Consider the following 57,671-nt stretch of genomic DNA (forward strand, 5'->3'; position numbering starts at 1 on the left):
GAGAAGCAGCGCGTCACGGACGGAATCTGCCGCCCGGGCGAACTCAGCGACGAGATCGAACTGGTCGGTCACGCGAAGTGGCTGAACAACCGGTTCGACGAACTTGCCGCGCAGCGCCCGTCGACGAAAGAAATCGCCGCGGCTCGTGCCGAGGCTGCCGCACAGGCTCGCGAAGAGCGTCTGCGTCCACTCCTCGAGCTGGACTCGGACACGCACGACGAGGTCTGTGAGATGGCGAATCGGCTCCTGAGTGAGGACTTCGAGACAGTCCACGAGGTGCGCAAGCAACCGCTCACCCTCGCGATCGCGCTTGCAGAGCGTGTCTCCCGAGGTGTCAAGCCCGCGAGCGCCCTGCTCAGACAGGCCGAGGCCGAAGCGAACGATCCCCGGAACATCCAGACGATCGGCAACGTCCGATACATGTCGACCCGCCAGACGAAGGGCCGATTCTCGACGCAGGGTCGCGTGGCGATCCTCTTCGAGAACACGCATCCCGGAATCAAGCAGACCGGCGTGCTCCAGGACGACACCGGGTCGATCCGCTTTGCAATCTGGCGCAAGTCCGAATGGGACGAGACTCGCCCCACGCCCGACCCGACCGACGTTGGCGGCCGCACGCTCATCCGATCCCACCGGTTCCCCGAACTGGCGGTCGGAGATCTCGTGCGCGCTGAAAACGTCCTCAAGGGCAGGTATGGAGACGAGGCGACCTTCGAGACCCGTCGAGACAGCGAACTCACGATCCTGGAGCGAGCTGCCGACAACTCGGAGGACGATACGGCCACGTCCGAGACTGCGACGACCCACGAACGACGACCCAGACAACGTCGGCGGACTGGTCCGAAGACGATCGGTACACCCGTCCCGAAGAACCCGATCGCCTACTGGCGAGGGAGCGAACGATGGGTGTTCCCGATCACGGACTGGACCCCCGACTGGTGGCTGGCGCAGGAGAACGTCGAGACTGTCGAACAGGATCGGTCTGAAGTGTCATTGATGACTGGTAGGAAGGTAACCCCGAACAGTAGCGAATCGTAGCACAGCGAGTCTCCATCCGAGACTCAGACTCCTAGAACCCCTCTTTCCGACGCAACCCGACACATTGGGTCAACAGACCGTAAAGTTACCCCACGAAGTGTAATTCTAACGAGTTCGTGGGGTAACGATTCTGGTAACGAAGCCTTCGCGAGCAATAGAGACAGTTACTCGGAGGGTAAGTGAGGGAGGATTTCCTGAATGAAGACAAGTAGACCGTCTCGCTCGTCTGTTGGCGTAATCCGGACTACCTCGTAGACATCCTCGTCGTAGTTGAGCAGCCAGAGTAGATAATGAGTCCGAGAGTGCCGTGTCCATTCCTCACCTGCTTTGCGCCCAGCTCCACCGTCTTCATCGGCGGTTACGACGAGGTTGACTCGGAACGGTTTTCCTGTGCTATCAGGAACCGGGTCCTGATCATACTCGAACTCGACCGATTTGACCCGGTGACGTTCGACTGCGTCCGGAAAGAGCTCGCGGTTCTCCAAGTAGAACTCGTAGGTGTCGAGATTGTACGAGGGATCCGTTGCGGTGAGCCAGTTAACGGGAATACGGTGGATATAGCGTTGCGTGTTGAACGTAGTCGATTCAACATCGACAGGCTCTGTGAAGTGGTGTCCTCTTGTCTGGTTAGAAGCCAGGTCATCACAGTATCCCTCCACCATACGAGATGACAAAGGAAGTAACCAGATAGCGTTGACGGGCAGCTACCACTGTCCAGAGATATCGTTGAGGCTCAATCGACCACCGATTTCTAAGCCCTATATACGACCGAGCCAGACCGGCCCGATGAGGCGGACGACAACGCCGATCGACCGGCAGTCAGCAGCGCGGGGCAGACGATGAGCCGTTCCAAGCAGTACTGGGTGACGCTGTCGGTCCCGTGGCTCGTTCGAGGAGCCCACGCGGTACAGGACGCGATCAACATCGCCGTCAGTGAAGCTGGAAAGCGAGTGAGCGAGGCAGATCACCCACACGTCCATCGTTGCGACATCACTGTCCAGACGCTCTCCTGTACGACCTGTGGGACACCGATGGAGGCGGTGCTCGTCATCGCCGAGGCAGCACTCGTTGGCCTGACGCTCGAGTGTGCCGTCTCAGTGCGATCACCTGAGGACGCCGAGCAGAGGACCCGGCGTGAATTCGGGACAGAGTTCGACGGGACGCCACTCCTCCCGGTTGGGACTGTCAGGGCAGATCAGTCGCCTGACAAAGAGTGAACCCCATAGCGCTTCCCGAGAATTGTCGCTATGCTAGTACTGATCAGTTACGTGTTCAGCGCTTCGAGCAGGTTTTCCCGTGGCGATTCCACGACGTAACGGCTGCGTCTGGACTACTGATTCGCGGGGTCAACTCGAATGCGAATCTCGATCTCATCGGGGTCGTGGACGACGAGACTGTCATCCGTCTCGGTGAGTGGAACCTCGCGAGCCGCGAGCCGCTCTTGGACCGCATCGAGTGACTCCCGTTCCGGGACGAACACCTCGAACCACGACAGTCCCCGCCCGCTGACTGGGCTCGTCCGGTGGTGCCATGTATTCGCCCCGATGTGGTGGTGATATCCACCCGCGGACACGAATGACGCGGCAGACACTGTTGTTTGCACCTCGAACCCGAGGGCGTCCACGTAGAAGTCCCCGAACGCGTCCAGCGAGGAGACTTCGAGATGGACGTGGCCGATGTCCGTCCCGTGAGGGACCTGACTGTCACCTGTGGCCGCCGCTTCGATGCTGTCGAGGTCGAGCGGCTCTGTGCTGATCCGAACCGTCCCGTCATCGGCGATGGGCCACTCCTCGCGGGGGTAGTCGCGGTAGATTTCGATCCCGTTTCCTTCCGGATCCGTGAGGTACAGCGCCTCGCTGACCCAGTGGTCCGAGGCGCCACCGAGTTGCCACTGGTCCCGGATCCGAGCCAGCGCGTCACCGAGCGCCGCTCGCGAGGGAACTCGGAAGGCGATGTGGTAGAGCCCGGTGCCAGATCGGTGCCGGGTGGGTGCGTCTGCATCCTCCTCCAGGACGAGCAGGGGGGTGTCCGCAACACCGAGCACCGAACGGGTGTCGGACTCGTCTAGCACGTTGAGGCCAACGACGGTTCGGTAGAACCGGGTCAGCTCGTCGAGATCATTGACGCGGAGTGCCGTTCGACCGATTCGCGTTCCCCGTGAGAGTACATCTGAATTCGATGATGTGGTCATGGTGAACATTTTAGAGGCCGATATTGAACGCGTACGGCCAGGCGGTGCCACTGAGTGCGACGAGGACGAGGGCCGCGCCGAAGAGCGTGGCGTTCTTCAGGAAGTTCGTCATCTCGGCCTGGCGCTGTTCGGGGTCATCGACCGTCCAGAAGTCGTGCATGACCGGCGTCACCCCGAGGAAGAACAGGGCGATTACCGCCGCGCCGACCAGTGGGTAGACGCCGAGCGCGATGGCGAGCCCGCCCACGATGAGCATGAGGCCGGATAGGATGACGGCGAACCGGGGGGCTGGAACGCCCTTGGCCTTGGCGTAGCCACTCATTCCGTCGAGGCCCGTGAAGTGACCGATACCCATGAACCCGAGGAGGGCGCCGAAGACGAGCCGACCCATCAGGAAAGCGAGGCCACCGGCTGCGGTCTCCAGCGCCATCAGTTCTCCACCTCCGGCTGGCCGCCGGTCATCTGGACGATCTGGCCCCTCACGCCTTCGTTCCTCAGCAGATGGAGTATTTCGTCGACGACGGCATCCGGAGCCGTCCACGTCGAGAAGTCGGCGTCTGGCATCGCCTCACGGTTCCCCGGCACGTCGATGAGGAACGGGGCGACTGCATTGACGCGGGCATCGAGTTCGCTGTCCAACGACTCGGCCAGCGTGCGAACCGCACCCTTCCCAACGTTGTACGCGAGCGTTCCCGGGACCGGATCGATTGCACGGTCAGAGCTGAACAGGACAACGCCGCTCTGGTCATCCAGGTAGTCCACGAAGGCCCGGACGGTCAGGAACGCCGTCGTCGCGTGACGATCCAGTGCGGCCCTGAACGCAGCACCGTCGGTATCGCCGATGCCCCCCATCGAGAAGCCGCCAGCGAGGCCGACGATGTGATCGACCGACCCGTGTTCGTCGACGACCGTCTCGGCGAAGGATTCGACCGCCGCCTGGTCGGTCAGATCGACCTGGTAGTACGATACCTCGTCGGCGTGCTCGGCGCGGCTCTCGACGTCATCTCTCGCCGTGGCGGTGACGTAGGTACCGATGACGTTGGCCCCGTGGTCGACGAGCGAATCCGTCACGTACGGCCCCATGTTACCGGTCGCACCGGTCACGAGCACCGTCGAGTGTTGTAGTTCCATTACATTACCTAGTTTGCTTCCAAACCTATATATAGCTCAGGCAACAAGAGTGTGACCAGGTAATGGCCACCCAACCACCATCGTCTGAGACTGGCGAAGAGACCGAGGTCGAACGGCGGAATGCAGACGTCTGCAACGTCGTGGGCTCGATCGAGGAGATCGGGTCGAAGTGGAAACTCATCGTCCTCAACGACCTGCGTGACGGCGAAAAGCGGTTCAACGAACTCAAGCGCTCGACGGGCGCGAGCTCCTACACGCTCTCTCGTGTGCTTGATGACCTGGAGGAGGACGGGTTCATCAAGAACCGCAAGGAGTTCGAATCGCCGGTCGCGAGTTATTACACGCTGAGCGAGAAGGGGAATGCCCTCTGTCCCGTATTCGAGACGCTCGATGCCTGGGGCGAGGACTGGTTGTAGGACGTGTGTAACCGACGGTGACCAGTCGAGGACGAAAGAACGACTCCGGCGATGTGAACGACGAGCGACCCACGTTTCATCTGTCTCTCCCTCTCGGAGCCGTCGAGCCTCTTACTTCCGTGTGAGCCCCAGTATCTGTGCTGTCGGGAGTGACCACCCGAAAATGAGTGCCGCGATTCGTGTTCCAACGACCATCGCTGCACACACCACTGCAGCGATTCCGTTCGAGCCGCCGGCAGTGACGACGACCCAGTATGTGCTGCCACCCAGCACGGCACAGCTGGCGTAGAAATCGTCGAGCAGGATGAACGGCGAGCGATCCAGCAGAATATCCGCAACGGCACCACCCCCGACCGCGTTGATCGTCGCGATTGCGACGACACCGAAGGCGGGGATGCCGGCCTGCGTTGCAACGATGGCGCCGGTCGTGGTGAACGCTGCGAGCCCGATCGCGTCCGAGAGCTGTGTCAGTGGATGCGTGTCGGCTGATTCGAGTGCAGCACTCACTCCAAGAGCCAGTCCGACACCGAGCAATCCGAGGCCGATTTCGACGGGTGAGCTGAGTGCGAGCGGAACTCGATTGACGAGGATATCGCGGGTCATCCCGCCGGCGAACGCCGTGGCGAGGCCGACCACTGTGACGCCGAACATATCGAACTCTTCGCGTATTGCCTTGGTTGCGCCAACCAGCGCGAAGGCGACGAGCCCGATCGTGTTCATCACGGCGAATGGATCAACGAACAGTGCGTCGACGAACTCCTGCGTCACTGGTTCAAGACTGGATCACAGGTCTGATGAGCGCTTCGCCTCCATCGCTTCGACAGCCTCGACAAGTCCGCGGACGTCATCGCCGTACGCCACCGTCGCCTCCTCAACGAACGGGGCTGTCCCTTCTTCGAATACCTCGAGACGCTCGCGGGTCTGGCTGGCCGTCTCGGCGACCCACGCGTCTCGGGTCGCCTCATTGACCTCGGTGATCGACTCGGGTTCGATGGCCACGTTCGTCCGGTCGCCCCGCTCGTAGGTCCGCAGCTTCCCGACGACCGCGACGTACAATGGTGGCTCAGCTGCTCGCAATACTCCCATCGCTTCGGGCTGGTACTGGCCTGCATACACGTACACAGGCGAGTTGGCAGCGAACACCTTACCCTGCCAGTACTCGGCGTCAGAGCCGACGTCGGCGGTCTCTGCGAGCGTCCCCACGACGAACACGCGGTTGACGCCCACCCCGGTCGGGGTCAGACCGAAGACGGGGGCTCGCTCCTCATCGGATTCCTGGAACGTCTCCGTCGTCCCGTTGAGTTCCTCGGCGAACAGCCGCCGTGCCGGCTGGCGGGCCGTGAGCGCCGGCTCGACCGCGTCGGCGTCGAATCCGGGGACGTCAGTCGTCTCTTCGGAGTCGTTCACCAAGAAGTACGTGCCCACGACGCTCCCACTTAGCCGGTACCGCCGGCCGAGCAGCTGCGCGGTGATCTCCTCGGCGACCACGTCCGTCGAGAGCGCGTCCATGGCCATGTCGGTCGCGTCCTCCAGTGAGATGCCGGTCACCGCCTCGGTGGCAGCGGCGTCGAACAGCGCGCTCAGCGAGCGCTCACCGTCGTCGAGGATCGCCTTGATGCGGAGGTCGAACTCACCGTCACGCTGGCCGTGCTCCGCACACCGACCGTTGCGGAGGACGCGAGTGCAGTCATCGACCCCACAGCGCTTGACCAGCCCCGACCCCTCCAGGATGTCGACGATGCTTCCGACCACCGCAACGCTCCCGTCGCTTGCCACCACGACGTCGTCGGAGGGGCTTATCGCCGTCGCGGAGTTACAGCTCACCGAGAACCGGCCCTGGTACTCGTCGGTCACGACGCTCTCGAAGCGGTAGGCATCGCCCTCTTCCAGTTCGGGGAGATCGGCGCTCGTCCACTTGACGAATTTGAGGCGACCGGACTCGTCGCCGAGCAGCCCGACCTGAGCGATTTTCTCGCTCCGGGGCTCCCAGAGTTCGACGACCTCGGCGACGACGTCGATCCACTGATCGGCCTCGTCGACGTCGGCGAGCATCGTCCGGGAGAACCCACGAGAGCGCCCACCGTAGCCGGCCAACTGGGCGATGTCATCCGAGAGATCGGCTCGCTCGAGGTCGGCGTCAGCACACGCCTTGCGGACGAGGGTCCGGACGGCCTCGTCCGCCGGCACGCGGTAGGCACACAGGCGCTCCAACTGGGCGGCCACGTCCTCGGTGTCGAGGGCGAACGCGGGTTCGGTTCGGCTCTCGTCGAAAGCGACGAACGCGTCGGTGATAGTCTGGACACGGTCCTGCAGGTCGGGAGTGGTTGCACTGGACATTGCGGAACTCCGAGGATTCGCGAACGGGACTCGCTGCCGAAGCCGGTCGTCGTCAGCACGACCGACTCGTCGCCCGCTCTCGCGATCTCCTCACACCCTTTGGGAGGGTAAATACAGACGGAAGGGCTGGAATGACACATAGCGACGCGGATTATAACATCGTCGGCAATGCAATCCTCAAAAGCGTAACTGGATGACTGGCCTATCAGCTGATATAGAAACTGGGAGGTCAATAAGTGAATGAGTTAGTTAGGAGATAGGTTGTCTCAAATTAGGAAAGTGATTTATGAATCCCTTGCGTTGAATGAGACAACATGATTAGTAAGAGTCAATTTCGGCTCTTGTCATATCTAATAGATAAATCAGAACGAGAGGTACCAATCAGTACGCTCGCTGATCGACTTGGATGGAATGCTGGACACACATCTCGGGTCGTCTCCGAATTGGAAGCACGAGGGTGTGTGCGAACCACTAGTGTAGGGCGTCAAAAGCTGGTCACACTTAGTGAAATTGAGCCAGTCGAACAACTCGAAGCCCTGATAACCGAGTACGGCCACGTTGACTTCGCTGAACTCGTTGCTGGGTCTGGGCTTCAACTGCTCTATTACCTGGATCGCAGACGAACGGCAACTGAGCTTACTGAATTAAGCGATCTCAGCCGAGCCACTGTATATCGTCGATTAAACGACTTACAGGCAGTGGGAGTAATCGGGAAGTCTAAGTCACACTACCTGCTCAACGAGCCGTTTTCGAGCCTATCATCAATCGCGCGAGGACTGGCCCACCACGAGCATCGACGCGAAGCGGAACGCTACGCAGACGGAGTGAATATTCTCTGGGAAACTCACGAAGAATATCTTATTGCGTGCGATAGTGAGATCAGCGACGATGGATTCCATTTGACCGGCCCCTCACTCTTCGCTGAGTACGGTATTCCTCTCCTCACACGTAGTCGTCAGCACTACTTCCGTTCCGACCGAATCACAGCGGTCTCTCCGGCAGAGTTGGTGTGTCACACGTTATTGATCGATGACGGGTCACGTTATCGAACCTACAGTCTGCTCTTGATCCAGAAAGAGGCAATCGAACAAGCACCGCTAAAGGAGTGTGCAGAATACTACGATCCCGAAGCAGACATTGATTTGCTCGCAATCGTTGACAAACTCGTTGAGTACCTAGATAGCAAGGGAGCGGTGACTTCAGACCGACTTCCTGCTTGGGAAGAGTTCAAAAGTACAGCAACAGACTACGAGATTAACGTATGAGTTCTCGGGCTCGGTTCGGTCGTAACTATATTGAAACAGAATTGAATCGGATCGCTGAGCATCTTCAGACGGACGTTGATGCGTATCTCATCGGCGGAGGGGCGATGTCGCTTCGTAATCTCAAAGACACGACAAAAGACATTGACCTCGTTGTGTCAAATGAAGAGGCATTCGGTCGCCTCATGGGAACGCTTCAGGAACTAGGCTACGAGGAAGTCACCGACCTCGGAGACGAGTATGATAAGCTGGGGGCTCGCCACTGCGTACGGAACGAGGAGGGTTGTCAACTCGACCTGTTCCACCGCCAAATTGCGGACAAACTATTCTTCAGTGATGGAATGCAGGAACGGAGTGAGGGATTCTTGTCGACGCAGTACCTTTCTGTAGGGCTTGTTTCACTTGAGGATATATTCCTGTTCAAATCTGTCGCAGAGCGACCTGACGACATCGGTGACATGGCAACACTAATTCAAACTAGCTTAGATTTCGAGGCAATCAAACGAGAGATCGCAACACAAGTAGATCTTGTCGGCGGTGAACGTTTCGTCACAATAATCTCAGAGTCACTGGAGAGACTGGACGAGCAGGAAGGTATCCAGACACCACTCGATGACACAATTCACGAATACTACGAGCGATATATGAATGGATACGAGCTCCGAATGCATCTGCATGAAGAGAATCCAAAGACAATCACTGAGTTAGCTGCTGAGTTAGATATCTCTGAGTCAGAAGTAAAGCGTCGGTTCGAGTACTTAGAGCAATACGGCTTCGCTGAGCGAACGAGTGAAGGGATCCGTGATACAGGGGATCGAGATAGATTCAAGCGTTCGTAATGGATAGCGGAAGTAGTCACGAACGCAGCAACTGGCCAACTATGAGCGATTCAAGAGAACCATCGGCGAAGCCGACGAGACAACCCGAAAGATGATCCCGTGTCTGGTTCGGATGTCTCCATATCGGTATCTTGAGCGTCCTCGTTTTCATCGGTAGGAGTTGGCTCGTGTTCGTTGATTCCCCGACCGTTCGAGGACGTCCCGGAGAAACCATCGACAACAGCTTCAATAAGGGTATCATCCCAAAATTGGGAATCGCCCTGGACCGCGTTTCCCGCGCCAGCATCGGTGACACCCTCTTCCTTCGGGCGAGCGCTGTCGTCAGGCTCGTCGATTCCGAGAACGGCCCGATACTGTCGAAGCTGGGCTTCGAGTTCCGCGATGCGCTCGCGTTTGGCGTCAAGTTCACGCTGCTGGCGCTGTACCTGTGCGGCCAGCCGCCGGGCGTCCTCGACCGCCCCGGCGTCGATCGGTGGCGACTCGCTGGACTGATCCGCCCCAAAGGAAGGAGAGGTGCTGGACTCGCCCGGTGACCGATGCCTGTCGCCGGATCCGGACGAGGTGGACGGTGACGGGGGCGTGTAGTAGTCGTCGACGGTCAGGAGTGTCCGGGCGAGACAGACCGCGCCGTAGGTCGCCCCATTGGCGAAGTGAACCTTGTCCCACTTCCCCCGCATGAGCCCCGAGTCGCGGAACAGACGATCCATCCGGTCGGGGTCGCCGCCGGTCCAGAACGCCAGGTAGAAGCACAGGCCCATATCGGCCTCCGACTGCGAGGGATACCGGCTATCCCGGCCGCTCCAGAGCTCCGAGCGGCCGTCGTAGAGCGCCTCAATGACATCACCACTCTTCGAGTCCATCGCGCGCTCCAGGACCGTCTCGTCGTCTAGATCGACGCCAGGACCCGCGATGTCGTCCATCGAGGTCGGCAGCGGTGAGGGAAGTGCCGAGGGACTCAGTCCGTGTAGAGCGGCCTCGAGACCCGGTTCCTCGATAGTCGGGAAGTCCAGTCCGTAGCGGGCGTATAGCCCTGAATCCGATCCAAGTGCCGTAGCTGTCTCCGAGGCCTCAGTCTCGTCGGTTGCCTCCCCGGTTGCTGGCTTGCCGGCTTGGTCTCCATGCTCGTCCGCTGACGAGTCGGAACGACCACCACCCTCGGCAGCCGCCTCGAGATCGACCGGCGCTGTCTCCGTGTCGGGGGGTGACTGGACGTACTCGTAGTGGACTCCGAGCAGCGCATCCTGACGCCGTTGAACGGACGTGGGCGTCCCCTCGATGTGGTCGGTCGTGACGGTGAAAAAGCGAGCCTCGTCGTACATCTCGACGTCACCGCGCCGATTCCGACCTGGTGGGAGTTCGCCCTCGACGATGACATGAACGCCCCGCCCCGAGGGCGAGACTTCGCTGTAGGAATCCAGCCGGTCGACGATGTCTTGGGCCCACGATGTAAGCTCGCCCGTCGTGGAATCCCGACAGTCATCCAGATCCACACCACCGATGGGCGTCGCGGGCGCGAACACGAAGCCGAGCCCATCGGTCCGGACGCGGTCGCTCTCGTGAAACGCGAGTGCGCTCTCCAGATCCCGCCAGTGGCCGGCCTCTGTCGCGCTGGCGTTCGGCGTCCCGTTCGTGTGGTAGGGCTTGATCGGGACTTTAGTCGCCTTCCCGTCACGTTCTGTCTCTTGCCAGCAGATCCACTGCTCGAGGTCGGCTAACTTCTCGGGAATCAGACTGGCGTCGATATCGCTACTCATGATGCTCGTCTCTGGTGGGTGAACCTGTGCCGGTCACGCCCGATTCGAGGCGTCGATAAATCGCCGTGCATCGCTGTGCGCCGAGCCAGGCAGTTGGTGCGTGTCCGTGCGCTCGAAATCGCCAGCCAGTGCGTCCCCGGTACGGACGTGCGAGTTTTCCCCTCCCAAACTCTAGTATAGGTATCGAGCCGACTGGCCCAGCAGGGACAGAGCGGGCTTGATAGCAGCTATCGAGCGCACCGTGCGCCCAACAACTAACCCAGATTGTCACCGGTCGACCTCCCCATCAGTCCGGTCAACCATTCGGACGAGGTTCCGGCCCCCGACGAACCGCCACTCCCGGGGGTTCTCGAATGCCTGCTCGGAGAGACGTGCATAGTTCTCGACATCTCGATGTGGCACCGTCTGAAGTCGTCCAGCATCGGCCAAAACCCTGATAATTTCGTGTGCAACGTCGGTGTGAGGCACCACCCACATCTTCCGAACGCCGTCGAAGCTCGCGAGGTCGTCGTAGTGTTTGATCATCAGGTCGGGACGGATATTGGTCACTACCTCGGCGATAACCGCCAGCGTCCGTCCGTCACCGTCGCCAGGGAGGAACGCAGCGACGTCGAAAATCATCCCGCCGGCCATCGGCTCGTAGTACGTTTCGACCAGTAAGCCCTGATTCCGGAGATGGCGAGCGGTGTACTCGACGTACACCTTGTGAACAGTCTTCTCGAACGGGTCACCATTGTTGCGGCCCGAATAGATCGTCCGATCGACAGCGTCCTGCCCTGCCGGGGTGACGTAGTAGTACTTCCGCGTGTTGACCGACTGGAGTTCGAGGTAGCCCATCTCGACGAGCCGGTCCTCGTCGATCTCGCCGTCGACGCCGTTCCGGATCGTCGTCATCGACTGGGTGAGGTCGTACCCCTCCAGTTCTCCGTTGAGTCCTTTGATGACATCTCGGAGGAACTGTTGCTCCGCTAGAGTTAGCGAGTGAGACTCCTTCGCGGCTGGGGTTCCCTGTGCCGGTCCATCTGTAGTGGCACTCCCGTCGTCTGTCGACGGGTCCGCGGCGGAGTCTGTGGACGCATCAGGTGGAGGTGTCGACGGACTGGGGGTGGCTGTCCCCGTCCCGAGAACGGTTCCGTACTCGTTCGATGCGCCACCACTGTGATCGTCCGCTCTCTCGCCGTGAGACAGATCGTCCTCGCTGGCTGGAGAGCCAGCCAGAGACGCCGTCGGGTCAGTCGATGAATCCGCCTCGGTCGAGTGGGATGGTGTAGTATCGTTCGAGTGAGAGCTATCAGAGGTCGTCGAATCCGAAGCCGACTCCGATCGAATAGCGTCACTGTTCAACGAGCCGGTCCCATATCGGGCGGCACGTTGTGCGGCGTCGGGCGGGCTGTTCACGCCCGGTACGAGACAATAGCTGAACCGGGTTCGAGACCACTGGAGCGCGTCCGCTTCCCTGTAGGTCACATCTGCATCCGGGCTGTAGGTCCCGGCGTCGACAGGAGCATCACTGTCGCTGTGCCCTAATGGGATAGGAAGCGGCTTGAGCGTGACCAGTTCGGGCGTGTCGGTCATGAACCCTGTATCTGGAAGCTGTGCCAGCCATTCTCCTCGAGGAAGGGAAGCAACTCGGTTCGACAGTTCGATCGTGTCGAGTTCCTCGTGGAACAGGGTCGTCGCGAGCTCGTCGTCGACGGCGAGTTTCCCGATTAGCTTGGTATTGATATTGCGGAGAATTTCCTTGTATGCCCGCGTGTCCAGTGCGTCGCGTTTCACCTGCTCGGGGAAGTGGACGATCAGCTCGAACGCAAGTGCGAACTCGCGAGCGTCGGGGATCATCTCGTCACGAACGAGACTGGCCTGCATGATTGGCGCCGCCTCGTCGATGATCAGGTTCACACAGTAGCCTTCGGCAGAGTCAGTGACGTCACGGGTCATCCGTTTGCGGAGTCGGACCCACGACCAGAGGTAATCCAGCAGCAAAACCGTAAACAGATTGCTCGACGCAGGGCGGAGCTCCCCCGTGTCGATGAGCACTACCTTCTTCGAGTCGAGCAGTTCGTGCAGATCGAACAGCATCTGATTCTCAACATAGGCGTCGATATCGTCGTTCCACTCGGGGACGAAATTGAGCATCCGCCAGATAAAGTCCCGTTCCTTGAGCTTGGTGATCCGGTTCATCACCGCGTCGATCGAGGTGGCAAACCGGCGTTCTTCGGCGTGGAAGTGACGCGTGAGGGTCGCGTGGAGTTCAGGATCGCTCACCTCGGGGATCCGGTGGTCGGTCTGCATCCGGGTGGCCGCCGCGAGCAAATCGCTGATCGCGAAGGCGTCCTCCCCGTGAACCGGATCGAAGAGTGCGACGATGAGGTTCGAGAGGATCTCCTGAGCGACGAACGCCTGATTGTGCTGTTCTTCGCCCAAGACATACGTTAGTAACTCGTTGTACCGATCGACCTTCTCCTGAACCGCGGACTCTCTCGAGAGACCGGCAGCGAGTTGTGGCCGGATGTCGAAGAACGGGAACGCGGGGAGTTCACCGTTCGGACCCGGGACGGGCAGGTGAACGATATCGTCGAGATCGCCGAATCGGTGGAAGTGAGCGCGTTTGTATTCCGCGCACATGCTGCCACCCTTCTTGTCGAAGATGAAGATCGGTCCGTCAAGTTCGTCGTACGCGGTGAGTCCGTCGTTGATCATCGCTGTCGTCTTCCCGCTGCCCGTCGTCGCCGCTCGGATAATGTGATGGACGAGCTGACCCGCGGTGAGTCGAATGGGAATATTCGGGCGGGAGGGGGACGCCGTTTCAGCCTCTCCGATACACATTCCGGTATTGAACTGTCCGAGGAGTTCTTCGTCCGTAGCGGTGAGCGGCGAGCGAACGTCTGGCGCCCCGCCTGAGGCTCCCCGGCTCGGCTTCGGCAGGGCGCCCGTACTGGGGACCGTCACGAAGTTCGCGAGTTCGTCGGGACTCGCGACGATGATCGGCGTTGCGTCGGTAAATCGGTCCCTAAACCCGGCCCTTCCGAAGGTAGCCTCGGTGAGACACTGGTATTCGCGATCGCTCGGACCGAGTGCATCTCCCTCGATTCCGTAATACGGTCCACTCAGAGCCGTGAACGCGCCCGTAATCCCGTTGATGACTGCCGTGTCGCCAGCGGCTCGAAGTGAGACGTCGAAGGTCACGGCAGGTTGCTTGAGGTCGATCTGTCCCATCCGGCTGTGCTGCGTCGACTGGCCGCTCGCATCCGGCCCGCTAATCGTGCCACCGATCTGTTCAGGTGTATCGGGACGATGTCGCTGCCGACGTTCCTCTTCGGATGTCCCGAGGAGGGTCGCCGCGAACTCCTGCTTGAACGCACTCCACATCCCGGTCGTCCCCATCTTGAGGTTCCGCTTGTGGTGTTCGGCCTCCTTCGTCCAGTCGTGCTTCGGGGAGAAGATGACCTGATAGACGAACGGCTCGTCGGTCCCGAGCGCCTGTTCGAGGAGCACTGTCAGCGGCGATCGATATGCATCCTCGCTGTCGAGGGTCACCTCACTGAATCGCGAGAGAAGCGTCATCCAGTCGTTGTTCTTCGTCTCGACGCCGCTCCACCGTGCCATTGCAGGGGTCATCTGAGCCTGCTCAACCACTACTGAGTCGGTCGACGGGACTGCCTCGTCGAGTACCTCGAATCCGTCGAGTTGGCCGAGTTCGTCGATTCCCTCGAATGCCGCGAGCTGATTGGTTCCCGGCGGTGGTGCTCCAGGCGGGTCGAACACGTCGACAACTGAAAACGGGACAATCTCGAATCGGAACGCTTCGGGATACATCGCCCGGACGTTCGCCGCGAGATGTTCGAACGCTTCGGGCTCGTACGGCCGGACGCCGAGGTAGAAATCGAACCGCTGAGTCGACCGCGGTTTGTGAATCAGGAACTCGAAGGTGAGGTGTGTATTGATGAACGAGACGCGCCGTTCAAGTCCGAACGGGAGTCGACGTCCGCTCCCCGCCCGATACAGCCCGTAGAGCGCCTTGACGACGTGTCCGGGCGTGACCTGTGCACGTGCTGGCGTGATCTTGATGAACGGCCTCGTCGTTGATTCAGGAACGGACTCGATTTCTTCCTCCTGAAACGTATCGGACTCGTCGTGAGTCACACTCACGTCCGATTCTGACCGTAACTGTGCGTCGACAGCGTTGCCGTCGACGCTCGAATCAGATTCCTGTAACCGAGCAGCGAGTGCAGCTCTGATTTCGTCGTCCTCTACAGTTGGGAGGCGACCTTGACGACTCGTCGTCTCCCTTCGAGATCTTCGAGAAGGCGGTGCTTGAGGGTCAGCATCGCTCACAGTTCGCTACCTCTCGGCGCAACTGTCGGTTGCGGCTTCCTCGGTTCGGCTGGTGGTCTGTCCCTCGGCACTGACGGATCGTGGGCACAATCACAACTCATGGAATCGGTAGAGGGATGGTGTCTGTGAACGAGAATTCGACGCAAGGCGGCTGTCTGGCGTATTCACCCGGCGATGAATTCAAGGACAGAGATGAGCGCACCCAGTCCGAAGTACGCAACGACCATCGCCCCGCCACCGATGGTGAGCTTCATCCCAGTCTCTGAGCGCTGGGAATTGTTGCGAGCAGTCAGCCACACGATGAATCCCAGCACTAACACGGTGAGTCCCGCGTACTGAAGCGTGATGTAGAGGACGTTGTACAGGTTGCCGAGGATCGCCTCCCACCCGTCAGTCGAACCGCCGCCGCCCCCGGTCGGCTGCGCAGCTGCCACCCCGGTGAAGAGCGCCAGTCCGAGGAGAACGGCGATGGAGATGGTCTCGAAGCTCACGACTGCCTTTAGACGAGCGAGGGGAGCCTGATCATACTCGGTGACGTGTTTTGCTGTCATCACGAGTCAGCCGTTGGCGAGAGGAGGTATTTGTTGTTTCAATTATACGTATAGCGCACCTGTACGCACTGCGTACCTGTACGCGAAACGCAACATCCGTGAGCTTATCATGGAGGTGCGGTCGTTGTGGGTCGTAATTGGGTCATACTTAAGACAGTCTACAACTCTGATGCAATCGACTGGTAGCCGCGGTCCCCCGACTGGTAGCCCAAACATAGGTAGACCGCAATATGGAATCCAAGAATCCATCTGACGACCTCACGTTCTCGCGGAGGCTGTCGAACCGATGAGCAGGAAGTCGATCCCCGTCAGCGAAAAGACGCGTGATCGCCTGCTCGCGTACAGCAATCGAAAGCTCCTCGAAGACCAGTCCTACGACGACGCCGTGAACGAACTGCTGGACTGGCTCGAATTCCCCACGGCGGATGAGATCTACGAGAACTACGACGTCATCTGGGATGTCGTTCCTCGATTAAGAGAAAGTGAGACAGAACAGAATGGATTCGTCCCGTCCGTACGGGCCGAACCGGCCGTCGTTCGCGACGATTGACTCGGTGAGCGTGGGGACTCGGGCAGATGAGTGAGAACTGCGTTAATGACGTCAAAGTTCAGTGGATCATCGTGTACGGACCGGGCGAAACGACCTCTTTGTCCGGTTGAGGTGACGCTGACGTTCGTCAGTTATCCGCACCGTGGTTCGCTTCGTCGAGGCCAATATTACAGGATGTATGCACCAGGGGTCTGGATCGTTTCTCTGCGGTAATTGGTCGGAAGATTGGATATATCTCGATGAATCGGTCACCTCAGTCGGGACGTCTCACCCGACTAAGCATGTCCCAATCTATGCACATTGCGGCTCGTGACGACCTGACGATGTGCATACGTCTCCATTGGTGAATACATGGACGCCGGACCCCTGGAGGTTAGGTTCAAACGCGATATTGGATGGCCATCGATTATTCTAAAAATCTCTCCAAGAGCAAACAACCGGCATCGATGGGGATTGAGCCAGTCGGAGTGGTGACCGCCGTTGCTGGGGAACGCAGTCCGTGAAATAGAAGACCTGTGCGTAGAGTGACGTGCCTTAGCGGTCGTCGTAGTCGCGGTACGGGCAGTCCCAGCGGAAGTCGCACTCGGCGCACGTCGCCTCGTCGGGGAGGTCCTCGTCCTCCATCTCCGACCAGGAGTTCGTCCGCCGGGCGTGTTCGAGGTCGTGGATGGTCGCCTCGAAGTGGTCGATCGCGTCCTCGACCTCGGCGCTGGTGAAGTCCAGTTCGAGGCACGTGTCCTCGGGGTCGTCCTCACCGAGGAAGTACAGCAGCGCGCTGTCGGGGAGTTCGCCCTCTTTCTCAGCGTACAGGCCCGCGTACACGAGGAGCTGTTCGCGGTAGTCGGCGAGGTACCCGTCGCCGGGTTCGGGTCGCTGGCTCGCCTTGTAGTCGCAGAGCTTCGTCCGACCGTCGTCGTCGGTGATCACGTCGGCGACCCCCGTCAGGAGGAACGCACCGGCGTTCCGGCGAAGCTTACACTCGGTGTCGACCACCTTCGGGTAGAGGTCGGGCCCGATGGTCCGGTTGAACCGAGCCACGTGCTCGAACACCGCGTCGACCGCCCGACTCCCCATCGGCATGATCCGCTGGTCGCGGAGCGCCTCGACGACACTGTCGAACTCCTCTCGAAGGGCCTTCGTGCTCGGTGGTGACCCGCCCGCGACGCCGTCGACGTCGCCGTTGTAGTAGCGGTGCGCCCAGTCGAGGGTCTGGTGGACCGCCATCCCGGCGAACAGTTGGGTGCCGCTCCCGGCCGCGAAGCCGTGTTCCTGCAGCATCCCGTACTGCCGTTTGCACCGGTTGAACGACAGTCCGTCACCGACGATGCTGTACGTCCGCCGCACGTCGTCGTCCGTCACGGGCCCGACGGTCGCGCCTGCAGGCGCCAATGAGGTGCCCCGGTCCAGTCGTTGGTCGTCGGAGAACCACGACTCCTCGAGTGGGATGCCAGCGTCCGCTCCGAGCGACGGCACCACGGTGCGGCCGTCGGCGGGCCGGAGGTAGTAGTTGGCTCCCAGGAGGACGAGGTTGTCCTTCGCCCGCGAGTGAGCGACGTAGAACTGGCGAATCAGGTCTCGTTCGGCACGGGTTGGGACGTCGACTGGCGGCGTTCGCTCGGTGAACGGACTGAACACGTCCGCGATTTTCGGCAGCGGGTCGCCGTCGTCGTCGCGATCGAACGTGTCGTCGGGCAACCGTCCGAGTGAGGCAACGAAGACCACAGGGAACTCCAGCCCTTTCGCCTGGTGTACCGTCATCACCTGGACGTGCCCGTCGGGGAGCGCGTCGTGTGGGTCCTCGGGGTCGTCGAGGGCGACCGTGTCGAGGTACCGACAGAAGGTCCAGTAGAAATCACTCAGGAACCCAACGGAGACGGTGTCGTAGTCGTCGTGGGGAGTCCGAGTGAGCTGGCGGTTCTGCGTGAGGCCGCGCGCGATGCCCTCGAACGACTCGGTGAGCTGGCTCAGCTTTCCGAGGCGTTTCGTTCGGTCGACGTCCGGGTCGGTTTCCGTCCACGTCGAGAACGGTTTGTGCGACCGCAGCCGGTTGTAGAGGTCGACCAACGAGAGGTTCACGACCTCGCCGTCCGGTGTGTCGGCCACGCGGCGAGCGACCTCCTCGATGTACGCCTCGAGTTCGGTCGCGTCGTGGCGGTCGATCACGCGGTCGAGCGTGTCGCACCACTCCGGGAGCTTGTTCCCGACGCCGTCGTAGGGGAACACGGAGTCGTCGGCCCACTGGAGTTCGGGGTCGAGACACCGAGCCAGCGCCGCGAGCATCGCCTGGATCTCCTCCTGCTGGAGGAACCCCTTGTTGCGCGGGTTGTGCACGGGGATGCCACGCGCCTCGAGGGCACGGACACACTCACCGACGAATGTTCGACTCTCGTAGTACGGCCAGTACTCGCGCGTACTGTGTGCCAGCAGTGCGACCTGGCTGAAGTCCTGAATGTACCCCGACGTGTACGCGTCTTCGACTTGGGCCGCGAACGCCGTTGCGGCCTCTGCCTTCGTGTCCTCCTTGAGGAGGTGCACACTTGAGTGGTCGACAGGGCTTCGGAACGCCTCCATTGGCCGCTTTCCGGGAGCTCGGGCTCCCGGCGCCGTCATCACCGGGTGCTCCCCGATGTGACGGTTCGCCCACGCGACGATTTCTGGTCGCGAGCGGTAGTTCCAGTGGAGCTGTGCCGTCTCCACCCGCTCGACGTCGATGCCGAGGTAGTCCGCGATCCGCTCGGGGAACTCGATCAGACAGTCGACGGTCCCGCCGCGGAACCGGTAGAGCGCTTGGTCGTCGTCGCCGACCACCATCAGCGTCGGCTCCTCGTCGGCCATCAGCTCCGCCAAGCGGAAGTAGATGGCCTCTTGGAGCGGGTTCGCGTCCTGATACTCGTCGACAGCGATACACTGCAGTGGGGGATGGTCGCGGTCGGGGTCGCCCCCCACGAAGCGCCGTCCGGCTTCAGTCTCGAGGAACTCGAGGAACCGCTCCTGCAGTCGCGCGAAGTCACAGCGCGACTCGTCGCGGAGCGTCTCGAGGTAGGCTCGGTACCCCTCCGCGAGCCGTTGAAACTCGGGGCGGTCCGAGGCGGCCAGCGCATCGACGTCAACCCGCAACTGCGAGATGCGGTTGAACAGTTTCTTCGCGAGTGTGGCAGCTGTTCCCTTCGAACAGGTGCCGTCGTCGTTGAGGCCTCGGATGGTTCCTGCGAAGGTACCAGCGTCACCGTCGGCGAGCACGTCGACGTACTCGCTGTGGCGCGCGATGAACATCGCCTGGGCGTCCGCGTCGAGGAGCTCGACGTTCTGGTAGTCCTCGTAGCGGAACTCCCGCATGATATCGCCCCACAGTCGGTGGCCCGTGCCGACGTACATCTCGTCGACCGAGAGGACGTCGGCGTAGCCGAGGGCGGTCAGCAGGGCTTCCAGACGCTGTTCGAGCGCCTTCGCGGCCTTCTTGGTGTACGTCGTGACGATGATGGCGCCCGGTGGGATGCCGTCCACGAGCAGTCCCTTCGCCGCGGTCGTCACGGTCACGGTACTTTTGCCGGACCCGGGGCCGGCGGTGAGATGGTACGGCCCTCCGGCGTTGAGGATGGCCGCCCGTTGGTCGTCGTCGAACGACCAGTCCGGGTTTCCAGTCTGGGCCCTTCGGACCGCTTCGACGATCTCGAGGAACTCCTCCGCGTCGAGATCGCCTGGCGGTGTTTCAGGCCCAGGTCGTGGGTGTGGTTCTGTCACGGTCGAACTGCCCCCATGTCGGGGGCGAGGCCCGCCGTCCGAGTCGAACGGACGTACTCCAAGCGGGTGGAAGGGTGACGGCACCACTGCTGGATGCTCTCGCCGTCTACTCGACCACCCGCCAGTCATTCGTATCGCAGCAGGCACACGGCCTCGTGTCCGGCGCGTCTCGTCGGACTACGCCGCATCGTCGGCACTCCAGATTAGGACGCTTCGAGCGGAACGTGATTTCCTCGCCACGCGCGTACACGACAGTGGCGAGATGTGTGTCGCAGCGGAGGAGAACGAGCGTCGTCCCCGCTACCTGTATGAGACGGGCCTCGGAGTACCGCTTGCCTTTGATGTCAACTCGGATTCCTTGGTGGAACCGGAACGCGAGTTCCGTGGCAAAGAAGTCCCCACGGCCGGTACGCTGAATAAACCGCTGGAGGGCGTGGTCCGAGACCTGGACTGTCGATCGACTGGTGTTGACGCTCATTGGGTCCCTCCCGCCTCGTCGGCGATGAGGTTCCCAGCGAACGCGAGCGATACCTCTATGTGGGTGTGGACGGTAGTCCTCATTGCTAGCTTCCGATTGCGGGCCGCGCCAACGGCCCGCGATTTTTGCGTGGGCACGCCAATGCCCACATGCCGACTCACTTCATCAGTCCACTCGGCGCGCCTCGATCCGGTCCGAGGGTACCCCGAATAGCCAACTGCTCCTCACACATGCCTATTGGCCCATTAGACATATAAACCTCTCGGTCGTTTCGACCTTGATGTGGGTCTCGAACCACTCTAGGAATCTTCGAACTGAGCATGAGGACTAGTCCTGTGATGACTGCTACGATGGACGGCTAGCTAGAGATTGATTCTGTGCTTGTGATGAGCAACTAGAGGAACATGGATCTAGAGACTAACTCTGTGTGCTGTGGTGACTGCTTGTGATGAGCAATTAGCTAGAGGAACTAGTTCTCTAAGAGGACAGATGCTAACAGAAGTACGCCTAATGGAGTTTTGTACAATACATTTATTAGCCCTGAGAGACGCTTCTCAACTAACGACTGCATATAGAACGAATGTATTGTCTCTAATAGACCATCACAAGAAGCCACAACAGGTAAATGAGTCAGAAAAACGATCCAGCTGGCCTTCCGGAAACGGTCGAGTACCCACCCCTCCCAAACATTTACCGAGCGTTTGCTGCTGGGGCCTCCCCTTATGCTATTCTGACCGAAACGATCGATAACTCGATTGACTTTGTGAGACGTCAGGCATTAGATGGTGCAAAATATCCAGATTCACTCGAGGTTTCTATTGAATATGTCGTTGAGGCGGATGAGAATGCAGCAGAAAAACAAGATATTGGTGACTATTCAGCTACTAATCACCAGACACATGGCAAAATCGTTATTACGGACAACGCGGGGGGTGTCCCGCCGAATCAGCTAGCGAAATTTTTCCAACTAGGTCATACTGACGCCCCACCGGAAGGAATCGGCCGCTTCGGGGTCGGTGCGAAGCGGTTGATCGGTATCGGAGACCGGATTAAATACGAATCCCATGCGAATGGGTACCAGATTGCTGCTGGATTCGAGGTTGATGCTCGAGATCTCGAATCGCCCGACAACACAGTGTCCGATAATGAGGTATACAGCTCTGAAGTCTACGAGGTTGAGGATCTTGACGAGGGCCATACGCGGATTATTGTCGAAGACTTAAATAAAAACGCGTGGGCGAATTTACTGGGTCGGAATGAAGAAGGGGAGATCGATCGTTCGGCCTCCGATTCACTGTGGCGGCTCGGTGAAACGTACGAACATTTCTTGGCTGATGGTATTTCAGTGAGTGCCCCGACGAGTTCGGATGACCGGCAGATCGATTTCGATCTTGAATGGAGCGATCCAGAGCACGATGTCCCCGTTGAGGCACCCGAAGCGATCGAACTCAGCCGGTTGCCCTTCGATGGTCTCCACCCACGACGGTATGCACACATGCCGTTTGCGAACAGTGATGAGGTCTCTATCGAGGAGGCCCTTCGAGTGGATATCACGGTCGGGCTGATGCCCGCGTCCGATCCCGAGAACGCAGGCCTGACAGTCACGATGAACAATCGGAACGTCTTGTTCCGTGATACCGATAACGACCTCTTTTCATCTCGTTTCCTGGGTAAATTCCGCGAATCACAGGGGCATGGGCGACTCCACTGTGTAATCGAACTGTACGGTCCCGCAGAGGACATGCCGTGGTCGGATACGAAAAACGGGCTGGACGGGACTCAGGATATCACCGATCACCTCCTGAACATCGCAGAAAACGCGCTCTCGGAATACCGTCGTCAAAATTATGAAAATCTTCCAAAATGGATCCTTGCGGCGTATGGCGGTCAATGGCTATCTCGGTATGATGGCGATGTGCTCGCAGAGATACCAGACGGAGTCGAGGAAATCGACAAATCAGGCTCCAAAATCAACAGTCCGCGGTTCAATAGTAAACCCGGTGTCAGTAAGCGGAACAAGTATTATCGGCTGTACCCCGAACGCGACGAACTGATCAAAACAGTCCGACTGCATACCGAGCTTCGTATTCAGTCGCGAGAGAGTATCTCAAAGAAGGCTCTTCCTGCGTACGATCGGTATTTTGAGGTTGAACAGGCCGATTCGTCGACTGAGTTTGTCGAGGTTGAGGACGCTCCGAAGATTGACGAGTTTGAGATTCCGACGGACTCGGACGAGCCTCTTGTGCTAATCGCGAATCTCGAGGACCTCGCCGCCAGGCACGCAAACGAAGGTCGCACTCTGACCGAGGAGACGAAGGGAGTCCCCGACTGGATTCTCCCACGGTATCACGTACTGTTAGAGAATATGGGCTTATCTCCGGACAACGCCACGTCGATCGATCAATTCGATTTCCTTGACTGGCAGGCACCGCCTTCTTCCTCGGAAGGACCGAGCGACGACACTGAGACGGATGGTGCGAACTCAATCGATGGAAGTCAGACCTCGAAAGCAACGGCTGCCCCGGCTACGGGAACCCCAACAGAAAGGGATACCATAACTCGATCAGGGCGACAGACATCGAACGAACGTCAACGTCGAGTAGAAGATTTTGATAAAACTGATCAAGTTGAATTCCAGAGGACGTTCGAATCGGGAGACACGACAGGCGTTGATGTGGCGTCGTCGGATGAGCAGATACCTCCTGCCTCGACCTCACAGCCGCATCTTGACGAAAGTGATCTCTCTGAACTGCGAGAGGCGTTGGGAATGGATGACGATGCAACTGGGGATGAACTGCTTGCGGCCACGCTTGAAGCACTTGAGGAACGAGAGCATCTCCGTGAGAGTCTCCAGCAACTCAGCGAAGTAGTGAACTTGGAGAGACTGTTAGATAATCCACCGGAACTTTCCGATTCAAAGGAATAAGTCGTACTATTTCGTGTTAGTTGTCGAACGAGACCGCGAGCGCTGAAGAGAATGAACCCGCGAGGCGGTGTACTCCTTGCAAGTACACCGTAGGGTGCGCAACAATAGAGACTGAGCCTCGAGCTGGGCACGGCTCTACTCAATTTGTACTGGCTATTCACAACTCTGATAGATGAGCCGAAGTCTCTACTTAGCTCAGTTTCTCTAAAAAAGTTCCACGAATTATACGGAGGCAAAGACAGTAGCGAAGACGGTGAAGAGCGTCCCTCCCATCGAGACGCTGATCATCGTCAGCCCGTACATCACGCCTCGATAGCCCCGAGATCGTGTCTGACCAGTTGGCCCACCAGCGCCCCAGAGAGCTGCGCCAAGGGAGAAGCACGCCAACCCGAGGAACGAGAGCATCCCAGAGGCTGCTTGAGCGAGAGGGAGGAGGTCACCGGCACCTCCTGCCTCGTATGGCCATCTTGGTGGGAGAAAATTCGACCCCGCCATCACATATCCGACGAGATCGTAGAACGAACCAAGCCCAAAGATTGCAACCAGCGCAGCGCACGATCCGATCACCATCCCTCGAAATCTCGTCGAGCGACGTGTGTTTGCTCCGGCGGTCCAGTAGCCGATGATGCCCACGACCAGCGCACAGAGTGCGAGATATCTCGCGGTTAGTTCGGCAACCACATAGAGTCGAAACGCGATATCAACGAACGCAGAGACAGACGGCATATCGATGTCTCACACTTGTCTTGACTCATCATGTGTACTCTGGAAGTACGCACTGCGTACACTCTGTTATTCTCAGTCGTCTTCTGTTCGAGCCTCGAGGGCTTCCTTCGCTTGGTCACGGAGGGAATTTGGTGAGACTGTTTCGTCATCAAAAAAGTAGCGCTCAGCAGATCTACCAAGAGCCCAGGTCGTCGTGAATGCAACACTGGCAGAAACAGCAGCCCCTGCGACCGGGACAAATTCGAATAGCGTTCGAGCGACCGAACGAGCAACGAAACCAGTGACTGCGGTGCCACCCATCGCACTCACATACTCCGTTGCTGTTTCTGCTTTGATTTCCCGGCACGAGAAACCTCCAATGAGTCCAATCAACATGAACTGAAGTCCGAGCAGTACAGGAAGGTCGGCAATTGGCGTCGGGGCCCCACCAATACCACCGGCTAATGTAGCAAACCTATTCGTGGTACTACGTGAAAACTGTCGCATCAATTCTTCTCGTTTTTGTGCTTGAAAAAATTGAAGCTGGGCACTTTCTGGAAGATGGCTACCAAGCATCCATGATAACGTTCGAACGTTCCAGTAAGGTTCTTGCAACAAGAATGTAGGCACAACTCCGATGTGTTCCTCAGAATTAAACTCGTAACCGTACAGCGGTTGCGTGGACTCGAATGGTTCTTTCGATTCTTCGCCGATGACTTCGGCTACGAAATCAAGATTTCGTTTTATTTTACCTGCAACCTCTGGGTGTTCTTCTGGGGGCCACTGGTTGGGAGCAGCATGGGTATCGACTTTATTCAGACAATAGAGAACCGGTGGGAATAACGACGGTCCAAACTCTGCTCGGAGTTTCTTGACCGTGTCAAAGTCCTCTTTTCCAGCTCGGACTTGGTCGGGACTCATGACGTGAAGGATTACATCTGGGTCATACTCTTTTAGATCCTCTTTGACAAGTTCGACCGTATCTGCTGGCACATCACCGTCGGGCGAGACGCTCTCAAATAGACCACGAGAGTCGATTATGTCCCAACTTGCGTACCTTTCACCAAATGAAATATGATACGGAGTGGATTTTGGCGTCGTCGGCTCGACAGAGTCAATTTCAGCAACCTTCTTGTTCGCTAGCGCGTTTATTAATGATGACTTCCCGACACCAGATCGTCCCATAATGTACAGCACAGGCGCACGAGATTTGTCAATTAGATTTTCCATATCGGAAATTGCGGTTCCTATCGCTGTATCCATGAGATTCTTTGAACGCTCGTCGCTCATCGGAGCAGCTTCGGCGATTTGTGAGAGTTGGTCGGTGAACCCACGGAATTTCTCGGGGTCAATAGCCATATCCTTAGCCAGATGAATATCTTCAAAAATCTATTCCTCTCATTATCATCTGGGAGTTCAAGCAGCTCAGATCACTATACTCAAGCAACTCAACCCTGACGTCGATGAAAGATCCGTATCCAGAACATCGCGAAAACTCCTAGCGCAAGCCACTCAGTGAATAGCGCTACGTTCGAGACGGCATCGTTCAGATACCCGACGATCTGGATGGCTCCTACAACTATGGGCTTAGTTGAGACAGCAAGCGCCTGCGTGCTCAGGTAATACCGGTCAGTGCTCGCACGCCAATCGTCACCTTGGAACCGCGCTCGGACGATCGGGTTCGTGATTTCGGCCGTTGCGGTGCCGCTTGAATCGGTCGTCACGACTGAGGCCTGTGTCCCTTCGAGGTAGATTGAGCGGCCGCTAATTGGGGTACCGAACTCGTCGCGGAGGGAAATCTCCGCGGTACTGGCTGCGTCGTCGATGGTCACGTTGAGAACGGACCGCTCATACCGAGTGACGGTCTGCGTCGTCTCAATCGGGAAGCCCCATACGTCGATCGCCCCTACGGAGACAGATTCACCAGTCACGGTGTCGGTGCTCTTGAGGATGCCCGCGTACTGGTCGTACAGCGGACTTGGTTCCGTGTTCTCCGTCGCAACGATCGTGTCGGGTAGCGGTGTGGCCGCGACCGATCCAGTCTCGACGACGTGAGTGGTCTCCCACCAGATGTGTTGTGCCGCGGATTGTTCCGCCTGCACTTCGACTGTCGCTGGACTCATCCGGTATCGGAGCATCACTGGATACCGTGCCCCAACCGAGTGTGAGGCGTTCAGCTCAGATGTTCTCTCGCGAGTCCGTTCCTGCACGTGTGTATTCCGCGCGACTGAAAAGAACCGCCACGGAGCGGTCACGTACATCGTCTTCTCGCCGATGTGAACCTCGACGTACTCCCACCCTGCAGTGCCGGCAGCAAGACCCTGCTCACCCGTCCAGGTGACCGCGACGATGTCCTCCCCGGGTCGGTCGAAGACCCGCACGTCGATTTCGAGGTCATCAGAGTTGACCGTCTCGATTGGGACGGATCGATTGATCGTCATTGCCCGTGACTCCTGTTCGAGACGGTCCCATTCCGAGCATCGGCTGCTCGACACACCATAGTGTTTCTCCAGTTCGATCTCGATTCGCAACTGAGCGGTCATCGTATGCTCACCGACGGGGAGCGGTCGGGGCTCGGAGTCTGGCGAGGTGTGGTTGAGCGTCGTCCACTCTCCCGGTCCCCATCGCTGCATCCTGATATCGTCTGCAGTGACGTTCACCACCGAGGCGTTGGAATCGATCAGCCGGTAGTCCGCCCACCGCGTGAGTGGATACGTACTATTGCCAATCGTACAGGAGTCGGATTCCGAGTAATCGGACGGGACCTCGATACGATAGTCCCAGGGGACGTGGGTGTTCACTTGCCCGCTGTGGGTGACGTACCGACCTCGATACCAGACACCGGGAGTGACGTCGATGAATCCGACGTAGGCGTCACGGACCAGTGCGTGAGAGCCACTTCGCCAGACGAGCGATGTTGAGGCCCCGTCGACCGTGGTGAACACTTCGGTCCCGTTGTCTATCGGGACGATCGCTGTGTCCCGAGCAGTTGCCTCACTGGGTGCGAGTTCCGAATACCGGAGCAGGGAATGGACGATTTCTCGTTTCCGTTCAATGACCGTCTGATACTCGGCGGTGTGGACCAGTGCCGTCTCCGGGTTCGTGACGTTCAGCGTGTTCCCCGTCCGTTCGACCTTGGCATCGTAGATGGGGTCCCACCAGCCGTTCGGATTGCGAACTTCGACTGTATACTTGCCCTCAGAGTCTGTCGCTCGCGCGGAGTCAGCCCCGTAGATGGGGATGATTCGGAGCTCTCGCTGTCCCCACTTGCGATTCCACTCCTCGAGCGTATACCATCGATCCTGATACGGAACGGTGACTCGACCGTGGAGCCCCGTCTGATACATATCTGATTCAGTGGCGATGACGAGCGCGTCGCGGGGTCGGATGCTGTCGTCTTGGAGTTGGACAGGCTGTGTGACGACGGTCCGGTTGACCTCTCGAATAGCCCCGTTCTCGTATTCGTAGAGCAGGACCGTACTCGAACCCCTTCCAGGGTCGACGTCGTTGCTGGCAAGCACCCGAAACGTCTCGTTGTAGATTCTGTCGACGCCCGGCTCCGGTGGTGGAACTCCTCCTTCGTCGGCTGCTGCGGTGACGAGGGCGCTCGTAACACACAGGATAATCACTCCGACGGTGACGATTCGCGAGAGTCGTTCAGACTGAAAGAGCCTCCAAAAGTTACGTCGAGGGGAGACAGAATCGGAGTCACTGACTCGCCGAGGAGTGTCACCCGAGGACATAGGTCAGGAGGTCGAGGACGGCCGTCCACGCGGTTCCCACGACGAACAAGCCTCCACCTGAGAGAGTCATGCGACGTCCCCACGATCGGCGCTGCAGGCCGTGACTCCCCAGCCACGCTATCAGACCCAATAGGAACAGACAGAGGCCTGCGTACACGAACACTCGCGGGGTCCACTCTGGGAAATCAAGCATCGAGCTGAAATCGACGCTACCTTCGAGAAGAATTGTGGCTATCTGTGAACCGATGGTGGATTTCGGATTCATAGGGTAGCACCTCCAGTCCTCGATGAGGGATACGATTCCTCGTGGAGTGGTTGACGAGGACGCTCGATAACGATCATCTGCGCTGAGCGAGGACACCGGCCGACAAAACGACTCCAACATTGCGCGAGACGTACGTGTACGCAGTGCGTACTGGTGCGTAGTACGTACTTCTGGAAGTAAGAAGTCACTCTACTGGCCAGAGTAGAGAGATGAACCATCTTTCAGAACGACACGACCCGCTACTGTTCGCGGAGCGGGACGAGCTGCGCCAATGCATCAACCTGGTTTCGGTCGTGGCTGAGCTTGCCAGGTCTCGACCGAGTGCTATACTGCTGGTGAAAGATGCCTGAGATCGAGATCCAGTTCGCCAGCCCAGAGGAGTACGAGTTGCTCCGGACCATCCGCGACAAGTACGGCGTCCTCTGGCGAGGGATGCTCATTCAGGGCGCAACGCAACTCGAGGGGGCACGTCTCCCGCGAGCTCTCTCGCCGCACCACGAGCGATCCACTGACTCGTGTACCGCGGATCGAGGAGCCGGTGAGCCAATCTTTCAGGTGACCGATGATGCGGCTGATGAGACCAAGTCTGTAACCTATCAGAGACGGCTCTCGGTGGATGAAGACGAGTCGAGTGGACCGGTCGACCACGGCGAGACGTCGTCTGAAGACGGACGAACAGACTTCGATCTGAGTACGTCACGGAGCCAAGACCGCGATCTGGCCCCTAACTACGGAGATATCGACCCAGCATCTGATCCCGGACACCGGTGGGTGCTTGAGTGATTATGAAGTCCACACGTATCGAAATCAACGACGACGACCAATTCGCCGTTCTCGAAGCGATTCGGACGTATTACGGCGTCAACTGGCGAGGGATGCTGATTCAGGGCGCTGAACGGCTCGAAGCCGGCCGGGTGTTTCCAAGCGAATTGGAATGCGACGCTCACGGGGAGGACAAGTGAATGCCTGACCCGGTTCCGGTCGCGAGCAACCTGCTGGAATCGAAATTCCTCGGGTTCTCCGTCCGTCGCCTCGCCGAGTCGATGGCCTTCCCCGTCGCTCCCTGCGCACTCCTCTACACCATCGGGTTCCCGATTCTGGTCACGTTTCCCCTGTTCGTGATCGGTGTCGGCGTCGGCGCGCTGATATTCGTGAAGACACCGCCCGGTCAGCGTCCGCTCCGGTACGCACACGCGGTCGTTCGGTACCGCTCCAGCAGCAACGTCTACGTCTGGACGCCGTCGACAGCGCTCGAACACGGCCTCACACACGGGGCCCGTCAGGACGTCTGGCTTACCCAGCCTCCGCATCCAGGCCTCGCGTCCCCCACTCAGATCACGCATCGATCTCAGCCGGGAGCAACACCTCCTCGAGAGAAACGGAGGCCCGGTGATGGAGTCTAACCGACGGTCGACGCTCAACCTCGTGAACTTCGAGAACGTACGTGACGGTGGTATCATCGAGACGCCGACCGCTTACGCGATGCTCGTCGAAATCGAGCCGCGCGAATGGCTCACGCTTTCGGAGGAACGCCGGTCGGGCGTGTACATCTCGTTCCTGACGTTCCTGCGCGGTCTGCAGTTCCCGACGCAGTTCCTAACGATGACGACAGAATTCGACGGCGAGCGATACTTCGCGCAGTTCGTCGGCCCCGATGCTCCTAATGCACCTAGCGGTGAGAGCACTCGAATTTCGGACTCCGAGCCGATGTCGGAACCGGACGAATCCCCTGCCGGCGAAGCAATCTCGGCAACCGACGGTGGAATCGCCACTACCACGGACGCTGTCGCGGACTCACCCCTGTTGGAGTACGGACGACTGGCCCACGCCGAGTGGCTGTCTCAAACGCTCTCGATGGCGAACGTGCGCGACCGACGGTTCTTCGTCGCAGTCGCCGTCCGGAAGGGCGAGAACGATACCGACGATGGAAGCCCGTTCGACGTGATTCGAGATGCACTCCCCATCTCACGGGGTCGGACCGTCGACACCGAGGACTTCTATCTGGACGAAGTGTGGGCGCGTGCACAACGCGTTGCCTCTCAACTCCCCCGCACGCAGGTCGAGACGACGATTCTCGACTCACGTGAAGCTGTCCTTGACGTCCTGTATCGGGTCTACCGTGGACACGAACCGCCGATTTCGTTTACTCACGGGATGCTGACTCGTGCAGACGAATCGGTCCTGACCAACCCACGTACCGGTGAGGACCTCGACTTAGACGGCGTCTTCGAGGCGGCTGACCATCAAGATGACGTCGATCAGGAGACCAAATCCGAACCAAGGCCCGATAATATCGGGGGACTCCCCTATGATGGCCGGGTCGAAGCCGAATATATCGAGACTGTCGACCGCTCACAGATCCTGCAGTGGTACGTCCGCAACGTCGGACCCATCGGGAGCAGCGATCGGTATCACTCACCAGGCTCAGTGTACTTCGGAACTGCCGCGTTCGTCGTGAGTCTCCTGTGTGCGATTGCTGCAGTCGGATTGTTCCTCGGAAGTGGGCCAGGTACCCAGTCGACAAACGCATCGTGGCTGGTGCTGCGCGAACTCTCGTTCGGGCTCGCTGCCGGTAGTTTGCCGCTGTTCCTTCTCAGTCTCGTCATCCTCCTCCCGTCGAATTGGGTGGCGAAACTCCTGGGTCTCGTGGGAGCTACCATCACGGGAGCGGCTATCGTCCTGTTTCAGGACGCCTACCCTGACCGGTGGACGACATTACCGACCGACCAGACGGCGGTCGTCGTCGTGGTGTACGCGCTCGGCGTGTTCGTACTCGTCGCTGCGGTCGCGTTGGCTGTCCGGTCACGACGCAGCATCCTCAACGCAGTCGACGACTCGGTCGACGAGGGCCGGTACGTCGACGAATATAACCCCGGACTCACGGAGGCGACCGATGTCTGACCACGGCGTTTCTGTCCAGTTTCGTAACCGACTATTCCGTTTGGAGGTATCCCGATGATTTCCCGACTCACACGTGCCTTCCGGACTAACGCCTCAGAAGACGGACTCGAATACGTCCCCATCGACGGACTGACCGGCGAGGAGACACAGCACGCAATCGACTATCTGCATCTCCTCGACCGTGAGACGACGACGGCCAACATCGAGTGGGCCGCTTACCAACTCCAGGCCGACGAGGTCGGGCTCGCGAACGCGATGGAGACGCTCGAAGAACGGGGCGAACTCGACAAACGGGTGATCGCGCCTCGGCTCGTCGAAGATCATCCACAGTTCCAGATCCGTGACGATACCGTCTCACAGATCCTGACCGTGACTTCACTTCCGCGGAAGGTCGGACTCGGCTGGCTGGTCCCACTCACGCTCGCGGACGTCGACCTCAGGTTGACGTTCCACGTCCAACCGCGGGAACCGAAGGACGTCCGTCGTCAACTCCAGAAGCGCTACACACAGGCGGTGACGTCGCTCGCGCTGAAACAGAAGCGTGGGCGGACAGACACGTACCAAGACCAACTCGACCGTGAGGACCTCGAACGCCTCCTCCAGCGGACGATCCGGGGCACCACGAAGCTGTACGACGTTGCGATTTACCTCGAACTGGTTGCCGACTCCCGAGAGGATTTAGAAGGAATGCTCGATCGGATTCAGGCGATCCTCGCCGAGCAGGACGTCGAACTGAGTCCGGTGAAGCACCAGCAACTCGAAGCGATGGATGCTATCGCCCCGGTCGTGACCGACCCCATCGACAACACGCACCCGATCCAACTCGAAGCACTCGGAACCTTCTTCAATCTCGTCGAACCGTCGATTTACGACCCAGAAGGAGTCCTCTTCGGCTTCGACGACACGAAGCGGCCGGTCATTCTGAACCGCTACGCGCTGTCGGGACACTCGATGGCAATCTCTGGGAAGACAGGATCGGGTAAGAGCTACTTCCGGAAACTGGAGATCTACCGCCGACTGCTCGCAGATCCAAACGTTCAGTGTATCCTGTTCGACCCGGCTGGCGATGACTACCCGCGGTTCGCACGGTCGCTCGGCGGTGAGGTGATCCGCTTCGGCGGCGACTACACGGTGAACCCACTGGACATCTCACCGCCCGCAGATGCCGAGTCTCAAGGTGGAGACGACACGTACGCGCTCACGATCCGATCGGTTATCGAGATGCTTCACACCCACTTCGACCAGCGTGACGGGATGTCCGCGGGCGAGGAGGGGATTCTCATTCAGGCGGCCCACTACGCGTACATCTCGAAGGGAATCGTTTTGGGTGACTACGAGACGTATGGACGAGAATCACCGACACTGGACGACCTCATCAGAGGTGTCCACGTGATCGCTGCCGGTGGGCTCGAAGCCGCGCTTGAAAACGAGATCATCGACGAAGCGGAGTTCGAACTGTTCCAGTCGCATGGCGTGGCTGGCGTTCAATCGGAGGCTGAAGCGAGGAGAACCAGCGATGGTCGAATCTCCATCTCGGATACGATCGTCACGCCGACGGAGCACCACCAAGAGCTAGCGCGGAACTTGCAGCCGAAGTTCGAGTCGTTCAAACCCGGTGGCATCAACCACAACCTGAACGGGCAGACGAACCTCGACCTCTCCTCGCGGCTCGTGGTGATGGACATGAGTTCGTTCGCCGACACAGGAGAGATGCCACTCATCCTTCACGCGATGCTCTCGTGGGCGTACCTCGAAGCCAAGCGCTCTCCGTACAAGGTAGACGTCACGTTCGACGAGGCGCACTATCTGCTTGGAAGACCTGCTGCACGGGATCTCATCAACCTCTATATCAGACACGCTCGTCACTACGAGGCTGGCCTGACGCTCATGAGTCAGACGGCCCATGAGTTCGTGCGGACGAACGAGCGCCGCGAGGTCTACGAGAACTGTGACGTGAAGTGCCTGTTCTACGCCGAGTCCGTCTCCGACGACACGAAGGAGTATTACGGGCTCTCGACCGACGAGATTCGATTCATCCAGTCGGCCGCCCGCGGGCAGGATTCGGACTACTCGGAGTGCCTGCTCGCGACGAGTGTCCACGGACGACGGCGGCTCGAAATCCGCAGTGGTCCTTTCGAGCATTACGTCCTCGACGATTCGCTTGACCCGTGGGAGTGGCTCGCCGAGGTGGAAGGGGTCGAGCCCCGACCTGAACAGGTTGGTGATGTGCTCCCGGACGACCTCGAACTCACCGACCTCCCGCACGTGATGAACCGGGATATGGATCTCGAGATGGCGATGCGAGAGAATCCCGAAGGCGGGGTTCATGTCGACCGGGAGGCGGTTGATGAGGGTCCCGTGGGTATCGATTCGATGTCGGGTGAGCTGTCATCTCAGGAGGACGGAGTCTGATGGCGGTTTCACGTCTGAACCACCCCTCCTCTGCAGGAAGAGTCGAATCTCTATTTCGGATGGTCTGGATGACGGGTGAGCGTCGTGGCTGATCTCCTAGACCTCGGTTGGCTCCCTGACGCAATCGTCCGGGCAATCGTCGAATTTCTCCGATCGCTGTTGGTCGGCGCGATGAACGGGATGTTCAATTTCGGACTGAAGCCGCTCCTTACGATCAACCCGGCCATCATGACCGATGCCGAGATGGTCGCTGCCTGGGACAGCGTCTTCGAGCTCTCGATTGCCCTGCTCCCGATTCTCATCGCGGCGGGGCTGATCGTGATGCCGTTCAGCGAAGATCAGGAGGGGACGCTCTGGCACATGGTCGCCCGAATCGTGGCGGTCGTCGTGTTCATCGCGATCTCGAAACCGCTGTTCGCGTTCATGATCGAGGCGTCGAACGGCGTGACCAACGCCCTCGCTCCGGCGACGTTCAAACTCGCGTTCGACGCCGACCTCGGCGGGAGTTGGGGGTCGACACTCGGGACGGGCATTCAGCTCATCGCGCTCGCTGTGGCGGTGCCGTTGATGTTGATCGCGACGATCCTTGCGTCGCTCCTCTTGGTCCTCAGGCAGTTCCTCGTCGTCACGGTCGCCGTGGGTGCGCCCTTCTTCGCCGTCCTCTGGTACGCGAACTGGGGACCGATGAAGGCGATCAGCAACTTCGCGTCGACGTGGCTCCGGATGGGAATCTATGCGCTACTCGTTGGGCCGATCATCGCGCTCGTGATGCGAGTGTTCGACGTAATCGCGACCGGTGGGATTGCAGTCTCCGGAGATATCGCGTCCTTCTACACGGCCTCGGCGCTGGCGTTGATATTCCCGATCATCCTGTTCGTCGTGGTCTGGAAGACGATCGGCTGGGCAGGCCAGCCACTCGGCGTCGACGCTGCGTTCACGATGACCGTCGCCGCTGCGATCGCTGCGACGGGAGTCGGTGCGGTCGCTGTCGGTGCTGGGGCAGGGTCAGGTGCGGTGAGCAGCGCATCGAGTTCGTCAGGTGGGGGAGGTAGCGGCTCTACTGGTGGGCTCGGCAGTGGTGGTGGCGGGTCGTCGAGTGGCACTGCGACCGATCCATCTGCCGGAACAGCCAACTCGAGCGTCGGTGGGACGATGCGAAACAGTATCTCAGACGCACTCAGTGCACGAGAGCCACCTACTGAAGAGAGCGTGGATACGGCACCGGGGGCTCTTTCGATCAATAATGACTCCACACGGCGGAAGACGGCAGGTGTTCCTGGCGTTCAGACAGCCAGAACGACTGCGAGTAGGTCTAGTGCGGCAATGAAGAAATTGGGATCTAAAGTGAAGGGCGCTGGAGTGATTGGTGCTCGGAAAGCAGTTGGATCTGAGAGTATTGATGCACATCGGAGAACGATTTCTCAGAAGATGGACGCTGCCGCCGAGGCTGATGCGAATCACGATTTCTTGACTGAAGCGTACCAGAATGGTGAGTTCGATGTCGCCGAGGCTGCTGACCGCGAAATACTAACCGGCTCTGAGCGACCTGCAAAGGGGCTCTCGACTGTCGTTTCAGATGCTGAGGGGAATGCAATCTACGAAACCGTCACGGGTGAGAAGGCGATGATAAATCTCAACGACAGAGCACAGCAGCTCGGGGAAGAGGCACACACACTCAGAGAGGACGCTTCGAAATCGGCTCGAAGCATTGACCGGATCAGAACGGCCCAAGCTGCCGCGAAGACTCCAGGTCGAGTTGCTGTTTCGACCGGCAGGTTTGGCAAGCGGGTTGGGAGAGCTGGGGTTCAAACGGGGACAGCGAGCGGAATTATCTTCGCCGGTGCGATGACTCGAAGCCCGTACGCAGCCCATCAAATTGGCAAGCGGGGCGGGAAACACCTCATCGGCCCCGGGACAAGCCCCCAGCTGGACGACTCCTCCGACGATCCCGACATCGACTGGTCGACCCAGCGCGATGGCCCTGGACAAGCCATGGATCCTCCCTGGGATGACGATGCTGGGGGAGAGGCATCCGAGACCATGTGAATTTCTCCGAGAAGCTCCAGCGTCGGTTTGTTCACCTGAGCCGACTCTCAGGGCGAGACGTTATATCTCAGTACCGGCATGAAACGAATGTAGACCATCGCGAGCGAGTCTATCATCGCCGTTCTCGATGGCTGGAATCCGCGGCTCGCATGACCAAACATCCTGGCGTGACTCGATTGCGCCGACCGCTACGCTCGCCCCATCACGGACTCTTGGAGGTCTTCCTTCGGGTGATACGATGAGCCTTCTCGACACTGCGCTCGCTGTCATCGCTTTCCTTGGATTCTTCGCCATAGTGGAGTACGCGACTTACCAGGTCATGCAACGAGAACACCGGAAGCGGGACATCTACCGGTTGTTTTTCATGCTCGGGTGGACCGGGCTGGCGTTCGCTCACATGTGGGTGATCGCACCCTTCCTCAATCTACCTCCAACAGCCGCAGTTGGACTGGGATTTGGTCTTCTCTTCGTGTTCATCGCAGGCAGCCTCGGTGTCCCGGGTCTGAAATCGGTAGGGGGAATTGGACTGTATCCATTCGCACAGGTGTACGAACTGTTCGTGGTGCTGTTGCTCCTTGCTGAGGGCGTGACGATGGCTGCTTCCCTTGTACCGATCTCGCAGCTGGGTTTCTTGACCAACGTCAGTCCGAGTAGTCCGCAAATCCAAGCGGCACTCGGACTGGGAATCGCGGCGTCGTTCGTCGCGCTGACGTTCTACGACCCACGAGGAGAGAACGGCTATTATTACGCTACTGGAGAGTACTACCAACCGTCTGTCGATTACGAGAAGCTTCGCGAGATTATGGATGATGGACGAACGGAATCTGATGATTCAGTGACTCAGGTGGCTAATTCGGAATCCCCTAAGAAAATTACTGATACGAGCCCTCCGGAAGCTTCACGAACACCAGCGAAAGCGCCCGACAATCCGGAGTTCCAGTACGACTGGACACGCTCTAACGTCGGCTTCGACGACATCGGCGGCTACTACGATATCAAGGAACGACTCGCAGAGGAGGTTCTCCAACCAGTGCGAGCCGAAGCACGCGGTGACGACCGTTACGATCGCTTCGGCGTCGCTCCATCGCGTGGACTGCTCTTCTACGGCCCACCAGGGACCGGGAAGACTCTGTTCGCACGGGCACTCGCTGGCGAACTCGACGTCCCGTTCGTCGAACTTGGACCAGCGGACGTGACCAGTAAATGGATCAACGAGGGGCCTCAGCGGGTTCGTCAACTGTTCGAGGAGGCAGCGTCGATAGGTCCCTGCGTCATCTTTCTCGACGAGGCCGAGCATCTCTTCGGCGGCCGTGACGTCGGTGCTGGCAGCGCACACGCTGAGGACCGGAAGATCACCAGCGAACTGCTCGTTCACCTCACGGCTGCGGACCGAACAGCAATCGTCGTCGGGGCGACGAACCGACCGGAAGACATCGACCCAGCTATTCTTCGACCGGGTAGATTGGCCACACATGTCGAGATTGCGCACCCTGGAGAGGAGAGCCGTCATGCCATATTCCAGGCGAAACTAGGGGGGGTTCCACACGAACTCTCAGGGGACGACATGGCACTACTGGCGACCCGGACGGAAGGGTTCAGTGGTGCCGATATTGAGGACGTGGTTGGGAAAGCAAAACGAAGTGCAGCGAAGCGTGATGCATCGGTGATTTCACTCCAAGACTTCCCGAATACCGACGAACTTGCAACGTTTGCGAAGCGTTCTCTCACGATGGAATCGGCGGAGTGGAAGCCGGAGGAGAAGGAACAGACCTCATCGTCCACCGAGAATCAGTTCGATGATGATTCCACCGTCGGGTTTCAATAAACCATAGTGAGTCGGTACAAAATCGAACATCGAAATGTTACCCCACACTCCACACTGTGGGGGTAATTAGAGAACGTTCAATCTAATCCGATTTCACGCGCAGTTAGTGTCGCGGAGAGGACGGTTGAGGAGTTCGTGAATTGTTCTTCCGATAAAAGTCATTTTACACCAATTCACGGACTTCCCACTTGGAGAGCCGCCGTCGGCCCCAACTAACCCCTCAAAGGAATCTCGATGAGTACTACACCGGACGAGGAGCGTTTTCGTACCGTTCGATTTCGGGGGTTTTCTCGACGCGAGCGTAGATCTCTCGAAGCGTATCCTCGGCACGAAGCAGTTTGTGCTCCTCGAGGAACCGTCGACCGAACTCGCTGAGCCCGTAGAATTTGTAGGGGAGGTCGTTCCGCCGTCGATCATCGGGAAGAAGAACCTCTTCGACGATGCCGATATCGACGAGTCGCTCGAGGTGCTGGCGAATCGTTGTCTGACTCTTGCTCGGGTTAACGTAGTCTAGTTCCTTCAGCGTCGGCAGTCCCGACGGGTGCCCGAGGATGTCCTGAATGAGCGAGAACCGTGTCTCTTGCGTGACGACGTTGAGGCGCTCACGAACGGAGTCGAGTTCGCTCGGGGTCTGGTCGGGAGTGCTCATAACCGGTGGTTTGTTCGGTTCGCTCTAAGGCGTTTCGCTGAAATACGAATCAGTTGGAGACGATATGCTTACTGCATCAGTCGTCACATCGAAGCACGGAGGTCGGGGTAGCATCGGATATATGAGTGAGGACTCGATCACAGTCGAGGAACTTGCCGAGAGAGCCGACGAGTACCTCCACGAGACCTCACTGACGCCCGAGGAGTACGAGGCACTCAAACACAGCGTCGCAGAACTAGCTCCAATCTTCTCGACCGATTGGGCCTACTTCATCCTCGGGAGCTATGGGCAGTCGGAGATCCGACGACTGCAGCTCGTCAAAGACCGACTCAACCGACGCCTCGACGCGTACGCCTTCCTGATTTTCGACTTCTCGCCGACTACACCGACTTCATCGTCGGTGTCGCGGAGCACTCTCGGGGAGGGTTCCTCGTCGAGCAGGGGTACTTCACCGCTCTCGAACCGTACTTCGCGAAGACGCACGTCCTCAACCGCGAGTATGCAGCCCTCGATGCAGAGGCGATCGACACGGACGTCGACGTCGACAACCCGTACAGCGGGATGCAGACCTCGATCTTCGAGATGCTCGACGAGGTCGGTCGGGTCTGTCAGTGGACCACCGAGGACAACCTTGTCGACTGTGCAGAAGACCTTCCGTGAATCGAGAGCATGAGATCACCAGTTACGGCTGAAAGTCTAATATCGAATATTCAACCTCGAGAGTCTGAAGAGGATGTCGTCGGGGGTACTCACCGTTGATGATCGGCTGCAGGGCCGCTTCGTACTCCTCGATCTCGCTGTCTCGTCCGACGATGTCGTCTGGAACGTACTCGACTTTGAGTGTCACTGAAGTTCGTGAGGTTCGTGCATTCTCTACTGGGCGACGATTCAACAACTCGGCTGGGTTGTTGCTCTGAGTCAGACATACATTCTCCACGTGAGCCCTTGGAATGCTCCTGCAGAGTTTCAGTAGGTGAAAAACATCCCTCCCCTACACGATAGCCTTCGGTAGTATTCCCAACTTACCTCCGCTGTGCTGCACTCGCATGAGTATCCAGACAGTGGCAAACAGTTTTCCAACACGATGGCTGATTCATAATACATTCATCAAATGCGATAATTATATGCCAGCTAGTTGCATATATTAGTGTGTATGGGTAACAGACGACGAAGAGACAAGGCTCACGATATCGGTGACTCGATGCCTGGAACCGAAGGTCACAGTGAGGGAACCTTCCATGACCGTTATGACACGCAGACGTTCGATCCTTCTGAAGACGACGTAATGTCAGAGGCAGAAGTTGAGGCGTATCTCGATCAGTCCTCGAAGAAGGAGAAACAGCGCTCGAAAAACACCAAGCGACAGCGTGAGTAGCCTACCGCTGCTCGAGTTGTGACCGCGAAACCCTTTTCATCAGCTCATTGGTCTCGAGATGTTCCCTCAATGCGGCATAGACGTCAGCACAACTCTCGGCGTCGCTTCGGTGGGGAGATCGTGTTGAAAGTGTCTCCCAGTTTCCAATAAGGACACAGCGACGCCGAGCCCGTGTGAGTGCGACGTTCAACCGACGTGGGCCCTCATCGGGGAACTCAAGGAACCCCGAATTGCCGTCCTCATTACTCCGAACAAAGGACACAATTATTGCCTCACGCTCACCGCCTTGGAAGGAGTCAACCGTATCGACAGTCGTTCGATGTATGCCCTCGATATCGAGCCGCTCCAATGCACTCTTGACGGTCCCTTTCTGCGCTGCGTACGCCGTAATGACACCGATATCACTAGGTTTGACACCACTTTGCACGAGTAATTTCACATGATCTGCGACGAGTTGCGCCTCAGTGGGGTTCTGCCTTGATTTTGTCTCCTTATCCCAGACTTCGCGACCGTCGATATCGACGCCCATCAAGGGTGTCAATCCGTCAATTCGCCAGTCTCTGTTTCGCTCCCCATGTTCGAGGATGCCATCATAGAACGCCTTGTTGGGGAATGTGGCGATCGCCTCGTTCATCCGGTACTGTCGACGAAGCAGGACGGCGATGTCGTCGTCATAAACATCGAGTAGATGCTCGAACAGTGAGATATGCATCGCCTCCTCCTTCGAGTGCTCATCAGCACAGTACGGTGGTAGCTGCTTGTGGTCTCCCGCGAGGATGATTTTGTTTGCTGCATTGACCACGATAGCCGTCGATGGACGACTGGCCTGTGTAGCTTCGTCGACGATGGCGACGTCGAACTCATTTCGATCGAAACGGGCTGCACCGCTGGTCGTTGAAGCAACCACCTGTGCGAAATCAATATTCTCACCGACGTATTCTCGTTTGACCACTGAATTCCGTGAATTCGAACCAACACGAGCGATCCGAAATACCGGATCCTCCGAGTCTTCGGGTGGTTGAGCGAGTGCATGGAGCGTTCCTTCCTCTGGGTCATCGATGGTACTGTCGCCCACAAGGAGGTTGTCCACAGCTTGATTCGAATGAGCTGTCACGAGCACTCGCTCACCACTGTCAACGGTATGTTTGATGACAGCCGTTAAGGTCCTCGTCTTACCGGTTCCTGGCGGTCCGTGAATACAGAGGAGGTCCTCCGCCGCATCTGCCCAGTTAAGAGCTGTTTGCTGCCATTTATTCAGCGAAATTTCAGGGGTGATGGTGTTGAACGCAGTCCGTTTAAACCGTGGTGATCGATCGCCAGTCAGAAGACCTCGTTTGATCTTCGTGGCTTGGAGTTGCTTCAGCGCCGTCAGACGGCGTTCATAGGGGACAGGATTCAACAGTGCAAACGCCCAGAGCACTTCCGACTCGGAGTCAAACGCACGCTTGACCGCGCTTTGATTATCGGTCGTCGACCAATCGATATTGAAGCCGATCTCGTTACCTGCGGTGAACACGACACGGGCTTCAAGGGGGAATCCTGCGTGGCGGGTATCCGAATCAAGGATCACATCTGTCTTCGGATAGATACCGTAGTCCGCGGTGATATCAACGTTCTCAGCATCATTCCTATCGTCACTCACGTCTTTTTGACAGACGTACAGCGTGCCATGTTCGCGAGAGGGCTGAGTTCCGATCGGAACCAGACCGGAGACCGCTTGATTGCGACGTTCGAGTTGATACCGGTCGTTGTCGGTGAACGTTTCCCAACCCGCTTCTCGCTCGGTCTCCCGTTCAGTCTCGACAAATGCATACATCTCATCGAACCAAGCATTCTGCTCACTCTGGGGGATCGGGGTCGTCGCCCTTACCAAGGGCGGAGGAAGCGGTGTGTCTGCGTCTGGTACCTGGGGTGGCTGCGCCGGGGGGTGATCTGGATGCCAAAAACGCATCCGTTTCGAGAGATATGTCTGTTCAATCTCTTTGACAGCAGACGACCGTAGTTTTCGAAATATTTTGCAATGATATGAGACGCTGGGAGATTCTTCGATGGTAGAATACAACACATATTCACCGGTTGGCATTGGATCATCGGCTCCGTGAAGCGGGATAACGTAGTGGGAGTTGTACTCAGGATGTTCGAGGTGAGAATACTGACTGAAGAACTCTCCGATCTCCTCAACGGAAACCGGAATGTCCGTCTCCCACTCTTTGCGAACTTGGTATTGTCCTTGATTAATCTCCAGTAGAGACATCGCAGCGGGATCTGTACTCTCGGCGATCGTCTGGACCCACTCCTTCACAGAACGAATGTCAAAACGTGTAAGCATATAGGTTGTCCATTTGTACATTCTTACAAATTATAATATTTGCTACTGAATTCACTGACATAATAGCTTCCTTCATACGGATAATGAGGAGAGTGGAATTTCGCACTGGTTCTATATCTTCTAAATGAATCCATTATTCGACGTGGGAGTAGTTGGAGGCGATAGTCGATGATACCCCTCTGCCTTGGCAAGTGCGAGATAGGCAGCGTCGATATCGCATCCGGAGAGATGGACGTAGCGGGCAGGTACCTTCGAGCCCTGGACCCAGCCAAACCAGCCACAGAGTTGCGCTTCAGTTAGCCAGTTCGCGAGTTGTGTGGCGCGGCTGTGCCTGAAGTGATGTGGATTCACTGGCTTCTCGATACCAGCTCGTTTGCGGGCACGTTCGAGAAGGCGAAGCCGGATGTAGTTATATCCGATCTGTTCATCCGGAGTTCCTTGGTCGACCTTGCACCAGAGGGGTTGCTGTGAGCGCGGATCTGGATGGGTTTCGAGCCATCGAGTGACATGAGGTTCGGATTCGATAAGCAGGAGACGTCTCGCCCCAGTCTTCCCCATGACGACGACACGCTTCCCGATGAGTCCGTCTTCGATATCTCCGACACGAAGATCGATGAATTCGCCTATTCGAGCACCCGTTTCCCAAAGGACAGCAATAAATGCTCGATCTCGATCGTTCACACAATGCTCAATCATAGCAGCGACATCGTCTGGCGTAAGCAGATGCCGCGGGAGTAGTCGGCGATAGGATTCGGGCCCCCGTCGAATCCACTTCGTCTCTTCAGGATCCTCACCATCGTTGAGCCACCGATAGAACTGCTTGAGACCCTGCTTATAATCCCCAATCGTGGACTGTTCGGATCCACGGATATGGAACCATTCTACGAGGTTCTCGATATCAGTGCGATCAAGCTGATCGAATCGGTCGTCTCCGAGATGTTCCGCGATAACTTTGAGATGAGCAGTAAGTTTCTGACGCCGCGCAGCTCCGATTCCAGTGAGCAGGCAAGCGCGGTGATACTCTCCAATCAAGCGTTTATTGACTTCATGGATCTTCGGAGATCGTTCAATACTTTGCAATATCCGTGCCACACAGGCATCATAGTCCATTGTCGGCATGACAGCCTACAAGATATGCGCTGTGGCTATCTCAATAATCGAGGTTCCGTTTTAGGGCCGCGACTGATCCACTACTGAACAGCAACTATAGAGAAATAAACGACGAGAGAGACTGAGGAGAGCGTTCACACATCGAGACTGGTGAGTAATACTCGGCGTAACCTCAAGTTACCCCACAAATTCATGTATTATGGATTCGTGGGGTAACTATGAACGAGGAGCCACCTGAGAAACCACCGGCACCAGACCTACCGAAGTATCTTCGTGAACCACTCGAGAAACAGTCACCAGAGCGGCTGGAGACGGTTGCGACATACGCGACCGAGCTCGCCGAGTGGAAACGACACCAACGCCAGCAAGAACTCGAACGGCGACGAGCGGAGGACGAGGTTGACGATGAAGAACTCCAGAAACTCGAGGACTGCGGGATCTCTACAGATCCAGAGGAGTACGAGGACGTCCCGAGTAGCGGAGCGTACATCACGATCAAAACGACCAAACAGACGGCCGAAAAATCGTACCGGTACCTGTACTGGCAGTGGCGGGAGGGAGACACGTGGAAAAACGAGTACATCGCACCAGTTAACCCGAAACAATAAGCCACGGAGGAAGCACAACCGACTCATCGACCGGGAGATCAACAGCTAAGAGATCTACCAACGAATCATGGCTGGCATCACATCGATACAGGGGTCTGTTTTGATTGGCAGACGGTGTGGCGAACACATCGATACAGGGGTGTATTAGAGATCTCGACACTGCCCCTGAACACTTCGATAGAGGGGTGTGTCGTGTCGCACTGTTTACCCGAAAACACATCGATAGAGGGGTGTTCTTGACGAGCCGAGGAGGTACAATCGCGTTTTCCGTATTCATCGAACTCGTTTCTGACTTGAAGTAGATCGCTCGAAATTCAGAGATAGAACTCGATTGGAGGCGAATCACACATCGATAGAGGAGTGTGACGCGCGTCTGACAGAGAGCGGACAGTCATCAAATACCGAAACGATAGCAATCGCTCCTTCACATCGGGAGAGAAATCCATGTAGTGGATCCCATCCGGATGATCCACACGTACAAAAAGAATCTTCTTACATCGCGTTCCGGATCTGGGCCTTGACGACGCTTTCTATCTCCGACTGTGAAACCGTGTCGATCCGAGAGTCTTCGCGAAGCGTTTCGAGAATCGTCTCGGGTCGTTCTGCGAACCGGAACTCGAGGAACATGCCCGAGCTGGGACCGTGGCTGCGACGCTCGAATTCAACAAGCGAGTACGTCGTCAGCTCCTTCATTTTGTTGACATATGTCTCTTGGTGGTACTGATCGGCGTCGATGGCGTCGGTGAGGAATTGGTACACTCTGTACCCAGTGGTACTTCGGGCTGTACTGTCGGAGGTCTGAGCGGCGACCGCCGCGGTCGCGAAGAGGCAGAGTTTCTTTTGCGTACTGATGCCCCGAACTACCTCGAGGACGCGGTTCTTTTCGACTTTGTCCTGTGCTTTTCGGACGTGGATTTCTCGGATACGGTCGTTTCCTTCGCGTTCAGCGAGTTCGCCAGCCACTCGCATCAGGTCGATTGCCTTTCGGGCGTCACCATGCGTCTGAGCTGCAAACGCCGATGCGAGCGGTATCACGTCATCTTCGAGAACATCCTCGAAGAACGCGTCCTGGCGACGGCGCAGGATCGCCTGGAGTTGATTCGCGTCATAGTCATCGAAGTGGACGTCCTCGGGAGTGAACGAACTCAGCGCGCGGCTTCCGACCGATTCCATCATTTTCGTGTCGTTGGAAATAGCGACGACGGAGATGTGAGCGCTGAGATCATCGTTGGCGCCGGCTCGCGAGAGCTGGTAGAGAAGTCTCGAAAAGGCTGGTTCTTTCTTATCGCGACGGCCAACGAGCATATCGAGTTCGTCGAGCACGAACACCGCCGAGTCGAAGTTCTCGTTGACGATCCGGTAGAGTTCGTCCCACTTCTCCTTGGTCGCCACCCCGTGTTTGGGGACTTCGACCTCGACGCCGGCCTCGTTGGCAGCTTGTTTCGCGAGTTCGTACACGGCGACTCCCAGCGTGTCGAGGTCCTGGCAGTTCACCTCGATGGTGCCAAAGCGGATATCTCGAGTTTCACAGATGCGGCTGATGTTGTGACAGACGGCCTTCGTGATGAGTGACTTTCCAGTCCCCGACGGACCGTACAAGAAGAGGTTCGGGGGTTTGTTGTCTCCGAGAGCCACACGGAGCATCTTGGTCACCTCTTGCAGTTGGTCGTCACGACCAACGATTCGGTCCTCTTCGACGACGTGTGTCGGGTCGAGAAGGGCTCGTTCGCGGATGAGGCGGTTCTGTTCGTCGAATTCGAGCAACATATCCTCGATCGACTGTGACCCCTCCCCGGAGCTGTCTCGCTCCGGTCGTTCGGAGCTGTCATCATCAACTTCCGAAAACTCGTCCCCGACCTCAGCCTCGTGATCGGTACCCGCCGACGAGAGATCGGCCTGCGTCGTCTGCTCGTCCTCCGTCGAATCCCCCTCTTGAGAAGATCCCTCGGAGTCTTCGGTAGCCATGTCACGAACCTTACTCGCATGGGACAAAAGTGTTCCCCACCCCTATCGATGTGTGAATGGGAGAATTAATCCCGTCTAACGACAGTCTGACGGCTTTCTCGGTCGGTCTTAGTCGGTCATCCCGCCACGGGTGACGAAGTGTTATGGAGAGATTCCGCCTCGAAGAGACAGACACCCCTCTATCGATGTGTTCGATGTCTCGAAGGGGTGGGGGGTAATCGAGGATCGCGACCGTCTCGGGAGAGCTATGACAACCCACGAGAGGCCCGGAATCACGGGGATAACGCCACGATAGGACGGATTTGGAGAGTTCCATCAGGCGGTGAAAGCAGCGTCCTTCCTCTTCTTCTTCTAGCTTGCTAGAACAAACACTCACACACACCTCTATCGATGTGTTCGATGTGTTCTCGACACTCTCAGTTGTGTCCTCTTTACGAGGACGGGTTCGTGCACCGCTTCCGTCTTCTCTCTGACGTGGGGAAGTGTCGGATCCGGGTGTCTCACGGGCTATCGCGGCTGCCTATACCTGTGGATCATTTCGACCCTGCTCGATTGGTTACCCTACCCCTCCGCGTGAACAGATAGAACACATCGATAGAGGGGTGTCTGTGTCAGCAGGAACACGACGACGGTGTGGGATCAGTCCGTGTATCGAGTCCAATGACTCGGTGGGGAGTGGACTCAACCCGAAGCTTTTCGGGTAGAATCCCTCTACTCCCGTCACGTTTCGTATTCACTCTACCATTCAGGGTGCCGTTACACATCGATAGAGGGGTGTCCGAAACACTTCGATACCACCGAGTCACCGTACCATCTCGACTCAGTTCTCGACGAACGCTAAGTCGTCTGGTGTATACGAGTACAGTGGGCAGTCGTTCATGTCACAGTACGCCGAAAGCTCTTCAGGTGGTATCGTCTCACCGTTGAACTCCCCATCGAACGCGACATGGATCTCGTCGCTGGTCTGATCGACAACGACCGCGACGTTGGGATCGTCGTGGTTAGTGTTGATGACCCGATCTCCGAGTACGAACGGGTTCGATGCGGCCTCTACATTCGTGTTTTTGTACGTGTAACACCTGATGTTCTGATTGTGGCAGTAGGAGGCGAGCTTTGCGGGGTGAATGGTCCGCCAGTCACCGGGGCCCTCGTCGAGAATCGAGGGGAACGTCACCTGGATCGCCTCGCCTTCCATGGTCTGGCCCATGATGTTCGCCTCGTGCTCCGGCGGAAGCACGTCGATCACGACACCGACAGACGGGTCGCCATCGGCTTTTTTAATGACCCGATCACCCGGCGTGAACGGACTCGACGGCAGCTGATTCATATGAGCCGTGTTCGGACCCAAATCGATGAGTTCGTTCATCGGCCGGACCGAAAGATGATCCAACTTGCCCTGGGTGTCACCGGTATACTCGGACTCTGCTGTCACCTTCGACTCCAGCGTACGCGTACGGACCCACCCGAGAAGTACGAGCGCGTCTTCGTTGTCACGATGCCACGCCATGACGATGATATCGTCGTCCGGGTCGCTCTCGTAGAGACGCTGCGCAAGGAACGCTGAAACGTCCCGCGACGTCTTGACGTCGACGGTGTAACCGAAAATCTCGAAGTCGTGACCAGAGAAACTCTCGGGATTACACAAGCGCAGGGCTTCGTCGTTCTGCCAGTGCCACATCTCCACCGGGAGGTACTCGCGACAAAACGCCTCGAAGGCGCGTTCTCCGAGATTTCCGATACGCATAAGATCGATATTGCCGTTTCCGGTTTCGGTGACCTGTTTGAGCGCTTGATGATGAGCACGTTCGCGATCGACCTCATCCGGGCGGTAGCGGTACATTCGGGTGAAGGCGATGTTGATATCGACATGAACGTTCGCCCGTGATTCTCAGCTAATAGAATAACCGGGGAGATCAAAGGTTCGGTGGGACTCTCGCCTTGACCAGTTTGCCAGCTTACGCTCCTGACTCTGAGTATCAGTAAAAGACAAAAATACTTCGTAGAATGATCTCTACCGACCTGAGGAATCTATTAAATCACTCATTACCGTCACAATCAAATCCTCAGAGAGGTTGAGGCTATCGAGATATTCGAACAACTCGTCAGCGCTAGGTTGCACCCTGTTCTCAGACTCCCGAAAGTCATTGAGTCGAATCTCGTGGGGGGATTCAGAATCATTCCTCGATAGTGACTCATTGTTATGGACTAGTCGATCGGCGATTCTCTCGATCGTCTCAATGGCTTCTGAAACGTCCATTCCATCAGCTGACCTGACGATGGACCGACGCGTCGTCACCTGCGGCGAACGTTCACTCATCTCGCCACTCTCGCCAGCGACACTGCGGAAAAGCAGGTCCAGAAACAGCGTGTGTATCAGCTTCTGTTTGAGCTCAGGGACGGACTTTTCGTCAACTCCCAGTCGTTGCAGATCGAACTGGTTGAATAGTTGCTGAGCAGTCCGAATCGTCTCAATGAATTCTTCCTCTCGGCGGATTTCTTCATTCGCGAGCCCTGGATCGCCAGATACCATCGCCGCAACGTTTCTCGCTGGTTGCTCGTCAAGACCGTATTCTTTCAATATTGAAACCCACTCGTGGTGAAGTTCCATGGTTATTTTTTGAATCATCTGAAATCACCTCTCAATCTCGGAACTAGTCGCGACTCCGTTATCCCCAAGTCTGGTTGACATCCGACTCCCTTACTCGGATCATGCTTGTTGACAATTGTTCCTGAGAGGCAACGTAGTTCAGCTACACCTCTCCACCACGAATGCAGTGGGATCGAAAACCTCTCGCATAGGGAGAGGGGTTTTCGATTTCCATCTGACCTAGTTTCGTTTTCATGGGTGCTCTTACCCCTCCGTTTTATCTCGTCAAGACGCACACGCCGGTGCCGAACTCTATCGGTGGGAAATAACGATCGATGACAATCTGAGGAGAGCCCTGACAACTCGGGACAAAGACCCGATCTGCGGATTTCCTGAGGAGCCATTACCATGACACCCCCGGTCGAACCGAGAGTTCGAACTCGATTCGTCCATCTCCGGATAGTTCTAATTTGATCTCCGGGCTTCCCTTCTCAGCGAGAGCGGTAAGCCCGTTCCGAGGGAGGCACTCGATACAGGCGTACTTCGCGCACTTCCACAAGAACCCCTCTACTTCGTATTCGAGCTTTCTTTCTGTAGTGGTCTCACGCAGTTCCATCCGTTCGCCCGTGACAGACCCCGAGACGTCCACACCACGTTTCTTGTTCGGCCAACCCGGATTCTCTGTGATGTCAATCTCGAGTTCGACGGTTGGATTGTCAATGGAGACGTGCTGATTCATCTTGCTGTAGAGGTGAGCTTCTCGCGAGACATCGACATGCTCGTGGTCTGTGACACAGAGGCTCTCGTAGTCGAGGTGAGATGTAAGATAGTCTCGTTTACTCGTTACGTGAGCACTCGTCGGTTCGACGCTCGGATTCTGTACGAGTTCTTTGACGAACTCAACCATTTGGGGGTCCCTCACTAGAACAAACCGAGTCACTTCGTTGATCAGTGGGATCTGGTAAAGTACTCCAAGATATATCAGTGGAGGTCCGATGTTTCTTCCGGAGATGTCTCCACTTGTGATCTCACCCTCGTTCCACTCGCTGTTGATCGCTTTTGCCCACTCGTTCTTTCGGAACGTGGCTCTCTCCGGCATCTGTTCCAGCGCTATTCGTCGCAGTTTGCTCTTGCGCACGGTGTCAAATGCGTACGTGCCGAACTCGGACAGGCCATCAGTTCCCTCAGACATGGACCTCCGACCACACTCCCATCATGTCAGCGTGATTGATGAGGAACGGATATAATATTCTCTGTTCTTCGAACAAGTGTATATAAATGGACGGTCTTGATGAGGTGAATCAGATACGAGCAGACAGAACTATCTCTATTGGCGGTTGTCTGAGTTCATCATGGCACGGTTGATTAGACCTGCTCTGGCGTGTTCAATGACCCTTCGAGACGTTTGAGTGGGCACACAACGTGTCGACCTCACGGACGCGAATAGGGACATCCCTTGACACAGAGACGACTCACTAGCATGAAGGCAGGCCAGTTCGGCCGTATCGACGTATGTGCTAACCTTCCGCCGGATTGAGGGCGTCGCAGTACAGGTCACTCTCGGTGAGATCTGGACAACTAATGGGGGACAGAAGTCTTAACCAATATCTCGCGGCGTAATGAGCGTCTGTAGGTTAACTCTCGTTAGAGCGCGTGATCCGTCGAAGCAGCGTTCAGGGGTAACGCTTCACGGACGGTTGGCACACTGAGCGTGATAGAGGCCCTACACCAAGAGAAACCAGAACGGAATCGGTGCAGACTGGGACGTGGGGTCCTCCGCGACTTGATCTAACCGCCACCAGCGAAGAATAGCTGTAGAAAGAGCATCCCGACAGCTATGGCGAGGAATACGAACACCAGTACCCAAGGGTCAGTGAGAACTCGTCTCAACGTCAGCTTGGACTCGGACGACGGAGTCCGGGGTAACGACGCGGAGACTTCATCATCGTCCCTCCGTACATCCTCACGCTCGGTGGACGGGCTACTGTTCTCCAGCATCTGGCTTCCATGACCGTCAGCTTCTGTGACTGTCTGCGCGTTCTCGAGAGAGACTGCTGTTTCTGGGTTGGACATCAGTGCCCCCTCGTCAACAACAGGACGGCCATGGCCGAGTACGCCCTCTACCCCGCACGTCACGCACGCCGCGTTCGGGTGGGTGGTGACCGAGACCAGTTCGTCGGAACGTCCATCGAAGCGAAGGTAGTCTGCTGGGTGATCGTACTCAGTGACTACCTTCGTCACGGTGCGCGTAATGGCGGAGGCGACAACACCGTTGAGCGGGGCGATGGCAGGTTGTGGGGCTCGAACGTCAGCGTCGACGTACCCCCGCTGAATCTCCTCCTGGAGCTCGGCGTCGCCGAGTTGCTCGATCCGCAACTGTTCGGCATCACGGCGACCTAGACAGTCGAAACAGGCGGTCGCACCAGGGGCAACGAGCTGAACCAGGCCCCGTTCTTCGGCGATGCGATCGTCCGTTCCGTCCGTCTTGATCGCGGTCCCTCCATCGACGTAGGTGAGGAGGTGTCTGACGGCGAACTCGTTGAGGAAGAGACGCGCACCGAGACTATCGACAGCACCGACCAGCACGCGACAGGACCACAGCTCGGACACAGAGAGGTCCTGAACTCGGCACCGGCGAGTGATGACCTCAATACCAGTGTCGATCCGTTGGAGGTGGTCACCGACAACGTCTACCTTCGGTCGACCGATGTCTTCCTCATACGCCCCGTAGATGCGGGGGAGATTCGACCGCTCCACGCAATCGTGGTCGACCAGCAAGAAGTTGCACACACCAAGCCGCGCGAGTTCGGTTGCGACGACCGAACCGAGCCCACCGAGACCGACGACGGCAATCTTGCTGTCAGCTAGTCGCTGCTGTCCCTCGAGGGATAGAGCCCTGATCGACCGATCGTACCGTTCCGTGTCGACCGTACTAGTCGGCGCGTCTCTCGTCATGCAGTCGAGCGGTGGCGAGAGCTTCCAGTCCCCACTGATGGTGACCGGGAGCGGTCGTCGCTCTCCTGCTCCGAAATCTTCGTACACCGCTGTGGCCATCCCATGGGAGCCAATGACTGCGAAGGCGAGGGTAGATTCGGGGCAGAGCCCACCGAGCCACTCCGCCATGGCGGTCATGATCTCGTCGTCACGTTCGCTGAACTCGGGATCGCGACTCCAAGGGTGGCTGTGGACCAGAACTGGCACTTGGCCTCTGTTGAGACACTGACCGAGACGGTCGCGCTCGCGCTTGAGCGCTGGGCGAACGGCGTCAGCCTCTTGCACGGCACACGCGGCGTCGTCGAAGACGTGCACCGCTCGACCGAGCAAGTCGCCGTTTGCTTGACGTGTGCAGTACAATAGTGCACACCGCTCTAGTCTATCGTCACGGATCAGTTCCTCTCGCAGTGTCTGGACTTGGCTCGTGGTGAGTATCAGTTGCATAAAAAATTGGGAAGACCGCGCTCAGTCGTGGAGCGGGTTGTTCGAGTGTGGCGATTCAAGCGAAATCTCGAGGATGTCGAGCATCTTCACCAGGTTGTGACGAGACGGGTTCCAGCGAACGTGATGGATACAGTACTTCGTCCACCGTCGGCCACCGGCCTCAACGGTGTGGTACATCGTGTGAGGTACCTCCCCCCTGAAACGCATGCCAGCGGAGATGTACACGTCTGGCTGAGTCCTTGGGTACGTCTCATGCAGGTTGAAGAGTACGTCACCTCGGCGAGAACCATTGGTGTTCTCCCATCCGCGTGGGAACTGGAACTGGCCAAGCGTGACGACGGGACTCTTTGTGAGGTCGTACGACAGACTCGCCTGTTGACGGGCCCCGACAGCCGCTTCAAGCGACCGGATGTCTCCGACCGCACGTGCCCGGTTCATTCACCGTTCACCCGAACACGTAAGAGTCCGCGAGCGGCTGCGCTTGGAGTTCAGCTCCCTCGTCGACCTCTGTGGCCACGACGTCGTCGTCGTTGAGGGCTTCGAACCCCTGGGGTGTGCGGTAGGTCAGGATCTCGTCTTCGCTGAGACCCACTTGGGCCTTCAGGTCGGCGGCTGTCGTATCGGGACCGGCAGTAACCCGCCTTCCCTCAACGACAACGTCGATGTTCTTTGCCGGTTCATCTTCGAACAGTTCTCCGAGGCTCATGTTTGGGCTCGTTGGTGCGGACGTTGATTCGGCCACCCGATCAGGTGGAATCGGGAACGGGCCGGAGGGAATCAGAACCAGTGTCCGCATTGACTGGTCTCGTCTTGATCCCCACCACACGCTTCGGCCGGGATTGTGGAGTAGTCTTCTTCGAAGCTGTTCAAAGTACCTACTAAGAGGAAGTTGGTTTATCACGGGTTGTTCGAACGGATTCGAAGAAAATGCTATTCAAAAAGAACACCACATGGATACTGATGGCGGAGAAGAACTCCAACAAGGTCAAGAAGGCGGCTCGCGAGACGATGAAGAAACTGACGAACGAGGAGTACGACAACGAGTCCGAGCGTTACAAGGACAGGAAGAGTAAGAAGTACACGACTGGCCCGTAACTGTCGATTCCGAGTCCTTGGACGCTTGAGACTCCCGAACCTCACCAACTCGATTTTTTTCGAAGAGTGTAGCCACTACTTGCCAGTGACCGGTACTCGACAGGCATGAGTCAGGCCTCTGTCGTCGTCTCTAGCTAACTGACCTAGTTCTTTCCTGACCTAGTGTACCTAGCCATCTCCCCTAGCATGTCCCTAGTTCTCCTCAGTAGCCTTCGGTGCTAGCTCTCTAGCTAAACGAGTCATAGAGGGCTTTAATCGACCGTATTCGGCATTTTCTACGAAATGTTTCATCAACCGAATTCGTACACGTATCTGCCTCGGAGTGGTCCGGGGAATCAACACCGGCGAGAACAGTTCGCACGCTCACGGTATAATCGTCTTAAGAGGATGGGTTGGGGCGGATTCCAAGTATTGAATCTTGAGGCGGGTGCCGATCGGGGGGGGGACATCTCTGGGAAGTCGTCTCTACCGAGTTCTGAATCTCAACCACTCACGGGATGTTTTATGAATAAATAATTCAAAACAAGTCCATGGCAGGCTACACGTACGGGCCGTCTGAGAACGAGTTAGTGATTAATATCACGTCTCAGATTCTGGCTCGCCTCAGCTCGTCGTTTTCCACAACTGCTGCTCTTGCCCCCACCCGTCGAGACGAAAACGTCCTCGGCTACGATGTAGACGTACTGGATCTACTCGGTATTGTACTACAATTCAAGCGGCCGAGTGTAGTGCATCATCGGACGCTCCCCTCAAAAATTTCGCAGTCAACCCCGTCCGCTCGCTTCCAGAGTAACATCCAACAGTGGATAACACTGCTGGCGAACTTCGACAGGGGCCAAGCCCTCTACGCAATTCCTCCAGTTCATACAGGTAACGAACTGCACAAAGCTCTTGACAAGACTGTGTTCGTCGATGCTCATGGGGTGCTCCCCGGCACCTCGCTTCTCTATTGCCCAAACCAATGTTGCACTCCTGGTGGGAAGACACTCGTTGAAGGGAAGATCAAAGACAGGCACTCGTTCGATGGTCCAAAGTATGTGATTCCACCGGCGTTCGTCTATTGCTGGGAAGACGTTTCAACCGGGCTTGTAGAGGGGAATCTTGGGCTCAAGTTCTATGAAGCAGACCCGAATATGGTGGGGCAAGAAGATCTACCAGCCGCAGAGAGGCGCCGAGTGACGGCGCAACTCAGAGACCTTCGCGATCGACTTGACAACTACGCAAAGGGAAACAGAGAAGCGGTGCTTGAGCGGGTCGAAATGATGCTCCGCTACTGGCGAAAACAACATCAAGAAGTAGACGTAGGGCAGCTCCAACCAACAGCCACCCTCTTCGAACAACTGCGGGCTGCTGACGCCCTCCCTGTTGATGACAACCGAAAGTTCGCTGTCGACGAAGCAATCAGTGAAGTCTGTAATGAAGTACGAAGCGAAGCAAGCTTAAGCCCGGAAGATGGATCAGAGTTCCACCCCGCGACACACGCACTTCAGACAGCAGAGGCCGAACTCTGTATGCTCGGTAGTAAATAATACAAGTTGGCTATTAATCCGGTGAATATCCACACTTTGCTCTATTGAAATCCTGTTACTCAGACAGTATTCTCTACGAGATTGCCGGTACATCGACCCCTCTGTATGCAGCAGACTTCGCTTGTCAGTGTCTGAGGGTTTCAATAAACCCGAAGGTCCAATCTTAAACCTCGGGCATATAAGACGGGCGCTCAGCGTACGGAATCGGGTCTTCAACACCTGCTCTCTCGAATGCCTGGAGTCGGAACGCACAGGAATCACAGGTCCCACACGCTGGTTCCTCTTCTCGGTAGCACGACCACGTGTGTTCGTACGGGACGCCGAGTTCGAGTCCACGTTCGGCGATATCTGTCTTCGACCACTCGACGAACGGTGCCTCTAAGCTGATCTCGGTCTCTGGTTTCGTTCCGACGTCGATCACCTGCTGGAACGCCTCAAAGAACGCCGGTCGACAGTCAGGGTACCCGGAGAAGTCTTCCGAGTGTGCTCCGATGAAGATCGCCGATGCATCCTGTGCTTCGGCGTAGGACGTTGCCATCGAGAGCAGGTTCGCGTTCCGGAACGGCACATACGACGTCGGGATTTCGTCACTTTCCATATCTGCGTCTTCGACCTCAATCTCGTCATCGGTGAGGGACGACGCACCGATACGAGCGAGGTGTTCCGTCTCGACGTGGAGGAAATCTTTGGCATCGACGACCTCGGCGAGTTTCTGTGCACACTCGAACTCCTTTGTCTCCGTGCGTTGGCCGTACGAGGTATGTATGAACAGGGGGTCATACCCTCGCTCCATCGCTTCGTAGACTGCTGTTGCGCTGTCCATTCCGCCGGATACCAGAATTACTGCGTTGTCGTTCATGATCTCGTGTTCTTGTCTATCGCTCGCTCGAACTGCCGTTTCACCGCGTCCGTGACCTGACCCTCGACCGCCCGGGTCGTCGTCTCCGTTGCCCGTTCGACACCGCGCATCGCCTCGCACAAATGCGTCGCCGTCAGTTCAACGATGACGCCCGTCGCCCCGATTTCTGTTCGGAGCCCTTCAGCGATGTCTCGCGTCAACGATTCTTGCATCGTTAGTCGTCGGGACTGCCAGCGGATGTACCGTGGAAGCTTCGAAAGTCCGACGACCGCTCCATTGGGAACGTACGCAACGTGTGCAGTACCGTAATACGGTAATAGGTGGTGTTCGCAGAGGCTATACACTGGGATACCTGTCTTGATGACTGTACTGGTATCCTCACTCGGAAAGGTCCGCATGGTCGGTTTTGCGACCTCGCGATGGCCCTCGGTCAGCGTCTCGAACGCTTGTGGGACTCGACGCTGCCACGTGTCCTGGAGATGCTCTTGATCGGAGTCAGCGCCAACTGCCTCCAACAGGAGTCGTGTTCCTTCCTGTGCTTTCTCCCAATCGATTTCACTGAACGATTCGGAAGTCGATTGGAGTTCCCCATTAGTATCTCCTGGCATGATTAGGTTCCTGGGGCGTCGTTCCAGAGATCGACGTGCAGACGTGGCGTGTACCGGTAGCCGTGCTCCAGAGCCAGTTCTGCAGTAATCTCGCACGTCTCTTCGAGACGCTCACGGGTCATCCCTTCAGGCATGAGGAGGATGTCGTGATTCTCGATTTGAGCACTGCTCGTGGACCGAAGTGTCTCAACGAGTTCTTCGATTTCTTGCATGTCCTCTCGCCCGGTCACCACGAACTTCAGCTGGAAGTCGTATGCCTCGACCAGTGAGGCGAGCGAGTCGTAGTCGAGACGGTCTTGCTCGTGACGCTCCTCCCACACACCGACGTCAGCGTTGCCGCCAGCCGGTGGTTGTGCTTCACTCGGTGTCGATGACGCGAGTTTCGGACTGACCGAAACGAGGTCGATCGGTGCCTTACGGAAAATCGTTCCGTTCGTTTCGACCGTCGTGTGATAGCCTTGATCGGACAGGTTGGTGAGTAACGATTCGATGCCGTCGTGCATCATGGGCTCGCCACCTGTCACGACGACGTGGTCGCTTTCGTGCTTGGTTACCTCGGTGACAATATCCGTCACATCGAACCAGCCGTGCGTCGGCTCCCACGAGGTGTGATACGAATCGCAGAACCAGCATCTAAGGTTGCAGCCGGAGGTGCGAACGAACGTGCTTGGGACACCTGCGAGTTTGCCCTCTCCCTGGAGTGAGTGGAACAGTTCGTTGATTGGAAGAGCATCGTTGCCGGCCTCTGCGGGAGAATCAAGCGCTCTCGCGTCTGCATTGACGGGCATATGGATTAGAAGCCCGAACAGAGTTCGCTCGTTTCAGCCACCGCTACAGACACGTCCGAGATGGTGTCGGGAAGGAGCTCCAGCATCCGATTTTCGAGCACCACTGCCATCACCTCCGCTGTCGGTGGGTGGTCGAGCACGACGACGGCGTCTCCGTCACCTGACTGGTCGAACGCCTCGATGAGTGGGTCGCCTCTCTCCAGGAGGAACCGGTGATCCCACTCATCTATTATCGAGGTAATATCGCCCTTGTCAACGACCCACCCCTCCTCAGTCAGGCTGCCAGTGACTGAGACCGTGACCTCGTAGTTGTGGCCGTGCGGTCGTGAACACTTCCCGTCGTGATGGAGGAGGCGGTGACCCGAACTGATACGAATCGGACGGTCACGCCCGACGTGGAGTGTCCGCTCTCCAGCGTTAGAGAGCGCCGACCGATCTGTCTCGTCTTCTTGCAGTACACCCTGAGTCATACCCGGGTATTATCCAGGTACTACTAAAGCGATGTGCCTTGGACTGAAAGTGAAATCCGTCTCGAGAACCGGTACGGGAGCAGTTCGGTCACTCTGACTGACAGCGAACCGGACCGGAATTCCCTTCTTGCTTGTCGGCTGTGACTTCACACCGGAAGTAGTCCCCATTCGGGTAGATGAGAAATCGGTCCTCGTCGTCGTTCTCGATACGCTCTACCCCCGTGATAGACCAGTCTGCATCTTCGATACCATACCACGTGTAGTATTCCGACTCACCTGCGACGGCGAAATCGAGCGTACCCGTTCCACTTCCGAGGATGTGTTCAACTCGTTCGAGCACGACGTCGTCGGCGATCACTGGCATAGTACGAGATGCCTCGCCTTCGTACATAAACCTGGAGACCAGTTTCGCTCTGGTTTGAGAGGATTCATTACCCAGAACGATTTACCACGTGTCGGTGACTATCTACCTGTGAGGTTCTACGTGCCCGAGTGGGATGATCGGGTCGATGCCGATTACGACTTCCTGCACGACGAGCACTCGACGCTCGGGACTGACGAGCGCGACCTTGCGTACATTTGGGACCTTTTCGATCGACAGACGACCCCGATCGACGGTGTGCTCCTCTCCCGAGAACAGGCCGAAGAAAGCGCAACGAAAGCAGAGCGCTTGACCGAGAACGGGATCTATAACGCTCCGAAACTCGATATTCCGACATGGCTGCCGACGATCAGTGATTGCGGTGCGTGGGGATACAAATCGCTCCCGTTCCCTCCCTACGACAACGCCGAGATGCTTGATTTCTACGAGCAAC

The 57,671-nt window shown here is 57.6% G+C and carries 47 protein-coding genes and 2 pseudogenes (2 of these 49 cut by a window edge); 19 read left to right on the forward strand and 30 right to left on the reverse strand.

Going from position 1 to position 57,671, the window contains the following annotated elements; translation table 11 throughout:
* Window positions 1-1,038 carry the 3' portion of a hypothetical protein gene (locus NKJ07_RS24000; RefSeq protein ID WP_318571267.1) on the forward strand. It extends 807 nt beyond the left edge of the window, so the window shows 1,038 of its 1,845 coding nt (coding positions 808-1,845); its start codon lies off the left edge, out of view; its stop codon occupies window positions 1,036-1,038.
* Between the two features lie 164 nt (window positions 1,039-1,202).
* On the opposite strand, the gene NKJ07_RS24005 is transcribed toward NKJ07_RS24000, so the two are convergent.
* The gene (locus tag NKJ07_RS24005; protein ID WP_318571268.1) at window positions 1,203-1,700 is read right to left on the reverse strand and encodes a hypothetical protein; all 498 of its coding nucleotides are present in this window, start codon (window positions 1,698-1,700) and stop codon (window positions 1,203-1,205) included.
* Window positions 1,701-1,877: 177 nt separating this feature from the next.
* Here NKJ07_RS24005 and NKJ07_RS24010 point away from each other — a divergent pair, with 177 nt between their 5' ends.
* A complete protein-coding gene (locus NKJ07_RS24010; protein WP_318571269.1) occupies window positions 1,878-2,255 on the forward strand; it encodes a DUF555 domain-containing protein in 378 nt (125 codons plus the stop codon).
* Window positions 2,256-2,368: 113 nt separating this feature from the next.
* On the opposite strand, the gene NKJ07_RS24015 is transcribed toward NKJ07_RS24010, so the two are convergent.
* Genes NKJ07_RS24015 through NKJ07_RS24025 form a run of 3 tightly spaced genes read right to left on the reverse strand, consistent with a single transcriptional unit; the run spans window position 2,369 to window position 4,360 of the window.
* Window positions 2,369-3,229, reverse strand: a complete 861-nt coding sequence (locus NKJ07_RS24015) for a VOC family protein (protein ID WP_318571270.1) — start codon at window positions 3,227-3,229, stop codon at window positions 2,369-2,371.
* A gap of 10 nt (window positions 3,230-3,239) precedes the next feature.
* Window positions 3,240-3,659: a DoxX family protein gene (locus tag NKJ07_RS24020; RefSeq protein ID WP_318571271.1), complete on the reverse strand. Its 420-nt coding sequence runs from the start codon at window positions 3,657-3,659 to the stop codon at window positions 3,240-3,242.
* Window positions 3,659-4,360, reverse strand: a complete 702-nt coding sequence (locus NKJ07_RS24025) for an SDR family NAD(P)-dependent oxidoreductase (protein WP_318571272.1) — start codon at window positions 4,358-4,360, stop codon at window positions 3,659-3,661. The genes NKJ07_RS24020 and NKJ07_RS24025 overlap by 1 nt, the downstream gene beginning before the upstream one ends.
* 62 nt (window positions 4,361-4,422) lie before the next feature.
* On the opposite strand from NKJ07_RS24025, the gene NKJ07_RS24030 reads away from it, so the two are divergent.
* Window positions 4,423-4,776: a winged helix-turn-helix transcriptional regulator gene (locus NKJ07_RS24030; RefSeq protein WP_318571273.1), complete on the forward strand. Its 354-nt coding sequence runs from the start codon at window positions 4,423-4,425 to the stop codon at window positions 4,774-4,776.
* A gap of 111 nt (window positions 4,777-4,887) precedes the next feature.
* On the opposite strand, the gene NKJ07_RS24035 is transcribed toward NKJ07_RS24030, so the two are convergent.
* Window positions 4,888-5,496: a trimeric intracellular cation channel family protein gene (locus NKJ07_RS24035; RefSeq protein ID WP_425504797.1), complete on the reverse strand. Its 609-nt coding sequence runs from the start codon at window positions 5,494-5,496 to the stop codon at window positions 4,888-4,890.
* Window positions 5,497-6,108: 612 nt separating this feature from the next.
* A pseudogene (locus NKJ07_RS24545) lies at window positions 6,109-7,113 on the reverse strand (hypothetical protein); the annotation flags it as partial.
* A 314-nt stretch (window positions 7,114-7,427) separates the two neighbouring features.
* On the opposite strand from NKJ07_RS24545, the gene NKJ07_RS24045 reads away from it, so the two are divergent.
* Both NKJ07_RS24045 and NKJ07_RS24050 read left to right on the forward strand, forming a co-directional pair.
* The gene (locus NKJ07_RS24045; protein ID WP_343230496.1) at window positions 7,428-8,378 is read left to right on the forward strand and encodes a DUF7343 domain-containing protein; all 951 of its coding nucleotides are present in this window, start codon (window positions 7,428-7,430) and stop codon (window positions 8,376-8,378) included.
* Complete coding sequence (locus NKJ07_RS24050; RefSeq protein ID WP_318571277.1) at window positions 8,375-9,214, forward strand: DUF6036 family nucleotidyltransferase; 840 nt, start codon at window positions 8,375-8,377, stop codon at window positions 9,212-9,214. Before NKJ07_RS24045 ends, NKJ07_RS24050 begins: the two co-directional genes overlap by 4 nt.
* 50 nt (window positions 9,215-9,264) lie before the next feature.
* Here NKJ07_RS24050 and NKJ07_RS24055 read toward each other — a convergent pair whose 3' ends face one another.
* From NKJ07_RS24055 to NKJ07_RS24065, 3 genes are all read right to left on the reverse strand, one after another.
* A complete protein-coding gene (locus NKJ07_RS24055; RefSeq protein ID WP_318571278.1) occupies window positions 9,265-10,704 on the reverse strand; it encodes a phage NrS-1 polymerase family protein in 1,440 nt (479 codons plus the stop codon).
* A gap of 531 nt (window positions 10,705-11,235) precedes the next feature.
* The gene (locus NKJ07_RS24060) at window positions 11,236-15,111 is read right to left on the reverse strand and encodes an ATP-binding protein (protein ID WP_318571279.1); all 3,876 of its coding nucleotides are present in this window, start codon (window positions 15,109-15,111) and stop codon (window positions 11,236-11,238) included.
* A gap of 356 nt (window positions 15,112-15,467) precedes the next feature.
* A complete protein-coding gene (locus NKJ07_RS24065; protein ID WP_318571173.1) occupies window positions 15,468-15,854 on the reverse strand; it encodes a hypothetical protein in 387 nt (128 codons plus the stop codon).
* A 286-nt stretch (window positions 15,855-16,140) separates the two neighbouring features.
* Here NKJ07_RS24065 and NKJ07_RS24070 point away from each other — a divergent pair, with 286 nt between their 5' ends.
* Window positions 16,141-16,404 carry a hypothetical protein gene (locus NKJ07_RS24070; protein ID WP_318571174.1) on the forward strand — a complete coding sequence of 88 codons (264 nt, stop codon included), beginning with the start codon at window positions 16,141-16,143 and terminating at the stop codon, window positions 16,402-16,404.
* A 534-nt stretch (window positions 16,405-16,938) separates the two neighbouring features.
* Here the strand turns inward: NKJ07_RS24070 and NKJ07_RS24075 are convergent.
* Both NKJ07_RS24075 and NKJ07_RS24080 read right to left on the reverse strand, forming a co-directional pair.
* Window positions 16,939-20,145, reverse strand: a complete 3,207-nt coding sequence (locus NKJ07_RS24075; RefSeq protein WP_318571175.1) for an ATP-dependent DNA helicase — start codon at window positions 20,143-20,145, stop codon at window positions 16,939-16,941.
* A 106-nt stretch (window positions 20,146-20,251) separates the two neighbouring features.
* On the reverse strand, window positions 20,252-20,623 hold the full coding sequence (locus tag NKJ07_RS24080) for a hypothetical protein (protein ID WP_318571176.1): 372 nt from the start codon (window positions 20,621-20,623) through the stop codon (window positions 20,252-20,254).
* Between the two features lie 625 nt (window positions 20,624-21,248).
* Between NKJ07_RS24080 and NKJ07_RS24085 the strand changes: the two genes are divergently transcribed.
* Complete coding sequence (locus NKJ07_RS24085) at window positions 21,249-23,549, forward strand: ATP-binding protein (protein WP_318571177.1); 2,301 nt, start codon at window positions 21,249-21,251, stop codon at window positions 23,547-23,549.
* 222 nt (window positions 23,550-23,771) lie between these two features.
* On the opposite strand, the gene NKJ07_RS24090 is transcribed toward NKJ07_RS24085, so the two are convergent.
* The 4 genes from NKJ07_RS24090 to NKJ07_RS24105 form a co-directional block, all read right to left on the reverse strand.
* Window positions 23,772-24,275, reverse strand: a complete 504-nt coding sequence (locus tag NKJ07_RS24090; protein ID WP_318571178.1) for a hypothetical protein — start codon at window positions 24,273-24,275, stop codon at window positions 23,772-23,774.
* Between the two features lie 72 nt (window positions 24,276-24,347).
* The gene (locus NKJ07_RS24095; RefSeq protein ID WP_318571179.1) at window positions 24,348-25,613 is read right to left on the reverse strand and encodes a GTPase family protein; all 1,266 of its coding nucleotides are present in this window, start codon (window positions 25,611-25,613) and stop codon (window positions 24,348-24,350) included.
* Window positions 25,614-25,702: 89 nt separating this feature from the next.
* Entirely contained in the window at window positions 25,703-27,883 is a 2,181-nt protein-coding gene (locus NKJ07_RS24100; protein ID WP_318571180.1) for an Ig-like domain-containing protein, read from the reverse strand.
* A 100-nt stretch (window positions 27,884-27,983) separates the two neighbouring features.
* A complete protein-coding gene (locus NKJ07_RS24105; RefSeq protein WP_318571181.1) occupies window positions 27,984-28,262 on the reverse strand; it encodes a hypothetical protein in 279 nt (92 codons plus the stop codon).
* A gap of 342 nt (window positions 28,263-28,604) precedes the next feature.
* Between NKJ07_RS24105 and NKJ07_RS24110 the strand changes: the two genes are divergently transcribed.
* The 7 genes from NKJ07_RS24110 (at window position 28,605) to NKJ07_RS24140 (ending at window position 37,446) form a co-directional block, all read left to right on the forward strand.
* Window positions 28,605-29,045, forward strand: a complete 441-nt coding sequence (locus NKJ07_RS24110; protein ID WP_318571182.1) for a hypothetical protein — start codon at window positions 28,605-28,607, stop codon at window positions 29,043-29,045.
* A gap of 2 nt (window positions 29,046-29,047) precedes the next feature.
* Window positions 29,048-29,224: a hypothetical protein gene (locus tag NKJ07_RS24115; protein WP_318571183.1), complete on the forward strand. Its 177-nt coding sequence runs from the start codon at window positions 29,048-29,050 to the stop codon at window positions 29,222-29,224.
* The gene (locus NKJ07_RS24120) at window positions 29,225-29,665 is read left to right on the forward strand and encodes a PrgI-related protein (RefSeq protein ID WP_318571184.1); all 441 of its coding nucleotides are present in this window, start codon (window positions 29,225-29,227) and stop codon (window positions 29,663-29,665) included.
* The gene (locus NKJ07_RS24125; protein ID WP_318571185.1) at window positions 29,655-31,163 is read left to right on the forward strand and encodes a cell division protein CdpA domain-containing protein; all 1,509 of its coding nucleotides are present in this window, start codon (window positions 29,655-29,657) and stop codon (window positions 31,161-31,163) included. Before NKJ07_RS24120 ends, NKJ07_RS24125 begins: the two co-directional genes overlap by 11 nt.
* A 54-nt stretch (window positions 31,164-31,217) precedes the next feature.
* Complete coding sequence (locus tag NKJ07_RS24130) at window positions 31,218-33,575, forward strand: VirB4 family type IV secretion system protein (RefSeq protein ID WP_318571186.1); 2,358 nt, start codon at window positions 31,218-31,220, stop codon at window positions 33,573-33,575.
* A gap of 84 nt (window positions 33,576-33,659) precedes the next feature.
* On the forward strand, window positions 33,660-35,621 hold the full coding sequence (locus tag NKJ07_RS24135) for a TrbL/VirB6 family protein (RefSeq protein WP_318571187.1): 1,962 nt from the start codon (window positions 33,660-33,662) through the stop codon (window positions 35,619-35,621).
* A 238-nt stretch (window positions 35,622-35,859) separates the two neighbouring features.
* Window positions 35,860-37,446, forward strand: a complete 1,587-nt coding sequence (locus NKJ07_RS24140; protein WP_318571188.1) for an ATP-binding protein — start codon at window positions 35,860-35,862, stop codon at window positions 37,444-37,446.
* Between the two features lie 241 nt (window positions 37,447-37,687).
* Here the strand turns inward: NKJ07_RS24140 and NKJ07_RS24145 are convergent, their stop codons facing one another.
* Window positions 37,688-38,095, reverse strand: a complete 408-nt coding sequence (locus NKJ07_RS24145) for a helix-turn-helix domain-containing protein (RefSeq protein ID WP_318571189.1) — start codon at window positions 38,093-38,095, stop codon at window positions 37,688-37,690.
* A gap of 121 nt (window positions 38,096-38,216) precedes the next feature.
* On the opposite strand from NKJ07_RS24145, the pseudogene NKJ07_RS24150 reads away from it, so the two are divergent.
* Window positions 38,217-38,755, forward strand: a pseudogene (locus NKJ07_RS24150) (DUF8170 family protein).
* Window positions 38,756-39,471: 716 nt separating this feature from the next.
* Here NKJ07_RS24150 and NKJ07_RS24155 read toward each other — a convergent pair.
* Both NKJ07_RS24155 and NKJ07_RS24160 read right to left on the reverse strand, forming a co-directional pair.
* Complete coding sequence (locus NKJ07_RS24155) at window positions 39,472-41,772, reverse strand: AAA domain-containing protein (RefSeq protein ID WP_318571190.1); 2,301 nt, start codon at window positions 41,770-41,772, stop codon at window positions 39,472-39,474.
* Between the two features lie 147 nt (window positions 41,773-41,919).
* On the reverse strand, window positions 41,920-42,909 hold the full coding sequence (locus NKJ07_RS24160) for a tyrosine-type recombinase/integrase (protein WP_318571191.1): 990 nt from the start codon (window positions 42,907-42,909) through the stop codon (window positions 41,920-41,922).
* 218 nt (window positions 42,910-43,127) lie between these two features.
* On the opposite strand from NKJ07_RS24160, the gene NKJ07_RS24165 reads away from it, so the two are divergent.
* Window positions 43,128-43,517 carry a hypothetical protein gene (locus NKJ07_RS24165; protein WP_318571192.1) on the forward strand — a complete coding sequence of 130 codons (390 nt, stop codon included), beginning with the start codon at window positions 43,128-43,130 and terminating at the stop codon, window positions 43,515-43,517.
* A gap of 492 nt (window positions 43,518-44,009) precedes the next feature.
* Here NKJ07_RS24165 and NKJ07_RS24170 read toward each other — a convergent pair whose 3' ends face one another.
* From NKJ07_RS24170 to NKJ07_RS24200, 7 genes are all read right to left on the reverse strand, one after another.
* A complete protein-coding gene (locus tag NKJ07_RS24170; RefSeq protein ID WP_425504798.1) occupies window positions 44,010-45,284 on the reverse strand; it encodes an orc1/cdc6 family replication initiation protein in 1,275 nt (424 codons plus the stop codon).
* A 1,018-nt stretch (window positions 45,285-46,302) separates the two neighbouring features.
* A complete protein-coding gene (locus tag NKJ07_RS24175; protein WP_318571194.1) occupies window positions 46,303-47,322 on the reverse strand; it encodes a DUF7961 domain-containing protein in 1,020 nt (339 codons plus the stop codon).
* A 171-nt stretch (window positions 47,323-47,493) separates the two neighbouring features.
* Window positions 47,494-48,090: a hypothetical protein gene (locus tag NKJ07_RS24180; RefSeq protein ID WP_318571195.1), complete on the reverse strand. Its 597-nt coding sequence runs from the start codon at window positions 48,088-48,090 to the stop codon at window positions 47,494-47,496.
* 382 nt (window positions 48,091-48,472) lie between these two features.
* Window positions 48,473-49,261 carry a hypothetical protein gene (locus NKJ07_RS24185; protein ID WP_318571196.1) on the reverse strand — a complete coding sequence of 263 codons (789 nt, stop codon included), beginning with the start codon at window positions 49,259-49,261 and terminating at the stop codon, window positions 48,473-48,475.
* A 596-nt stretch (window positions 49,262-49,857) separates the two neighbouring features.
* Window positions 49,858-51,378, reverse strand: a complete 1,521-nt coding sequence (locus NKJ07_RS24190; protein WP_343230493.1) for a HesA/MoeB/ThiF family protein — start codon at window positions 51,376-51,378, stop codon at window positions 49,858-49,860.
* 150 nt (window positions 51,379-51,528) lie between these two features.
* Window positions 51,529-51,945, reverse strand: coding sequence for an E2/UBC family protein (locus tag NKJ07_RS24195; RefSeq protein ID WP_318571198.1), 417 nt, complete (start codon window positions 51,943-51,945; stop codon window positions 51,529-51,531).
* Window positions 51,946-51,952: 7 nt separating this feature from the next.
* Window positions 51,953-52,213 carry a hypothetical protein gene (locus NKJ07_RS24200; RefSeq protein ID WP_318571199.1) on the reverse strand — a complete coding sequence of 87 codons (261 nt, stop codon included), beginning with the start codon at window positions 52,211-52,213 and terminating at the stop codon, window positions 51,953-51,955.
* 254 nt (window positions 52,214-52,467) lie between these two features.
* Between NKJ07_RS24200 and NKJ07_RS24205 the strand changes: the two genes are divergently transcribed.
* Window positions 52,468-52,602: a hypothetical protein gene (locus tag NKJ07_RS24205; protein WP_318571200.1), complete on the forward strand. Its 135-nt coding sequence runs from the start codon at window positions 52,468-52,470 to the stop codon at window positions 52,600-52,602.
* A gap of 530 nt (window positions 52,603-53,132) precedes the next feature.
* A complete protein-coding gene (locus tag NKJ07_RS24210) occupies window positions 53,133-54,131 on the forward strand; it encodes a hypothetical protein (protein WP_318571201.1) in 999 nt (332 codons plus the stop codon).
* 163 nt (window positions 54,132-54,294) lie between these two features.
* Here the strand turns inward: NKJ07_RS24210 and queC are convergent, their stop codons facing one another.
* From queC to NKJ07_RS24235, 5 genes are all read right to left on the reverse strand, one after another.
* Entirely contained in the window at window positions 54,295-54,993 is a 699-nt protein-coding gene (queC, locus tag NKJ07_RS24215; RefSeq protein ID WP_318571280.1) for a 7-cyano-7-deazaguanine synthase QueC, read from the reverse strand.
* Entirely contained in the window at window positions 54,987-55,598 is a 612-nt protein-coding gene (folE, locus tag NKJ07_RS24220; RefSeq protein WP_318571202.1) for a GTP cyclohydrolase I, read from the reverse strand. Before folE ends, queC begins: the two co-directional genes overlap by 7 nt.
* Before the next feature lie 2 nt (window positions 55,599-55,600).
* The gene (locus NKJ07_RS24225) at window positions 55,601-56,386 is read right to left on the reverse strand and encodes a 7-carboxy-7-deazaguanine synthase QueE (RefSeq protein WP_318571203.1); all 786 of its coding nucleotides are present in this window, start codon (window positions 56,384-56,386) and stop codon (window positions 55,601-55,603) included.
* A 5-nt stretch (window positions 56,387-56,391) separates the two neighbouring features.
* A complete protein-coding gene (locus NKJ07_RS24230) occupies window positions 56,392-56,856 on the reverse strand; it encodes a 6-pyruvoyl trahydropterin synthase family protein (protein ID WP_318571204.1) in 465 nt (154 codons plus the stop codon).
* Between the two features lie 88 nt (window positions 56,857-56,944).
* Complete coding sequence (locus tag NKJ07_RS24235) at window positions 56,945-57,220, reverse strand: hypothetical protein (RefSeq protein ID WP_318571205.1); 276 nt, start codon at window positions 57,218-57,220, stop codon at window positions 56,945-56,947.
* 108 nt (window positions 57,221-57,328) lie between these two features.
* Here NKJ07_RS24235 and NKJ07_RS24240 point away from each other — a divergent pair, with 108 nt between their 5' ends.
* On the forward strand, window positions 57,329-57,671 hold the 5' portion of the coding sequence (locus NKJ07_RS24240; RefSeq protein WP_318571206.1) for a queuine tRNA-ribosyltransferase tRNA-guanine transglycosylase. The gene runs 1,877 nt beyond the window's last position; only the first 343 of its 2,220 coding nucleotides appear in the window; its start codon is at window positions 57,329-57,331; the stop codon falls past the right edge of the window.

This window comes from Salinigranum marinum (assembly GCF_024228675.1).
In the GTDB taxonomy this organism is placed as follows: domain Archaea; phylum Halobacteriota; class Halobacteria; order Halobacteriales; family Haloferacaceae; genus Salinigranum; species Salinigranum marinum.

Bases quoted from the DNA above. Each gene is read 5' to 3' on its own strand.
- NKJ07_RS24110 (WP_318571182.1), top strand. From the start codon at position 28,605: ATGCCTGAGATCGAGATCCAGTTCGCCAGCCCAGAGGAGTACGAGTTG.
- NKJ07_RS24175 (WP_318571194.1), bottom strand. From the start codon at position 47,322: ATGTACCGCTACCGCCCGGATGAGGTCGATCGCGAACGTGCTCATCAT.
- NKJ07_RS24095 (WP_318571179.1), bottom strand. From the start codon at position 25,613: ATGGCTATTGACCCCGAGAAATTCCGTGGGTTCACCGACCAACTCTCA.
- NKJ07_RS24030 (WP_318571273.1), top strand. From the start codon at position 4,423: ATGGCCACCCAACCACCATCGTCTGAGACTGGCGAAGAGACCGAGGTC.
- NKJ07_RS24050 (WP_318571277.1), top strand. From the start codon at position 8,375: ATGAGTTCTCGGGCTCGGTTCGGTCGTAACTATATTGAAACAGAATTG.
- NKJ07_RS24035 (WP_425504797.1), bottom strand. From the start codon at position 5,496: ATGAACACGATCGGGCTCGTCGCCTTCGCGCTGGTTGGCGCAACCAAG.
- NKJ07_RS24235 (WP_318571205.1), bottom strand. From the start codon at position 57,220: ATGCCAGTGATCGCCGACGACGTCGTGCTCGAACGAGTTGAACACATC.
- NKJ07_RS24080 (WP_318571176.1), bottom strand. From the start codon at position 20,623: ATGAGCGTCAACACCAGTCGATCGACAGTCCAGGTCTCGGACCACGCC.
- NKJ07_RS24130 (WP_318571186.1), top strand. From the start codon at position 31,218: ATGATTTCCCGACTCACACGTGCCTTCCGGACTAACGCCTCAGAAGAC.
- NKJ07_RS24230 (WP_318571204.1), bottom strand. From the start codon at position 56,856: ATGACTCAGGGTGTACTGCAAGAAGACGAGACAGATCGGTCGGCGCTC.
- NKJ07_RS24025 (WP_318571272.1), bottom strand. From the start codon at position 4,360: ATGGAACTACAACACTCGACGGTGCTCGTGACCGGTGCGACCGGTAAC.
- NKJ07_RS24160 (WP_318571191.1), bottom strand. From the start codon at position 42,909: ATGGACTATGATGCCTGTGTGGCACGGATATTGCAAAGTATTGAACGA.
- NKJ07_RS24010 (WP_318571269.1), top strand. From the start codon at position 1,878: ATGAGCCGTTCCAAGCAGTACTGGGTGACGCTGTCGGTCCCGTGGCTC.
- NKJ07_RS24015 (WP_318571270.1), bottom strand. From the start codon at position 3,229: ATGACCACATCATCGAATTCAGATGTACTCTCACGGGGAACGCGAATC.
- NKJ07_RS24045 (WP_343230496.1), top strand. From the start codon at position 7,428: ATGATTAGTAAGAGTCAATTTCGGCTCTTGTCATATCTAATAGATAAA.
- NKJ07_RS24085 (WP_318571177.1), top strand. From the start codon at position 21,249: ATGAGTCAGAAAAACGATCCAGCTGGCCTTCCGGAAACGGTCGAGTAC.
- NKJ07_RS24140 (WP_318571188.1), top strand. From the start codon at position 35,860: ATGAGCCTTCTCGACACTGCGCTCGCTGTCATCGCTTTCCTTGGATTC.
- NKJ07_RS24005 (WP_318571268.1), bottom strand. From the start codon at position 1,700: ATGGTGGAGGGATACTGTGATGACCTGGCTTCTAACCAGACAAGAGGA.
- NKJ07_RS24145 (WP_318571189.1), bottom strand. From the start codon at position 38,095: ATGAGCACTCCCGACCAGACCCCGAGCGAACTCGACTCCGTTCGTGAG.
- NKJ07_RS24185 (WP_318571196.1), bottom strand. From the start codon at position 49,261: ATGTCTGAGGGAACTGATGGCCTGTCCGAGTTCGGCACGTACGCATTT.
- NKJ07_RS24120 (WP_318571184.1), top strand. From the start codon at position 29,225: ATGCCTGACCCGGTTCCGGTCGCGAGCAACCTGCTGGAATCGAAATTC.
- NKJ07_RS24210 (WP_318571201.1), top strand. From the start codon at position 53,133: ATGGCAGGCTACACGTACGGGCCGTCTGAGAACGAGTTAGTGATTAAT.
- NKJ07_RS24090 (WP_318571178.1), bottom strand. From the start codon at position 24,275: ATGCCGTCTGTCTCTGCGTTCGTTGATATCGCGTTTCGACTCTATGTG.
- NKJ07_RS24070 (WP_318571174.1), top strand. From the start codon at position 16,141: ATGAGCAGGAAGTCGATCCCCGTCAGCGAAAAGACGCGTGATCGCCTG.
- NKJ07_RS24115 (WP_318571183.1), top strand. From the start codon at position 29,048: ATGAAGTCCACACGTATCGAAATCAACGACGACGACCAATTCGCCGTT.
- NKJ07_RS24225 (WP_318571203.1), bottom strand. From the start codon at position 56,386: ATGCCCGTCAATGCAGACGCGAGAGCGCTTGATTCTCCCGCAGAGGCC.
- NKJ07_RS24205 (WP_318571200.1), top strand. From the start codon at position 52,468: ATGGCGGAGAAGAACTCCAACAAGGTCAAGAAGGCGGCTCGCGAGACG.
- NKJ07_RS24125 (WP_318571185.1), top strand. From the start codon at position 29,655: ATGGAGTCTAACCGACGGTCGACGCTCAACCTCGTGAACTTCGAGAAC.
- NKJ07_RS24180 (WP_318571195.1), bottom strand. From the start codon at position 48,090: ATGGAACTTCACCACGAGTGGGTTTCAATATTGAAAGAATACGGTCTT.
- NKJ07_RS24020 (WP_318571271.1), bottom strand. From the start codon at position 3,659: ATGGCGCTGGAGACCGCAGCCGGTGGCCTCGCTTTCCTGATGGGTCGG.
- NKJ07_RS24200 (WP_318571199.1), bottom strand. From the start codon at position 52,213: ATGAGCCTCGGAGAACTGTTCGAAGATGAACCGGCAAAGAACATCGAC.
- NKJ07_RS24065 (WP_318571173.1), bottom strand. From the start codon at position 15,854: ATGACAGCAAAACACGTCACCGAGTATGATCAGGCTCCCCTCGCTCGT.
- NKJ07_RS24165 (WP_318571192.1), top strand. From the start codon at position 43,128: ATGAACGAGGAGCCACCTGAGAAACCACCGGCACCAGACCTACCGAAG.
- NKJ07_RS24105 (WP_318571181.1), bottom strand. From the start codon at position 28,262: ATGAATCCGAAATCCACCATCGGTTCACAGATAGCCACAATTCTTCTC.
- NKJ07_RS24195 (WP_318571198.1), bottom strand. From the start codon at position 51,945: ATGAACCGGGCACGTGCGGTCGGAGACATCCGGTCGCTTGAAGCGGCT.
- folE (WP_318571202.1), bottom strand. From the start codon at position 55,598: ATGCCAGGAGATACTAATGGGGAACTCCAATCGACTTCCGAATCGTTC.
- NKJ07_RS24170 (WP_425504798.1), bottom strand. From the start codon at position 45,284: ATGTTGCTCGAATTCGACGAACAGAACCGCCTCATCCGCGAACGAGCC.